Raw genomic sequence first — 57,460 nt, forward strand, 5'->3', positions numbered from 1 at the left:
GATCGAATGTTTCCTCCGTACACTGAACATAGCCATGGGCATCGCGCGGCAGGGCAGCGAGATCGACGCTGCGGACCACCGTGTCCTCACGCACCACGAGCCTGCCATGCTCGAGCGACAGCATGGCCCCCTCGCCCGCATTGGCCAGCCGCAGCAGCCTGTGGCGCAGCGCGCGGCCCGCCCGCTCGGCTGCCGTGCCGGTGACGAAGGTCTGGCGCGAGGCGGAGGTCTTGCCGCAATCGGGCGTGAGGTCCGTATCCGGCGAGACGAGATCGATGAGGGCGAGCGGCAGGCCCACGGCATCGGCCGCGATCTGGGCGATCACCGTGTTGGCGCCCTGCCCGATGTCGACCGCGCCCTGGTGCAGCGACAGGCGGCCATCGGGCTTCAACCCGAGGCGGATGGTTGAGGGGTTGGGCAGCGAGGTGTTGCCGCAGCCATAGAACATGCCGGCGACGCCGACGCCGCGCTTCACGCGCTTGGCCGTGCGGTTGAAATCCTCCGCCGCGCGGCGCAGCGCCTGCCAGTGCGGCTTCAGCGCCTCGAAGCAATCACGGATGCCAACGCCATCGCCCATCACCTGGCCCGTCACCGTGGGCGCCGTGTCGGTCAAGGCATTGCGGATGCGGAAGTCGAGCGCGTCGAGGCCGAGCCTTTCGGCCAGCATGTCCAGCATCTGCTCCTGCGCCACCACGGTCTGCGGCACGCCGAAGCCGCGGAAGGCGCCGGAGGGCACGCAATGGGTGAGCACGGCGCGGGTGTTGGCGCGGTAGTTGGGCACGACATAGGGGCCCGAGGCATGCACCGGCACGCGGTTCGCCACCGTGGGACCCCAGGAGGAATAGGCCCCGGTGTTGAAGTCGCCCTCGAAATCCATGGCCAGCAACTGGCCGTCGCGCGTCGCTGCCATTTTCGAGCGCATGATGGCGGGGTGGCGCTTGGTGGTGGATTGCAGCGATTCCGGCCGCGTGTAGACCATGGCGGCGGGCCGCCCGGTGAGCCAGGCAGCAAGCGCCACATAGGGCTGCACCGAGAGATCGAGCTTGGAGCCGAAGCCGCCGCCGCAGGCGGAGGGAATGATGCGGATCGCCTCCGGCGCGAGGCCCATGATGGCGGCGGTATCGTCGCGGTCCATGTAGGGTGCCTGGGTGGAGGCGGTGATCTCGATCCTGTCACCCACGCGCCGCGCCCAGCCGGCCTCCGGCTCGATATAGGCATGTTCCACGAAGGCGGTTACGAACGTGCCTTCGACGGTGACGGCACCGCCGTTCAGGGCGGCCTGCACATCGCCCGTCTCGACATGGCCGCGCACGAGGATGTTGCCGGGGCGCCTGGCCTGCAGCTGCGGGGCTGCCGGATCGAGCGCGGCGGCGATGGTGAGCACCGGTTCGCGCTCCTCCCACATCACGGGGAAGGTTGCGAGGTCGAGCGCCGCGATGACGCTGCGCTCGCCCACCAAGGCCGCGACGGCCTCGCCGCGGAAATGCGCTTCATCCTCGGCGAAGACCGGCTGGTCGGCAAAGGGCGGAATGACGCCGAAGATGTTGCGGCCGGGAATGTCCTTCGCGGTCAGCACACGGATGACCCCCGGATGGGCCGCGATGAAGCCGTCAATGTCGCCGAAGCGGAAGCCGGCACGGTGGTGCGGCGAACGGATGGCCCGCACCCAGAGTGCATCCGGCGGAATGGCATCGGCGCCATAGGCCTCGGTGCCGGCGATCTTGGGAACGCCATCGAGCCTCGCGATGCGGGCGCCCACGGCGTGGCCCTGTTCCGGCCGCGGCGTGGTGTCGATGCGCCCCAGGGCTGCGTCTTCCACCGCGTCGATGATCTTGGCATAGCCGGTGCAGCGGCAGAGCACGCCACCCAGTGCATCGGCGATCTCGTGCCGCGTGGGCTGTGCCGCACGCTCCAGCAGCGCCAGTGCCGCCACCAACATGCCGGGCGTGCAGATGCCGCACTGCGCGGCCCCGCGGGCAAGGAAGGCCTGCTGCAGCAGGCGGCCGCGCGGCGAGGCTTTCAGGCCCTCCACCGTGGTGATGCGTGCAGCCTCGGCCTGGGCCGCCGGCACGAGGCAGGCGCAGGCGGGCTCGCCGTCGATGAGCACGGTGCAGGCGCCGCAGTCGCCCGCGTCACAGCCGCTCTTGGTGCCCTTGTGGTTCAGGTGATCGCGCAGCACGTCGCTGAGGCGCGTGGCGGGTGCGGCCTCGCAATGGACGGGAGTGCCATTCAGCTCGAATGAGATCATGCTGCCCCCGCCGCCATGTCCAGTGCCTCGCCGATGGCGGAGAGGGCGGCCTCCAGCCGGTAGGCCGCCGTGGCGCGCACGTCATCGATGGGGGACAGGCCAAGGAGATGGCGCGGCGCCACGAGGGCCGACGGCGTGCCGGCAAGGCCGCGCAGGTCGGCCTCGAGCTCCGGCAGCCTCTGCGCCACGGGCGATGCGGCGCCGACGGCCACGGCGGCACGCAGGATGCGGCCCCCGGCATCCTTTTCCACCACCGCCGCCGCCATGAGGATGGAGATCACCAGGTAGCGCCGCGCGCCGAGCTTGACGAAACCCGCTCGCGCCGCGGGCGAAGGCTTCGGCACCAGCACGGCGGTGACGATCTCGCCCGGCGCCAGCGCGGTGCGGCGATAGCCGGTGATGAAGGCGGAAAGCGGCAGCACCCGCCTGCCGCCTTGTGCTGCAAGTTCGACCCGCGCATCGAGGCTCAGCAGCGGCGGCACGCCATCGGCGGCGGGCGAGGCGTTGCACAGATTTCCGGCAATGGTGCCGCGGTTCTGGATCTGCACCGATCCGACCTCGCGCGCCGCGGCCTTCAGGCCGTCGAAAGCCGCTGGCAAGGGGGCGCGCAGGATATCCGACCAGGTGGTGGCCGCGCCGAAGCGGAACACATCACCCGCATCGCCGATTCCGCGCAGGCCCTCGATGCGTGACAGGTCCACCAGCGGGCGGGACAGCGGCCTTCCCACATGGGCGGGATAGACATCGGTGCCGCCGCAGACCGCCAATGCCCCTTCGGCGGCCATGGCGCGCGTTGCTTCCTCGATCGTCCTCGGCCGGGCATACACGCCTGCGTTTCCTTGCTTGATCCTTGGGCAGATTGTGTGGCCCGGCCCTGACCCTGTCAAGGACGGGAGGCTGCTACAACCCGATTCATCATGCGAAATCAAATTGCTAAGATCGTTCCTTCACCGTAACTTGTTCGCTTACAGTGAATCCCAGCGGAGTTGGCCCACTTGGAACGGCGCCTCACGACCATTCTTTCGGCCGATGTCGCGGGCTATTCGCGGCTGATGGAGCGCGACGAGGCGGGCACGCTGGCGGAGCTGATGGAACGCCAGACCGCCATCATCAACCCGCTGATCGACCGCGGCGGCGGGCGCATCGTGAAGACGCTGGGCGATGGCTTCCTTGCCGAGTTCGGCAGCCCGGTCAATGCCGTGACCTTCGCGGTGGACATGCAGCAGGCGTCCGAGGCGCGCAACGCCAACCTGCCGGAAGACCGGCGCATGAGCTTCCGCATCGGCATCAACCTCTCGGATGTGATCGTCGAGCAGAACGATGTGTTCGGCGAGGGCGTGAACGTGGCGACAAGGCTGCAGGCGGTGGCGGAACCGGGCAGCGTGTTCATTTCCGACAGCCTCCACCAGCAGGTGGAGCGCCAGCTGCCGTTCAACTTCGAGAATGCCGGAAAGCGGCAGCTGAAGGACACCTCCGGCCTCACCCAGGCCTGGCGCGTGGCGGGCAGCAGCACCCACGGGCACGGGCGGCGACGCGGCGGCGACGGGCACCAGGCCTCGATCGCGGTGCTGCCCTTCGTCAACATGTCGGGCGACCCGGAGCAGGATTATTTCAGCGACGGCATCACCGAGGACATCATCACCGATCTCTCCAAGATCTCCGCCCTCTTCGTGGTCTCGCGCAACACCGCCTTCACCTACAAGGGCACGACCGAGGACCTCGACCGCGTGGCCTCGAGGCTCGGGGTGCAATACCTGCTCGAGGGCAGCGTGCGGAAGGTCAATGACCGGGTGCGCATCACCGCGCAGCTGATCGACGGGCGCACCAACGGGCACGTGTGGGCCGAGCGCTATGACCGCAAGTTCGAGGACATCTTCGAACTGCAGGACGACATCTCGCATGCCATCGTCGACGCGCTGCGCCTCAAGATGCTGCCCAACGAGCGCGAGACGATCACCCAGCGCGCCACCTACAACAGCGAGGCCTATCGCTTCTACCTGATGGGGCGGAGCTTCTTCCACCGTGGCCACACGCGGCGCTTCCTCAGGCTGGCGAAGCAGATGTTCCAGCGCGCACTCGACCTCGAGCCGGACTACGCGGCGGCCCATGCCGGGATTGCCGACTGCAACTCGCATCTCCTCGACGCCGGCGATACCTCGATCACGACGAACGAGATCTTCGAGCAGAGCGAGCGGGCGCTGGCGATCGATGCCAACCTGGCGGAGGCCCATGCCTCGAAGGGCCTCGCCCTCTACACGGCGGGCCGCTACGAGGAGGCGGAGGCCAATTTCGAGCGCGCCATCGCGCTGAAGCCGGACCTGTTCGAGGCCTATTTCTTCTATGGCCGCAACTGTTTCAACCGCGGGCAATATGGCAAGGCGGCAGAGCTGTTCGGCAAGGCGGCGGAGCTGAAGAGCGACGACTTCCGCTCGCTCGGCCTGCAGTCCATGTGCTTCCAGTCGCTCGGGCGGCTGGACGAGATGCGCAGCTCCGCCAAGGCGGCGCTGGCGCGCACCGAGGCCGCCGTGGCCGAGCGGCCCGACGATGCCGATGCCCTGGCCTTCGGCGCGGGGCTGCTGGCGGCGCTGGGCGAGAGCGACCGCACGCGCGACTGGGCGGAGCGCGCCTCGATCATCGAGCCCGATGATTTCTACATGCACTACAATATCGCCTGCGCCTTCGCGATCCTGGGCGAGAAGGAGCTGGCGCTCGACCGGCTGGAGCGCATCATGGGGCCCACGACGCTGCGCTCGCTGCAGGAGTTCATGCTGCATGACAGCGACCTCGACGTGCTGCGCGAGCACCCGCGCTTCGCCGAGATCCTGAAGAAGCTTGGAGACTGAGCATGACGGACTTCGACGCCGCGGCGAGCCTGCTGCTGCGCAACTGGGCGGCCACGACGCGCATCGTGGAACTGCCGGAAGCGATGCGACCCCGGACGCGCGCCGAAGGCTATGAGGCCGCCGCGGCAGTGGCGGCAGCGAGCGGCAGTGCCGTCGCCGGATGGAAGATTGCCGCCACCAGCGAGGCCGGGCAGAAGCACATCAATGTCGACGGGCCCATCATCGGGCGCATCCTGACGAGCCGGCTGTTGCCGCAGGAATCCGCGGTGACGCTGGGGGACAACATCATGCGCGTGGCGGAAGCCGAATTCGCCTTCGGCTTCGCGAAGGACCTGCCCCCGCGCGACCAGCCCTATTCGCAGGCGGAAGCGCTCGATGCAGTGGGTTCGCTGCACCTGTCGATCGAGGTGCCCGACAGCCGTTACCAGGACTTCACCAGGGTGGGAGCCGCGCAGCTCATCGCCGACACGGCCTGCGCATCATGGCTGGTGCTCGGGCCCGCGGTGGACCGCCCGTGGCGGGAGCTCGATCTTTCGGCCCATGCTGTGAAAGGATTACTGAACAGCGCGGTGAAGGCCGAGGGTACGGGCGAGGCCGTGCTGGGCGATCCGAAGAGGGCGCTGACCTGGTTCGTCAACGAGGCCGCCACCTATTGCGGCGGGGTAAAGGCGGGTCAGTTCGTCACCACCGGCACCTGCATCGTGCCCATGGCAGTGGCGCCGGGTGACGAGGTGACGGTGGATTATGGCGTGCTCGGCACCATCTCCTGCCGGATCATCTGATGACGCGCATATTCCCAGAGCCCCTGACGCGCGAGGCCTTCCGCCCCTTCGGCGAGGTGATCGAGATGGCGGGCGCGGCGCACTACACCATCAACCAGGGCTTCACCGAGCGCTTCAACGATCTCGCCTTCGCCGACGTGGCGATGGAGGGCGGCGCCACCAATGTCAGCCTGTTCCTCGGCCAGCCGCGGCCGGCACCCATCGAGATCAGGCTCATGGAGCGCCACCCGCTGGGGTCACAGGCCTTCATTCCGCTGCAGGACCGGCCCTGGCTGGTGCTGGTGGCGGGGGACGTGCATGACGCCGCCAGCTACCGCGCCTTCACCTGCACAGGCCAACAGGGCGTCAATTATGCGCGGAACGTCTGGCACCATCCGCTGCTGGTGCTCGATGCCGACAGCCGCTTCCTGATCATCGACAGGAAGGGGCCGGGGAACAATCTGGAAGAGGTGTGGTTCGCAGAAGACAAGGTGCTCGGGCTGTCGGTCTGAGAACATTGCTTTCCAAACCCCTCATGCCCGGGCTCGTCCCGGGCATCCTCTCTGGTCACGCAAAAAGGATACGCGGGACGAGACCGCCTATGATGCGAGTGGGAGGGAAGGCCAGGCTCGCCAAAGGCTTATGTCACGCTCTCTCATGCACCTTGCGGCCCTTGACATAGGTCGCCGTCACCGCGCGGTCGCCACCCAGGATCATCAGCGAGAACAGCACGTCCTCGAGCGAGGATGACAATTCGTGGCGGCTGGCCAGCACCGGGGTCGCCTCCGGATCGAGCACCACGATGTCGGCGAACTTGCCGTGCTCCAGCGCGCCCGTCTCGTGATCGATCTTCAACCGCCCGGCATTGCCGCGCGTGGCCATGCGGAAGAGTTCGTGCGCGGTGGGCTTGTAACCGGTGAGCATCTGCACCTTGTAGGTCTCGCCGAGCGTCGCCAGCATGGAATAGCTGGTGCCGCCGCCCACGTCGGTGGCAACACCGAGATGGACGGGCCTGTCCTGCTCGCGCAGCCAGCGCATGGACATGAGGCCGGAGCCGAGGAAGGTGTTGGACGTTGGGCAATGAACGACGGTCGAACCCGACTCCGACAGCCTGGCGCATTCGCGGTCCGACAGATGGATGCCATGGGCGAAGAGGCTGCGGTCGCTCAACAGGCCGTAATGGTCATAGACGTCGGTATAGTCCTTCGCCCTCGGGAAGAGCTCCTTGACGAAGGCGATCTCACCCGGGCTCTCCGAGAGATGCGTCTGCATCAGCGCGCCGGGGAGTGATGACAGCAATTCGCCCGAGACCTTCAGCTGCGCATCCGACGAGGTGATGGCGAAGCGCGGCGTCACGGCATAGCGGAGGCGTCCCTTGCCGTGCCACTTCTCGTAAAGCTCCACCGTCTCGCGGGCACCCGTCTCGGGCGTGTCCTCGACAGCAGGGATGGCGTTCCGATCCATCATGGTCTTGCCGGTGACGAGCGCCATGCCATGGGCCTCGGCCGCGGCGAAGAGCGCCTCGGCGCAGGTCTTGTGCACGGAGCAGAAAGCGAGTGCGGATGTCGTCCCGTGGGCGAAGAGGCGCTTCAGGAAGATAGCGGCCGCGGCCCGCGCGTAAGCCGCATCGGCATAGCGGCTCTCCTCCGGGAAGGTGAAGCGGGTGAGCCAGTCGAGCAGGTCCTTTCCCGGTGCGGCGAGCATGCGGTATTGCGGGAAGTGGATGTGCGCGTCGATGAAGCCCGGCATGACGAGCTTGTCGCCATAGTCATCGACCTCCGCCTGGGCAAAGCCCTGCGGCAGCAGCGACTGCGGGCCGGCCCAGAGGATGGTGCCGTCATCACCCACGGCGACGGCACCCCTGCTCTCGTGCACGGCCTTGCCGTCGGCCGCGAAGCTCAGCGTCTGGCCCCTGATGACGCGCGTCATGGCGACACCCTGTCCTCGAGCCGCAAGCGGAAGATGCGGCAGACCTGCTGCAGCGCCGTTTCGAATTCGGCGTCGCGGTCGTTGCCGACGCGCGCCGCGAAGCTGTCGAGGATCATGTGCTTGGTGGCGCCCTTCACCGCGAAGATGAAGGGGAAGCCGAAGCGTTCGCGGTAGCGGGTGTTGAGGTCGGTGAAGCGGGCGAACTCATCGGCGGTCAGCGTGTTGAGCCCGGCCCCGGCCTGTTCCTTCGTCGAGTCATCGGTGAGCTTGGCGCGGCCGGCGAGATCCGGATGGGCGCGGACGAGCGCCAGCTGTGCATCGCGGTTGGCGCCACGGATCGCCGTCTCGAACTGCCTGACCAGCGCCTCGCGGCTGGCGAAGGGGCGGAAGGCATCCGCCTCGCGCGCCACCCAGGGGGAATGTTCGGCCACGTCGCCGAAGGTCTCGATGAAGGCCTTCGGGCTCATGGCGTTGACGTCCGCGATGCTGATCATTGCCTGGCGATCCATGTTCCGAGCTTGGCGCGTTCCTCGTCCAGCATGCCGGTGCGGTTGGCGAGCGGCATGGCCTTGTTCTGCACGGCCTGCACCTCGATCTGGGCGGCATAACGCTTCAGCTGATCGAGTGTTTCGAGATGCACGCCCTTGGGCGCCACCTTGATGGTGGCATCCGTCGGGTGCTCGGCATGGCAGGCGGCACAGCGCGTCTGGACGATGGAGAGTGCCTCTGCATCCGACACCTCGCCCTGGAACAGCACCAGCTTCGAGGGCTGGGTGATGATGAGGCCGAAGGCCAGCGCCGTGCAGATGAGCGGGATCGTCCAGGCCAGGTCGGCATGGCGGTCGCCCACCTCGGTGCGCACCAGGAAGTGGCGGGCAAGCCCGCCGGCGAGGATGATGAGGCCCGCCAGCACCCAGGCATGGGCATTGTCGGTGATCATCGGGAAATGGTTCGACACCATCATCGCCAGCACCGGCAGCGTGAGATAGGTGTTGTGCAGCGAGCGCTGCTTGCCGATGGCGCCGAGGCGCGGGTCCGGCTTCTCGCCCTTCAGCAGGGCCGCGGTGATCTTGCGCTGGTTCGGAATGATCACCATGAAGACATTGGCGGCCATGATGGTGCCGATCAGCGCGCCGATATGGATGAAGGCGCCGCGGCCGGAGAAGAGGTGCGTGTAGCCATAGGCGAAGGCGAGCAGCATGGCGAAGAGGCAGGCGGCGAGAAGCCCGGTGCTGCGGCCGACCGGTGACTTGCACAGCGCGGTGTAGAGCACCCAGCCCAGGACGAGGCTCGCGACCGAGATGCCGATGGCCTGCCACTGGGTGAGCGGCATCACGTTGGGGTCGATCAGGTAGCTGTCCGCCTGCAGGTAATAGAGGACGACGAGCAGCAGGAAGCCGGTGACCCAGGTGAGATAGGCCTCCCACTTGAACCAGATGAGGTCCTTCGGCAGCGTTTCGGGCGCGGTGAGGTATTTCCGCACGTGGTAGAAGCCGCCGCCATGCACCTCCCACGCCTCGCCGCCGACGCCGGGCGGCATGCCGGGTTCCTTGCGGAGTGAGAAGTCGAGCGCCACGAAATAGAAGGAGGTGCCGATCCAGGCGATGCCCGCGATCATGTGGCCCCAGCGGATGAAGAGGTTCGCCCAGTCGAGCGAGAGAAGCGGCGGGGATGACAGCAGCCAAGCACCGCCAAGCGACAGGAAGATGACCGGCAACGTCCAGGCGATCTTCGACAGCGGGTCACCCACCTCGTGCCGCACCAGGAAATGGCGGAGTGCGGCGCCGCCGATGAAGATCAGGCCCACCAGCAACCATGCATTTGGCGCGTTGGTGAGCATGGAGAAATGGTTCGACACCATCATCAGCAGCACGGGCAGCGTGAGGTAGGTGTTATGCAGCGAGCGCTGCTTGCCGATGGCGCCGAGCCGCGGGTCCGGCGTCTCGCCCCTGAGCAGCGCCGCCGTGATCTTGCGCTGGTTCGGGATGATCACCATGAAGACATTGGCCGCCATGATGGTGCCGACGATGACACCGACATGGATGAAGGCGCCGCGGCCCGAGAAGAGATGCGTGAAGATGTAGGCGAAGCCGAGGATCAGCGCGAAGACGCAGGCCGCGAGAAGGCCTGTCTTCTGCCCGATGGGTGAGCGGCAGAGCCCGTCATAGATGGCCCAGCCCGCCACGATGGAGACGAGCGAGATGGTGATCGCCTGCCAGGGGGCAAGGTTCGCCACGGCCGGGTCGATGAGGTTGGCGCTGGCATTGACGTAATAGACGACGGCCAGCAGGAAGAAGCCCGTGACCCAGGTGAGATAGGCCTCCCACTTGAACCAGGTGAGGTGCTCCGGGAGCGTTGACGGTGCGGAGAGGTATTTCTGCACATGGTAGAAGCCACCGCCATGCACCTCCCAGGCCTCGCCGCGCACGCCCTCCGGCAGGCCGTCCCGCGTCTTCAGCGAGAAATCGAGCGCCACGAAATAGAAGGACGTGCCGATCCACGCGATGCCGGCGATCATGTGCCCCCAGCGGATCACGAAGTTCAGCCAGTCGGCGATGAAAGGCTCCAAGTCACGCTCCTCAAGAATACGCCTGCCGGGGATTGCTCCCGCGGCAGGCGCTGGTTTCGTGGTCCGCGCTTACTGCGGCAGCTTGTCGTCGATGCCCTTGATGTAATAGTTCATGCCAAGGAGCTCGCCATCGGGCAGCGGCTTGCCGGCTTCGCCGACCGTCGTGCCGTCCTGCTTGGTGATGACGCCGGTGAAGGGATGGAACTCGCCGGACTTGATCTTGGCGACCGTGTCCTCGGCCATCTTCTTCACGTCGTCGGGCATGTTGGTGAAGGGCGAGAGGACGACCATGCCGTCCTTCATGCCACCCCAGGTGTCATCCGACTTCCAGGTGCCGTCGAGAACGGCCTGCACGCGCGCGATGTAATAGGGATCCCAGTCATCCGTGTTGGACGTGAGCTGGGCCTTGGGCGCGAACTTGATCATGTCGGAGGACTGACCGAAGCCCAGCTTGCCGGCCTTCTCGGCCTCCTGAAGGGGTGCTGTCGAGTCAGTGTGCTGGACGAGGATGTCCGCACCCTGGCCCAGGAGCACCTTGGCGGCGTCGGCTTCCTTGCCCGGATCATACCAGGAGTTGACCCAGATGATCTTGACCTTGAAGTCCGGGTTCACCGACTGGGCGCCGAGCATGAAGGCGTTGATGCCCATGACGACTTCCGGTATCGGGAAGGACACGATGTAGCCCGCCGTACCGGTCTTCGACATCTTGGCGGCGATCTGGCCCATCACGTAGCGGCCTTCATAGAAGCGCGCATTGTAGATGCCCACGTTGTCGGCCTTCTTGTAGCCGGTGGCGTGCTCGAACTTGATGTCCGGATACTTGGCGGCGACCTTGATGGTCGGGTCCATGAAGCCGAAGGAGGTGGTGAAGATGATCTTGCAGCCTTCGCGCGCCAGGCGCTCGATGGCGCGCTCGGCATCGGGGCCCTCGGCCACGTTCTCGAGATAGGCCGTCTCGACCTTGTCGCCCAGCGCCTTCTCCACCGCCTTGCGGCCGAGGTCGTGCTGGTAGGAATAGCCGAAGTCACCCACGGGGCCGACATAGACCCAGCAGGCCTTCAGCTTGTCGGCTGCGTTCGCAGCACCCGCCGAGACGCCGAGCGCCAGGGCTGCTGCCAGTGCCATCCATTTCTTCATTCTCGTTTGCTCCTTGTTCAAAACCCATTTCCCTGCAGCCGTTTTTCTGTTCGCTTGCGATGCCGGCTGCAGGCCGTCATCAAGCTTCCTAAAGGCCTAACGGTCAGGCACGAAGGGCTGACCGAGGCAAGCCGGCGTATTGGCCCGCATGAGGGCCCGGTTCCGCGATATGAGGACCAGCACGAGGACGGTCACCACATAGGGGAGAGCCGAAAGTAGCTGGGACGGGATGCCGATGCCATAAGCCTGCAGCGAAAATCCCATCACCGTAATTGTACCGAAGAGATAGGCCCCCGCCACGATGCGCCAGGGCAGCCAGGATGAGAAGACGACGAGCGCCAGCGCGATCCAGCCGCGGCCGGCCGTCATGTTCTCCACCCATTGCGGGGTATAGGCGAGCGAGAGATAGCCCCCCGCCAGGCCTGAGCAGGCGCCGCCGAACATGACGCAGAGGTAGCGCACGCCGACCACCGAATAGCCCAGCGCATGGGCCGACTGGTGGCTGTCGCCCACAGCCCGGATGATGAGCCCGGTCCTGGTGCGGAACAGCGTGTAGGACACGGCCGCCACGATGACGAGCGAGAGATAGACGAGGAAGTCCTGCCCGAACAGGATGGGGCCGAGGAAGGGAATGTCGGAAAGACCCGGGATGTGCAGACGCTCGAGATGGACACCCGGCTGGCCCACGAAGGCCTCGCCCATCAGCCCCGAGACGCCGAGGCCCAGCAGCGTGAGTGCGAGGCCCGTGGCCACCTGGTTTGCCACCATGGTGAGGGTGAGGAAGCCGAAGAGCAGCGACAGCAGCGCGCCTGCGACCAGCGCCGCCAGCACGCCGACGTAAGGATTGCCCGTCGTCAGCGCCGCGCCGAAACCGGAGACGGCGCCCACCGCCATCATGCCTTCGACGCCGAGGTTGAGCACGCCTGAGCGCTCCACCACCAGTTCGCCGATGGCGGCGAGCAGCAGCGGCGTCGAGGCCGTGATGATGGTGAGGATGATGGAGAGGAGCTGCTCGTTCATGCCTTGCCCTCCGCCAGCTGCGGCCTGCGCCCGATGAGCTTGAGCCGATAGAGGATCAGCGAGTCGCAGGCGAGGATGTAGAACAGCAGGATGCCCTGGAAGACGCGGGCCGTCTTGTCCGAGATGCCGAGCGCCACCTGTGCCGATTCACCGCCGAGATAGCTGATCGCCAGCGCAAAGGCCGCGACCAGCGCGCCGATGGGGTTGAGGCGGCCGAGGAAGGCAACGATGATGGCCGTGAAGCCATAGCCGGGCGAGATGCCGGGCTGGAGTTGCCCCACCGTGCTCATCACCTCGCAGATGCCGGCAAGCCCCGCGAGGCCGCCAGACAGCAGGAAGCAGAACCACACGGTCTTCTCGCGCGAGAAGCCGGCGAAGCGGCCGGCACGCGGGGCCACGCCTTGCACGCGGAGCTCATAACCCTTGAGCGTGCGGCCCATCATGAAGGCCAGCGCCACGACGGCGATGACGGCGAGCACCGCGCCGAGATTGATGTAGATGGGCCCGATCGAGTCCGGGATCAGCTTGAACTGCGGCAGCAGCTGCCAGTCGGTGAAGGCGATGGTCTTAGGGAAGTTATAGCCCTTGGGATCGCGCCAGGGGCCGCGCACCAGCCAGTCGAGCACCAGCTGGATCACATAGACCAGCATCAGGCTCGTGAGGATCTCGTTGGTGCCGAAGCGGTTCTTGAGGTAGGCGGGGATCGAGGCCCAGGCCATGCCGCCGATGACGCCGAGCCCCAGCATGAGCACCAGCGTGAGCGGTGACTGGAATTCGGGAAAGAAAACCGGGATGGCGGAGCCGAGGATGGCGCCCGCCGTGAGCTGGCCCTCGGCACCGATGTTCCAGACATTGGCCATGTAGGACACGGCAAGCCCCGCGCCGATCATGGCCAGCGGCGCGGCCTTGACGATCAGCTGCTCGATCGACCAGGAGGTGGTGAGCGGCTCGATGAAGAACACGTAGAGGGCGGAGAACGGGTTCAGCCCGCGCAGCGCGAAGATGATGCCGCCCGTCACCAGCGTGAGCACGATGGCGATGAGGGGCGAGAGATAGGCCATGCGCGCCGAGGCTTCCGCCCGCTTCTCAAGCACGAGCCGCATGGGCTGTCTCCTTCAGTTCATGCGCGCCGGCCATGAGGAGGCCGATCTTCTCGGAGGTGAGTTCGGAGGCCGGATAGGCCTCCGACAATTCGCCGCGCGAGATGACGGCGATGCGGTCGGCGATCTCGAAGATCTCGTCGAGGTCCTGGCTGATGACGAGCACGGCCGAACCCTGCCGCGCGAGGTCCACGATGGCCTGGCGGATGGTGGCCGAGGCGCCAGCATCCACCCCCCAGGTCGGCTGGTTGATGACGAGCACGCCGGGCCTCCGGTCGAGCTCGCGGCCCACCACGAATTTCTGCAGGTTGCCGCCCGAAAGCGAACGCGCCTCGGGGTCGGGCTTTCCTTTCCGCACGTCGAAGTCCTTGATGACGCGCTGGCTCACGCCCTCGGCCCCGCCGCTGCTCACCATGCCGGACTTCACCAGCGCCTGGTCGGAGGAATGGCGCGTGAGCACCACGTTCTGGGAGAGCGTGAAGCCGGGAACGGCGCCATGGCCCAGCCGCTCCTCCGGCACGAAGGCAGCACCGGCATTGCGCCGCGTGTTCACGCCGTCATGGCCCATGGGCTTGCCGTCGAGCACCAGCATGGAGGCGCTGCTCAGCGAGCGTTCGCCCGACACTGCATCGAAAAGCTCCGACTGGCCATTGCCGGCGACACCGGCGATGGCAACGACCTCGCCCGCCTTGACGTCGAGCGAGACGTTCTTGAGCTCGACCGCGAAGGGGCCGTCGGCGGGAAGCTTCAGGTGGTCGAGCTTGAGGCGCGTTGCACCCTGCACGTCACGGCTCGCGGCGCGCACCACGTGGATGTCGCCGCCGACCATGAGCCTGGCGAGGCTCGCCGCCGTCTCCTGCGTCGGGTCGACATTGGCGACCACCTTGCCATGGCGCAGGATGGTGGCGTTGTGGCAGAGCCGCTTCACCTCCTCGAGGCGATGACTGATGTAGATCACCGCGCAGCCCTCGGAGGCGAGGCGCGCCAGTGTGACGAAGAGCTGGTCGGCTTCCTGCGGGGTGAGCACGGCGGTGGGCTCATCCATGATCAGGAGCTTCGGCTCCTGCAAGAGGCAGCGCACGATCTCGATCCTCTGGCGCTCGCCCACCGAGAGGTCGGCCACCACGGCGGTCGGCTCCAGCGGCAGGCCATAGTCGCGCGACACGCGCGCGATGCGCTCGGAGAGCTTCTTCATGTCGAAGGCGCCCGGCATGGCGAGCGCGATGTTCTCGGCCACCGTGAGGGCCTCGAACAGGGAGAAGTGCTGAAACACCATGCCGATGCCGAGCCTGCGCGCCGCGGCGGGGCTGGGGATGGTCACCGTCTTGCCCATCCAGCGGAACTCGCCGGAGGTGGGCTGCAGCGCGCCATAGATCATTTTCACGAGGGTGGACTTGCCCGCCCCGTTCTCGCCCAGGAAGGCATGGATCTCGCCCGGCTTCACCTTCAGAGTCACGTCGTCATTGGCCTTCAGGGTTCCGAAGACCTTGGTGACGTGGAGTGCCTCGAGCAGGTAGTCCATTGATCAGCCAGCGTTCCTTGCCGGCAGAATGCCGTGGGTTGCGGAGGCTGACAATGCCTCATCGAGGGTTATGAGCTGTGCGGCAACCGATACCGCAATCGCCGCTGGCAACTTGGACCGGATGCCGCCGATGCCGATGGGGCAGATCATCGCGTCGATCCGGGCACGATCCACACCTGCCTCGCGCAGCCGTCGCTCGAAACGGGCCCGCTTGGTGGCGCTGCCGATGACGCCGACATGGGCGATGGCGGGGTTGCGGAGCGCGGCATCGGCAACTGCCAAATCGAGTGCGTGGGAATGGCTCATGATGAAGGCGAGGCTGCCCTGGGGTGCCGCCGCCACGGCTGCCAGCGGATCGCCGGAAAAGCCCGTCACGTTCTGCGGCATGGCGCCGGGGAAGCTCTCGGGCCGCGGGTCAACCCAGGTGACATCGAATGGCAGGGAGGCCAAGGACAGGATCAGGGCGCGGCCGACATGCCCCGCGCCGAAGACCAGCACGGCGCGGCGGCACTCGCCGAAGTTTTCCGTGACGCCGGGCAGCCGGTTGGAGAGGGTGAAGGGACCTTCCGCCTCGCGCGCCGCCAGATCCCTGGCTTCCGGCAGCGCGGCGGCATCGAAGCTCTCGATCGCCAGCGTCACCCGTCCGCCGCAGCACTGGCCGAGGTCCGGGCCCAGCGACTGGGTGAGCATCTTGACCTGGCGTGGCGTTCCCAGCAGGCGTTGCGCCTGGGCCAGCGCCTTCCACTCCAGCGTGCCGCCGCCGATGGTGCCGTGGAAGCCGTTGCGGGTGACCACCATGCGGGCCCCCTCCTCGCGCGGCACGGAGCCCTCGGCACGCGTGACGGAGACCAGCGCACAGGTGCCCTCGCTCTCCAGCAGCCGCGCGATGAGGCTCCAGACCTTCATGCAAGCATCCCTTTTGCCGCGCGCAGGATGGCCTCCGGCGTTGCCGGCGCATCGAGCTGCGGGATCACCCCCGGCTTGAGGCTCGCCACCGCGTCGAAGATCGCCGTCCAGACGGAAATGCCCAGCATCAGCGGCGGTTCACCCACCGCCTTGGAGCGGTAGATCGTGTCTTCCTTGTTGCCCTTCGACTCGAACAGCTTCACGCGGAAGTCGGCCGGCACGTCGGAGGCGCAGGGAATCTTGTAGGTGGAGGGCGCATGGGTGCGGAGCCTGCCCTGATCGTCGAAGACCAGCTCCTCCGTGGTGAGCCAGCCCATGCCCTGCACGAAGCCGCCCTCCACCTGGCCGGTGTCGAGGCCCGGGTTCAGCGAGCGGCCGACATCATGGAGGATGTCCACGCGCCCGACCTTCATCTCGCCGGTCAGCGTGTCGATGGTGACCTCCGAGCAGGCCGCGCCATAGGCGAAGTAGAAGAAGGGCCGGCCCTTGGCCTTGGGCCGGTCCCAGCTGATCTTGGGGGTGGCGTAGTAGCCCGTCGAGGACAGCGAGATGCGGGCGATGTGGGCCTGGCGCGCGAGGTCGCCGAAGGGGATGGAGCGGTTGCCGATGAGCACGCGGCCGTCCTCGAACCTGATGCGGTTCTTCGGCACCTTCCACTGCTTCGCCGCGAAATCGATCAGGCGGTTCTTGATGGTGGAGGCCGCGGCCTTGGCGGCCATGCCGTTCAAGTCGGCACCCGAGGAGGCCGCGGTGGCCGAGGTGTTGGGCACCTTGCCCGTCGTCGTCGCGGTGATGCGCACGTCAGCCGCGGCGAGGCCGAATTCCTCCGCCACCACCTGCGCCACCTTGGTGTAGAGGCCCTGCCCCATCTCGGTGCCGCCATGGTTCAGGTGTACCGAGCCATCGGTGTAGACATGGACGAGCGCACCCGCCTGGTTGAGGTGGGTGAGCGTGAAGGAGATGCCGAACTTGACGGGGGTGAGCGAGATCCCCTTCTTCAGCACCGGGCTCTTCGCATTGAAAGCCACGATGGCCCTGCGCCGCGCGCGGTAGTCGGAGCTCTTCTCCAGAGCGGCGATGATGTCGGGCGCGATATTGTCCTCGACCTTCATGCCATAGGGCGTGGTGTCGCCCTTCACGCCATAGAGATTGGCCTTGCGCACGTCGAGCGGGTCCTGGCCCGTCCGGATGGCGATCACCTCCATCAGCCGCTCGGCAAACAGCATGCCTTGCGGGCCGCCGAAGCCGCGGAAGGCGGTGTTGGAGACGGTGTTGGTGCGAAGCCGCCGCGTGGCGATGCGGGCGGCCGGATAGAAATAAGCATTGTCCGCATGGAACATGGTGCGGTCGCAGATGGCGTTGGAGAGATCCGCCGAATAGCCGCAGCGCGCGAGGAAATCGACGTCGACCGCCGTGACGCGGCCCTTGGCGTCGAAGCCCGCGCGATAGTCGACGCGGAAGTCATGGCGCTTGCCGGTCAGCATCATGTCCTCGTCGCGGTCGAGGCGGCACTTGGCGGGCCTGCCCGTGAGGCGTGCGGCCAGCGCCGACAGGCATGCCCATTGCGCCGCCTGGCTTTCCTTGCCACCGAAGGCGCCGCCCATGCGGCGGCACTCGACCGTCACCAGCGCTGCCGGAATGTGCAGCATGTGGGCGACGAGGTGCTGGACTTCGGACGGATGCTGCGTCGAGCAATGCACGGTGACCGCGCCATGCTCCTCCGGCACGGCGAGGCTCACCTGGCCTTCAAGATAGAAATGCTCCTGCCCGCCGATGCGGAAGCTTTCGGAGACGGAGTGCTTTGCTGCGGCGATGGTCCTGGCCGGGTCGCGGCGCAGGAACTGGTAGGGCTCGCCCACATCGCTGGTTTTCGCCGCCAGCGCATCCTCGACGGTGACGGCGGGGGTTTCCGCCGCGATCTCGACCTTCGCCAGTTTCGCGGCGCGGCGTGCGGCCTCGCGGGTGTCGGCCACCACGGCGAAGATCACCTGGCCGTGGAACATGATGCGGCCATCGGCGAGGATCGGGTCGCCGCCGAAGACCGGCGCGCAGTCGTTGAGACCCGGCACGTCCCTCGCGGTGAGCACGCGGATGACGCCCGGTGCGGCGATGACGGCGGAAAGGTCGAGCGCCTTGATCTTGCCCAGCGCGCCATCCTTGGCGAAGCCGGGATAGACATGGACGAGGCCCTCGGGCTCGCGCATGTCGTCGATATAGGTGGCCGCCCCCTGCACATGGAGTTCGGCACTGTCATGCGCCAGGGTGCGGCCTACGGTCCTGGTTTCGATCATGCGGCGGTCAGCCATCACGCCACCGCCTTGCGGTTCGCCAGCACGCGCGTTTCAGCGGCACCGGCCAGTTCCAGCAGTGCCTTCCTGAGAAGGCCTTGCGCCACCTCGATGCGATAGGCGGCAGAGGCGCGCATGTCGGAGATGGGCTGGAAGTCCTTCGCGAGTGCTGCGATGGCGGCGTCCCACGTGGCAGGCTGGTCCAGCGAGACACCCTGAAGTGCGGCTTCCGTCTCCCTGCCCCGCTTGGGCGTGGCCGCCATGCCGCCGAAGGCGATGCGGGCGGCGGACAGCTTGCGGCCCGCGAGCGTGAAGCTGAAGGCGGCCATGACGGCAGAGATGTCCTGGTCGAAGCGCTTGGAAATCTTGTAGGCGCGGAAAGCCTCGTTGGGCTTCAGCTTCGGCACGTCGATGCGCCAGACGAGCTCGCCGGGCTTCCGGTCCTGCTTGCCATAGGCGATGAAGAAATCCTCCAGCGGCAGCGAGCGCTCGGTGTCTCCATGGCGCAGGGTGAGCGTGGCGCCGAGTGCGATGAGCATCGGCGGCGTGTCGCCGATGGGCGAGCCATTGGCGATGTTGCCGCCCACGGTCCCCGAGGCGCGCACCTGGGTGGAGCCGAGGCGGCGCAGCACCTCCGCGAGGTCCGGATCGATGGCGGAGAGCGCAGGTGTCGCCTCCGCATAGGTGGCCGCCGCGCCAAGTGTCACGCGGTCTTTGCCATCCTCAACCTTGTGCAGATCCTTCACGCCGCCTGTGAGGATGATCTTCGGCAGCTGCCGCATCTGCTTGGTGATCCACAGCCCGACATCGGTGGCACCCGACACGATGGTGGCGTCCGGGTTTTCCGCCGCGAGCCGTGCCAGCGTTGCGGCCTGTGCGGGCCGCGCGATGAAGCTCTCGGCGCTGCCGACGAAAACATCGGCACCATCATCCAGCGCCGCGAGCCGGCGCGCCGCTTCCTTCGCACCCTTGGCCCAGCGATCCGCTGCCTTGCCGGTGCAGCAGGCCTGGGCGGCGTCGATGATGGGGCGGTAGCCGGTGCAGCGGCAGAGATTGCCGGCGACGTGGGTGGCGATCTCGTCCCGCGTGGGGGCGCCACCCTGCTGGTAGAGCGTGAAGAGCGACATGACGAAACCGGGCGTGCAGAAGCCGCATTGCGAGCCATGCGTGTCGACCAGCGCCTGCTGCACCGGGTGCAGCGTGTGGCCATCGGCGAGGTCGTCGACCGTCACCAGCTCCTTGCCATCCAGCTGGCCCACGAGCAGGATGCAGGCATTGACCGGCTCGTAGACGAGCTTGCCGTGCTTGAGCGAGCCAACCGCCACGGTGCAGGCGCCGCAGTCGCCCTCGTTGCAGCCTTCCTTGGTGCCGCGGGCGCGTTCGTCGAGGCGCAGGTAATCGAGCACCGTGCGCATGGGCGGCACGTGCGTGAGCTCCACGATATGGCCGTTGCGCAGGAAGCGGATGGAGGCACGGGTGGTCACGAAGGGTCAGCTCCCTCTGTAGGTCGAATAGCCATAGGGCGAGAGCAGCAGCGGCACGTGATAATGCGCCGCAGCATCCGCGATGCCGAAGCGGATGGGGATCACGTCGAGGAAGGCGGGCTCGGGCAGCTTCGTTCCGAGGTCGCGGAGATAGGCTCCGGCATGGAAGCGCAGTTCATATTTCCCGGCGGCGAAGTCGGCGCCCTCGAGGATCGGGCCATCGGCGCGGCCGTCGGCATTGGTATGGATGGTCTTGAGGGGGGTGGCTTCGCCCAGGCGGAAAAGCTCGATCTTCAGACCTGCCGCGGGCTTGCCCGAGGCGGTGTCCAATACATGCGTCGTCAGGCGGCCCATGCGCGCTCCGTTCCTCTGCTTTCCCCTTGGTTCGGGCTCTCGTGGCCCTGATTGGGGAAAAAGCTAGCATCGCGCGCGCGTTCGCAAAAGCAGAATAAAGGACACGGAGTGTGCGGATTCTGCGATGTATGAGGGGTTTGTCCCATGGCATTTCCCTCCCCCTTGTGGGGAGGGATGAAGGGTGGGGGTGGCGCCGGGTGACGGCTTACTTGAAATCTGGTTCCTGCATCACCCCCACCCCTGCCCCTCCCCACAAGGGGGAGGGGAAATTGACGAGGCCCGGTGTCGCTGCCTCTAAAGCTTGCGCAGATACTGCTGCACGATCTCCATGAATGCCTCCACCGTGGGCCGCGGGCCCGCCCCGGCGCGGGCGACCAGCCGCAGGCGGTCGACCGGGAGGCGCTTGTCGGAGAGGGGGACGAAGACCAGCTCCCCGGCTGCAAGCTCGCGCTCGATGCCGATCACCGTCTGGAAGGCGATGCAGCTGCCGCGGCTGGCGAGCGACGCCATGAGGCGGAGCGAGTTGCATTCGAAGGCGGGCCTCACCTTGCGCGCGGTGGGCACGCTGTCGAGAATGGCGCGAAGGCTGAGTCCCGCCGAGGGCCAGGCCAGCGGATGCTCGGCACACTCCGCCAGCGAGAGCTTCCTCACCCTGGCCAGCGGATGGTCCGGCGCCATGATGGCGCCCAGGTCGAGGTCACGCGAGGCCAGCGCCTCCAGACCGTCGAGCGAGGACGGGTTGAAGGTAAAGGCGAGCTCCGCCTGGTGCTCGCGCACCAGCTGGGTGACGGCCTCCGACCCCGCCACGGTGACCTGCACCTGGATGCCGGGATAGGCATCCATGAAATGCTCCAGCATGTCCGGCAGTACAGCGGCCGAGACGCTTTCCACCGTGGCGATGCGCAACAGGCCGCGCGTGAGGCGGCGCAACGCCGCCAGCTCGTCGAGCGTGTTCTCGTGGCTCTGTGCGGCGCGGCGGAGCCCGTTCAGCAGGATTTCGCCCGCAGGCGCCAGCTTCAGGCCACGGCCCGAACGGTCGAAGAGGCGGTTGCCGAGGGCCGATTCCAGCAGGATCAGCTGGCGGCTGATGGCGGAGGCCGCAACATTGAGATCGCGCGAGGCGGCGCGCACCGAGCCCAGCTCCGCCACCGCCATGAAATAGCGGTAGGAAATGGCGATCAGCGCGGGTTCGCTCTTGGCCAAGGCTTACCTGATCAGGATGCCGCGGAAGTCGTTGACGTTGGTGTGGGTGGGGCCGGTAATCACCTGGTCGCCCAGTGCCTCGAACAGTGAATGCGCATCATTGTTCTCAAGGAAGGCCATGGGATCGAGGCCCAGCGCGCGGGAGCGGTCAAGGCTCGTCGGGTCGATCACCGCGCCGGCGATCTGCTCCATGCCGTCGATGCCGTCCGTATCGCCGGCGAGCGCCGTGATGCGTTTGTCGCCGCCCAGCGCGATGGCCAGCGCCAGCAGAAACTCGACATTGCGCCCGCCCCTGCCCTTGCCGCGCACGGTGACGCCCGTTTCGCCGCCTGAGAGCAGCAGGCAGGGCTTCTGCGCCGGCGCGTCGCGGTCGGCGATTTCGAGCGCGATGGCGGCATGGACCTTGGCCACCTCGCGCGCCTCACCCTCGATGCGATCGCCCAGATAGAGCACGTTGAGGCCAAGTGCCTCTACCCTGGCGCGCACGGCGCGGAAGGATTCATGCGGCGAGACGATGACGCGCGTCTCGATCGATGGGCTGAGGATCGAGCGGTCCTCGTCGGGGCTGTTGAGCCAGGCCGCGATCGATGGCGGCACCGGTACGCCATAGCGCGCGAGGATGGCGCGTGCGTCCTTCTTGCGCGTCGGGTCCGGCACGGTGGGGCCGGAGCCGATGATGGCGGGATCGTCGCCCGGCACGTCGGAGAGCGCCAGCGTCCAGATCGCCGCCTTGCCCGCCGCGCGCGCCAGCCTGCCGCCCTTCACGGCGGAGACCTGTTTCCGGACGCAGTTGAGTTCGGCGATGTTGGCGCCGCATTTCAGCACCGCCTTCACCAGCCCGAATTTCTCTTCGATGGTGATGCCCGGAACCGGCTTCGACATCAGCGCCGAGGCGCCGCCGGAGATGAGCGCGATGAGGAGATCGTCGGGGCCGAGCGTCGATGCGAGGGCCAGCGCCTGTTCCGCCGCGGCGAGGCTGGTTTCGTCCGGCACCGGGTGGCGGCCATGGACGAGCTTCAGGCGCTTCAGGTCATGTGCATAGCCGTGGGGGGCGATGACGAGGCCCTCGAGCGGGCCGTCCCAATTGTCTTCCACGGCCTTGGCCATGGGCACGGCGGCCTTGCCCACCGCGATGACCACGCTGCGGCCCCTGGGCCTTTCGGGAAGGTTGCGGATCACCGCCTTCACCGGATTGGCGGCTTCCACCGCGGCATCGAAGAGGCCGCGCAGGATTGTCCTGTCGTCAGTCACGTAAAGCGAACTCCCTGGCTCATGGCCTTTTGCGCCATGCCAGGGAGATGCACAAGTGAGCCTATGGCTGGATCAGCGGGCGACCAGCACGCTGCAGTGGGCGCGGCCCGCCACGTCGGCGGCGACCGAGCCGAGGACGAGGCGGGAGACGCCGCGCTTGTCGCCGGTGCCGACGACGATCTGGTCGTAGCCGTTTTCCTCCGCATACTGAACGATGGCGGCGGCGGCCTCGCGGCTCCTCAGCGCCAGTTCGTCGACATGCGTCACGCCCATCTTGCGGGCGACGGAGGCGGCGGCGTCCAGCACCTTCTTCACGTCATCGTCTTCCATGGTGTAGATCAGCGGGCCACGGCTTCCGCCATGCGCCACGTTGACCACGCAGATCGACAGGTGCGCGCCAAGCTTCTTGGCCATTTCTGCGGCGATCTCGACGGCATGCGCCGAATGGGCCGTGCCGTCCGTGGCACAGAGAATCTTCTTCATCTTCACTCCCTCCATCTCATCACGATTTCTAGCTGTCGCGGATGATTAGGGAGGATACTGCCGCGAAACCTTGATTTCGGTCAACAATCAGGCACGCCTGCGAAGCTACAGGTTATTCGCCGAGAACGTGTCACAATCCTTCAGGCTCTGGGCATTGAGGCCCTTCTTGAACCAGTTCACGCGCTGCGCGGAGCTGCCATGCGTGAAGGATTCCGGCACCACATAGCCCTGGGACTGCTTCTGCAACCGGTCGTCGCCGATGGCGGCCGCCGCGTTGAGACCCTCCTCGATGTCGCCATCCTCGAGGATCTTCGCCGAGGCATTGGCCTCCTGCGCCCAGATGCCGGAGAAGCAATCGGCCTGCAGTTCCATGCGCACGGAAAGCGCATTGGCCTCGGCCTTCGAGGCGCGCATGCGGGCCTGCTGCACCTTGTCGGCGATGCCGAGCAGGTTCTGCACGTGGTGGCCCACCTCGTGCGCGATGACATAGGCCTGGGCGAAGTCGCCCGGCGCACCCAGCTTATTCTTCATGTCCTGGTAGAAGGAGAGGTCGATATAGACCTTCTGGTCGGCCGGGCAGTAGAACGGCCCCATGGCCGCCTGGGCATTGCCGCAGGCCGACTGCACGAAACCGGAGAACAGCACGAGCTTCGGCTTCTGGTAATTGCTGCCGAGAATTTCGCCCCACACCCGGTTGTTGGAGCCAAGCACGCGCGCCACGAATTCCTTGCCCGCGTCGGAATTGGCCGAGGGGACATTGGGGTTCTGCAGCCCGCCGCCGGAATTGTCCGTCACCTCGGTGCGCTTGTCGGGGAGGGTGTACTGGGTGTCCTGCCCGCCGCCCGGAACCGACATTCCGCCGCCGTTCAGCACCTGGAGGAGGTCGAGACCGAACACGAACTTGAAGATGAAGTAGAGGACGATCAGGAACAGGATCGTCTTGAAGCTGAAGCCGCCGCGCCCCATGCCGATCGGGATGTTGACGCCGCCGCGCCGCCCGCCACCCGGAAAGCCGAAGCCGCCGCCCTGGCCGCGCCGGTCCTCGATCGAGTCATAATCGGGCTTTTCATTGTCGAGGCGCATGGCGGCCGTCCTTAAATCGTCTCAGGGTTGTCGGCTGCGGAATTTGCAGAGATCATAGACCAATTGCAAGCTCGGCGTGCCGATTTGAACGATGCGGCCAAGCTCGATCACAACTCCAAGCAATGCATCGAGTTCCGTGGGGCGGCCTGCCTCCACATCCTGCAACATGGAGGTGCGGTGGGCACCCACTTTGGCCGCCATGTCCATGCGTTCGTCGGCGTCGACGGCAAAGCTGATGCCCAGCCTCTCGGCCACGGCGCGCGCCTCCTCCATCATGGTGCGGATGACGCGGCGGGTGCCGGGGTCGGTCGCAAGCTCCTGCAGCGTGCCAAGGGTCAGCACGCTCACCGGGTTGAAGCTGAGGTTGCCCCACAGCTTGAGCCAGATCTCGTTCCGGAGGTTCGGCCGCACCGGGCTTTTCACGCCGGCCGAGGTGAGCAACCTGCTCAGCACCAGCGCCCGCTCCGTCTTCTCGCCGGTCGGCTCGCCGATCGGCATGCGGTCGCCATAGTGGTGCGCGATGACTCCCGGCGCCTCGATCTCGGCGGCCTGCCAGACGACCGTGCCCAGCGCGCGCTCCGGCCCGATGCGGTTCCAGATCACGCCACCCGGATCGACGCTGTCGAGCCGTGTTCCTTCGAGAGGCCCGCCGACGCCGTGGAAGTACCACCACGGAATGCCGTTCTGCGCGAAGAGGATGGCCGTGTCCTTGCCGATCAGCGGCATCAGCTGGTCGATGACGCCGGCGAGCCCATGCGCCTTGAGCGTGAGGATGATGTAGTCCTGCGGGCCCAGCTCCTTCGGGTCTGCGGTGACGCGCGGGTGCACCACATGGGTCTCGCCATCCTGCTTCAATGTCAGGCCATTGGCCTGCATTGCGGCCAGATGCGCGCCGCGGGCGACGAGCGAGACGTCCGCCTCGCCCTTGATTGCCAGCCTGGCGCCCACATAGCCGCCAATGGCACCAGCACCGAAGACGCAGATCCTGGTCATGCCAGCCCCAGCTTCTGGGCAAGGCCGATGCGCTGCAGCTTGCCGGTGGCACCCTTGGGGATCTCGTCGAGGATCATGATCTTCTTCGGCACCTTGAAGGCGGCGAGCCTGCCATTGGCGAAGTCCTGCAGTTCGCGCTCGGTGACAGTCTTGCCCTCGCGCAGCACCACGGCCGCGGCAACCTCCTCACCCAGCTTGTCATGCGGCATGGCGAAGGTGACGACCTGCGCCACGGCCTCGTGCTCCATCAGCACTTCATCGACTTCCATCGGCGCGATCTTCTCGCCGCCGCGGTTGATGATCTCCTTCAGGCGGCCGGTGATCTTGAGGTAGCCGTCCTCGTCCATGAAGCCCTGGTCGCCGGTGTGGAACCAGCCGAAGGCGAAGCCCGCCTCGTTGGCCTTGGGGTTGTTCTCGTAGCCCGGCGTCACGTTGGGACCGCGGGTCACCACCTCACCCTCCTCATGCGCCGACAGGATGCGCCCGTCGGGCGCCATCACCGCCACCATGGGGCCTGCCGCACAGCCCACGAAGCCTGGCTTGCGCTTGCCCGGCGGCAATTGGTTCGACGTCATCTGGTGGGCATTCTCGGTCATCGCATAGGCCTCGATGACGGGGCAGCCGAAGGCTTCTTCCAGCGCATGGAACACCGGCACGGGGAGCGAGGCCGAGCTCGAACGAATGAAGCGCAGCGGGTTGGCCCTGATGATCTCGCCATTGCGCTCGGCGCGGGACAGGATCGCCTGGTGCATGGTGGGCACCGCCGTGTACCAGGTCGGACGCGCCTCCTCCACCTGCGCGAAGAACTTCAGCGCATTGAAGCCGGGCGTGGCGAAGACCGATCCCCCGGCAGTAAGGGTTGCCAGCACCGCCGCCATCAGGCCGTGGATGTGGAACAGCGGCATGATGTTGAGGCAGCGGTCCTTCTCGGTCAGCTGCAGCGTGTTGCGGATGTTGTTGGCTGAGGCCAGCAGGTTGCCATGGGTGAGCGGCACGATCTTGGGACGCGAGGTGGTGCCCGAGGTGTGAAGCACCAGCGCGATGTCTCCCTCTTCGGCATAGCCCTGCACCGAGGGCGGCGCGACGGCGTCACCCGAAATGTTGAAGGCGCCGGCCTCCGGCCCCGGGGTCAGCGTCAGCACCGGAATGCCGAGCCGCTGCGCCGCAGCGATCGCAGGAGAGGTGCTGCCCTCCTCCACCAGCAGCGCCTTCGCCTTGAGGTCGTCCATGTAGAAGCGGAACTCGTCCTCGCGATAGGCGGGGTTGAGGGGGGCCGCCGTCACCGCGCAGGCTGACGCCACGAAGGCCGCCGCCATGTCCGGCCCGTTGGGCAGCACGATGGCGAGCTTGTCGTTGCGGCTGAGGCCGCGCCGCCTGAGAGCGGCGAACACGTCCTCCGCCAGCGCGGAAAACTGGCCATAGCTGAGGGGCTCCCGGCCGGAGGCGAGGAGGGCGGTGTCGCCCGGCAAGCGGGCATCGAGGAGGCTCTTCAGGATCATTCCGGCAGTCTGCCCATTTGGAGAGCGCCGTCAACGCCGTGCAATTGAAGGTCAGACCTGCATCCGCTAAGACCCCTGCCCATGACTGACAGACTCATCATCGCGCTCGCCCAGCTCAACCCGACGCTCGGCGCCATCAAGGCCAATCTCGACCGCGCCCGCGAGGCCCGGCGCGAGGCGTGGGATGCCGATCTGATCCTGTTTCCGGAGCTGTTCATCTGCGGCTATCCGCCGGAAGACCTCGTGCTGCGCTCCTCCTTCGTCACCGCCTGCCGTGACGCGGTGGAGGAGCTGGCCAGGGAGACCATCAGCGGCCCCGCGGTGCTAATGGGCCTCCCGTGGCGCGAAGGGGCCAACCTCTACAACTCCGTGGCGCTGCTGGCCAATGGCAGGATCGAGGCGGTGCGCCACAAGTTCGACCTGCCAAATTACGGTGTCTTCGACGAGAAGCGCGTGTTCAATGCCGGGCCCGCACCCGGCCCCATCGCCTTCAAGGGCGTGCGGCTGGGCGTTCCCATCTGCGAGGACATCTGGACGGAGGAGACCTGCGAGACGCTGGCCGAGACCGGTGCCGAGATCCTGCTCTCGCCCAACGGCTCGCCCTTCGAGCGCAACAAGGACGACGTGCGCCTCAACCTCGTCGTCGCCCGCGTCACCGAGACAGGCCTGCCGATGGCCTACCTCAACCAGGTGGGCGGGCAGGACGAACTGGTCTTCGACGGCGCGTCCTTCGTGCTGAATGCCGACCGGACACTCGCCTGGCAGATGCCGATGTTCGAGGAGCAGATCGCGCTCACCGAATGGCGGCGCGAGGAGGATGGCTGGCGCTGCGTGCCCGGCGAGATCGTGGCAGTGCCGGAAAACGAGGCCGAGACGTGGAAGGCCTGCGTGCTGGGCTTGCGCGACTACGTGCTGAAGAACCGCTTCCCCGGCGTGGTGCTGGGACTCTCGGGCGGCATCGACTCGGCCGTCGTCGCCGCCATGGCGGTCGATGCGCTGGGGGCGGACCGCGTGCACTGCGTGATGCTGCCCTATGCCTATACCAGCAAGGACAGCCTCGTCGATGCCGAGGAATGCGCCAAGCTCCTCGGCGTGCGCTATGACGTGGTGCCGATCAAGGAACCGGTCGAGGGCTTCCTCCATGCGTTGCGGCCGATGTTCGAAGGCACGCCCGCCGGCATCACGGAGGAGAACCTGCAGTCGCGCTCGCGCGGGGTGATCCTGATGGCGATCTCCAACAAGTTCGGCGCCATGGTGCTGACCACCGGCAACAAGTCGGAGATGTCGGTAGGCTATGCCACGCTCTATGGCGACATGAATGGCGGCTACAACCCGATCAAGGACGTCTACAAGACCGAAGTCTATCGCCTCGCCGAATGGCGCAACTCGCTGGGCCATGTGATCCCCCAGCGCATCATCACCAAGGCGCCGACGGCGGAGCTCCGCGAGAACCAGAAGGACCAGGACTCGCTGCCACCCTATGACGTGCTCGACACGATCCTCGAAGGACTCGTGGAAAACGAGTTGCCGGTGGAGCAGATCATCAAGAATACCGGATATGATGAAGCTCTCGTGCGCCGCATCCAGCACATGCTCTATATCGCCGAATACAAGCGGCGCCAGGCGGCACCGGGCGTCAAGATCACGCGGCGCAATTTCGGCCGGGACCGGCGCTACCCCATCACCAACGCCTTCCGGGACGGGCGCTGAGATGACGACGATCGTCCGCTTCGCGCCCTCGCCCACCGGTCGCATCCACATCGGCAATGCCCGCACGGCCATCCTCAACTGGCTGATGGCAAGCAAGACCGGCGGCCAGTTCGTGCTGCGTTATGACGACACGGACACGGCGCGCTCCACACAGGAATTCGCCGACGGCATCGCCACCGACATCGCCTGGCTGGGCATCAGGCCCCATCGCGTCGAATGGCAGTTGAGGCGTTTCGCGCGCTATGACGAAGTGGCCGACAAGCTGCGCGCCGAAGGGCGCCTCTATCCGTGCTACGAGACGGCGGACGAGCTCGACCGCAAGCGCAAGCGCCAGGAGGCGCGCAAGCTGCCTCCCGTCTATGACCGTGCCGCACTGAAACTCACCGGCGAGGAGCGCGCGCGGCTTGAGGCGGAGGGCCGCAGGCCGCACTGGCGCTTCAAGCTCGACGGCCGCGTGGTGGAATGGAACGACCAGATCCGCGGCCCCCAGCACATCGACACGCGCTCGCTGTCGGACCCCGTGCTGGTGCGCGAGGACGGCACCTATCTCTACACGCTGCCCTCCGTGATCGACGACATCGACTTCGGCATCACCCATGTGATCCGTGGCGAGGACCATGTGGTGAACACCGCGGTGCAGATCGAGATCACGCAAGCGCTGGGCGCCACGGCACCAACCTACGCCCACCACAGCCTGCTCATCGGCGCCGATGGCAAGGGCCTTTCGAAGCGGCTGGGCTCACTTTCGATTGGGTCGATGCGCGAGGGCGGGCTTGAGCCCATGGCGGTGGTGAGCCACGCCGCGCTGCTCGGTACCTCCGACAACATCCACCCCTGCGCCGACTATGCCGAACTCGTCGACGGATTCGCCCTCGACAAGCTGTCGCGTGCCCCCGCCCGCTTCGACGAACAGGAACTCGCCCAGCTCAACGCCAAGCTCCTTCACCACCTGCCCTGGGACAGGGTGAAGGACCGTCTGCCCGGCGACAACGAGGCCTTCTGGCTCGCGGTACGCGGAAACATCGGAAAACTGGCTGACATCGACACCTGGCGCCGCGTCGTCGCGGGCCCGTCGCAGCCGGTGATCGCGCCGGAGGACCGCGACTTCATCACCGTCGCCCGCGCCCTGCTGCCGCCGGCGCCCTGGGACGGCACCACTTGGAAAGCCTGGACCGAGGCGGTCAGGGCCGCGACGGGCCGCAAGGGCAAGGACCTCTTCATGCCGCTGCGCCGTGCCCTCACCGGCCTCGACCATGGCCCGGAACTGGCGCAGCTGCTGCCGCTCATCGGCCCCGATGCGGTGCTTGAACGGCTCACGTGATTGCGCGATGATCGCCGCATGATCCTCGTAGGCCAGTTCGACTCCCCCTTCGTGCGCCGCGTGGCGGTGACGCTCAATCACTATCACATGCCTTTCACGCGCAACCCCATCTCGGTGTTCCGCGACGTGGGCGAGATGCAGAAGATCAACCCGCTGGTGCGCGTGCCGTCGCTGATCCTCGAGACGGGCGAGGTGCTGATCGACTCATCCGCCATCATCGACCATCTCGACGAGATGGCCGGGCCTGCCCGCGCCCTGACGCCGCCGCACGGACCGGAGCGGCGCAAGGTTCTGCAGGCCGTGGTGCTCGGCCTCGGCGTCATGGACAAGTGCGTGGCGCTGTTCTTCGAACGGCTTTTCCACATCGACAAGCACATCAACCGCGATTTCGAGAAGCGCATGATGCAGCAGATCGGCGCGGCGCTGGACAAGCTCGAACATGATTGCGGCGCGCCGTGGTTCTTCGACGACAGGATGACGCAAGCCGACATCACCCTGGGCTGCCTCGTCGGCTACATGAAGATTCGCGTGCCCGACATGTTCCCGGCCGACAAATACCCGAAGCTCCACCACCTCGCGCTTCACTGCGAGACCAAGGAAGACTTCGTGAAGGCGCGGCCTTCGCCCGACGAAACGGTGCCGGGCCAGACGCGGCACTAGAGCAGCCTCAACCCGCCCGCCCTTTCCATCGCCGCCTCACGCTCCGTGATCGCATCATAAGCGCTCAACGGCAGTTCCGAGAAGCCTGTCAGCAGCAGTGCCGCGCGCACCTCCGCCAGCGCCGGATCGGCAAAGACCTGGCGCAGCGCCATACGGATCTTCCCGACATCACCTGCCCGCGTGATCCAGGGCAGGCCCGGCACCTGCGGCGAACGCGCCACCTCCACCAGGCCTTCCAGGGCCGAAGGCCGATAGCGCCTCGCCATTTCCACGCAGACGCAGTCGATGGCGCAGACATCGGCCCTGCCCGCCTGCACGGCGGCGAGGGAGGCGAGGTGACCCCCGGTCTCCACGGCGCGGCCAAAGAAGCGCCCCTGCTCCGCCAACGGCGCAAAGACAAGCTTCAGCGCCAGCATGCCAGACATGGAATCCGGCGTGTTCACGGCCGCGACGCTGCCGCGGAAGCCCTCCAGCGGCCTCCCTTCACGGGCAAAGACGATGCTGCGGTAGTCGGCGCCATCGCAGCCGTCGGCGGCATAATGCGGGGTCCCCACGTAATCCACCTTGCCCTTCAGCGCATGGGTGAAGGGATAGCCGCAGGTCTGGGCGAAGAGGAGGTCATCCCGAAACCAGGGGTCCGTGAATTCGGCAGGCCGGGCCAATGCCACCTGCACGCCGAGGCCGTCCGCCATGGCCTTCCACCACCGGTCCGTGGCCTCACGCACCTCGGGCCAGTCATACATCTGCAGCGCCGCGATCATCGCGCCATGCTATAGCATCCGCCGGGCACGAAACAGCGTAACGTCACCATGAACAGCATTTCCGTCGTCATTCCCACCCGGGGCCGCCACCACTTCCTGCGCCAGGCGCTGGAGAGCGTGCTTGCCCAGGGCCATGCGCCGCAGGAAATCATCGTTGTCGATGATGGCGTGGGAGCGGCCGAGGCGGTGGCAGGCATGCACCCTGCCATCACCGTGCTCGACAACCATCAGCGTGGCCCCGTGCCGGCCCGCAACAGGGGTGTCGCCCATGCGACTGGTGACTGCATCTGCTTTCTCGATGATGACGACTGGTTCATCGACAATGGCTACCTCGCCAGGGTGGCCGAGGCCTTCGGCCGGGGCGCCGACTTCTGCTTCTGCGACGGCGTGCTGCGCTTTGCCGACGGGAGACCCGATCTGCCCTTCGCCTTCGACGCCGATCACGCGACACTGACCCGCGACAACACCATCCTCATCTCCGGCGTCACCTATCGCCGCGCGCTCCACTCTGCCCTTGGCCCGTTCGACGAGACGCTTCCGTTCTATTGGGACTGGGACTGGTACCTGCGCATCGCCCGCGCCGGGCACCGGTTGACCCACATCCGCACGCCCGCCGTGGCCATTCGCGTCCATGCGCAGAACATGTCGGGCGATTCGCTCGAGGCGCAGCGGCGGGCCAATCTGGACAGGTTTTCCACAAAGCACGCATTGCCACCGATCCCGCTGAAGAACCACCTGGACATCGCGACACAAGCGCCGGGCAAGCTGCCCGGCCGCCGCGAGACTTCCTCAAATCTTTGATTTAACTCGATTTTATGCTGTGCCGTCGAGGGGATCGGGTGGCAAGGCCCTATTCACAAGGGTTTTTCCGAAAGCCCTCCGAAAAAACCCCGGAAAATAAGAGTTTTCGCGAATCGAATTCGGCGTTAACGCGGTTGCCAGCCAAACCCCAATAAGGAGAGAGACATGGCTGACGACAAGATCCAGACGATTGCCCTTTCGAAGCTCGCGGCTGAACTCGCCGAGAAGCACGAGATGTCGAAGAAGGCCGCGGGCGAATTCCTCAGCGCCTTCGTCGAACTCACCGTCAAGAACCTGAAGAAGGGCCACAAGGTGCGCGTCACCGGCCTCGGCATCTTCCAGGTCAAGAAGCGCCCCGCCCGCATGGGCCGCAACCCGGCCACCGGCGAAGCCATCAAGATCAAGGCGTCGAAGAAGCTGGCCTTCCGCGCCGCCAAGGAAGTCAAGGACGCGATCTAAGTCGCCTCTTTCTTCTACCCTGAAGTGGCCCTGCCCAACGGCGGGGCCATTTCTTTTGGCGATGAATTCTTTTCACCCTCGGCCTTGATTGCAGACACTACCCCTGGGGCGCTAGAACACCCGCCGAAACTCCCATCTTGCAAGGACATTTTCCATGAAGACCCAGGCTCGTGTCGTGGTGATCGGCGGCGGCGTCGTCGGCTGTTCGGTGCTCTATCATCTCACCAAGGCGGGCTGGAAGGACGTCGTCCTCGTCGAGCGCGACATCCTCACCTCCGGCTCCACCTGGCATGCGGCGGGTGGCTTCCACACGCTGAACGGCGACCCGAATGTCGCGAAGCTCCAGGGCTACACCATCGCTCTCTACAATGAGCTCGAGAAGATCTCGGGCCAGGCCTGCGGCCTCCACCGTTCGGGCGGCCTCATCCTCGCCGACACGCCGGAACGCATGGAATGGCTGAAGATGGCGCACGCCCGCGCACGTTACTTGGGGCTGGAAACCGAGATCATCTCCATGGCGGAAGCCAAGAAGATGCACCCGCTGCTGGAGGAGAAGTACTTCGTCGGCGCCATGATCGACGCCGCCGACGGCAACCTCGATCCGGAAGGCACCACGCACGCCTATGCCAAGTCGGCCCGCATCAATGGCGCGGAAATCTATCAGGACACCAAGGTCGAGGCGCTGAACCACCGCAAGGACGGCTCGTGGGACGTCGTCACCAACAAGGGCACGATCCACGCCGAGCATGTCGTCAACTGCGGCGGCCTGTGGGCGCGTGAGGTTGGCCGCATGGTGGGCCTCGAACTCCCGGTGCTCGCCATGGAGCACATGTATCTCGTCACCGACGAGATGCCGGAGGTCGTCGGCTACAACAAGGAGCGCGGCCACGAGCTTCCCCACATCATCGACTTCAAGTCCGAGATCTACATGCGCCAGGAGCGCTCCGGCATGGTGCTCGGCACCTATGAGCGTGCCTGCGTGCCGTGGAGCCCGAAGAACACGCCCTGGGGCTTCGGCCGCGAGCTGCTCCAGCCCGATCTCGACCGCATCGCGCCGAACCTCGAGCTCGGCTACAAGCATTTCCCGGCGCTGGCGAACGCCGGCATCAAGCGCGTCATCAACGGGCCCTTCACCTTCACGCCGGACGGCAACCCGATCGTCGGCCCGGTGCAGGGCGTGCAGAACTTCTGGCTCGCCTGCGGCGTCATGGCGGGCTTCAGCCAGGGTGGCGGCGTGGGCCTCGCCCTTTCGCAGTGGATGGTGAACGGCGATCCGGGCTTCGACGTCTGGGCCATGGACTGCGCCCGCTTCGGCGAATGGGCGACGCGCACCTACACCAACGAGAAGGTGCGCGAGAACTATTCCCGCCGCTTCTCGATCCGCTTCCCCAACGAGGAACTGCCCGCCGCGCGCCCGCAGCAGACGACGGCGCTTTACGACATCATGCTCAGCCAGGGTGCCGTGATGGGCGACTCCTGGGGCCTCGAGACGCCGCTGTGGTTCGCGCCCAAGGGGGTGGAGCCCAAGGACATCGTCTCCTTCCGCCGCTCCAACGACTTCAAGCATGTGAAGGCGGAGGTGCTGGCGACCCGCAACGGCGTGGGCGTGACCGAGATCGCCAATTTCGCCAAGTACCGTTTCTCGGGTCCGGGTGCGGAAGCCTTCCTGTCGTGCATGATGACCAACAAGATGCCGAAGACGGGCCGCATCATCCTGACCCCGATGCTGAACCCCGCCGGCAAGCTGATCGGCGACTTCACCATCGCAAAGGCATCCGATGACTGCTTCTACATGTGGGGCTCGTCCCAGGCGCAGAAGTATCACATGCGCTGGTTCGAGCAGCACCTGCCGAAGGACGGCTCGGTCGAGATCCACCGCTATGACATGGGCCTCGTCGGCCTCTCGATCGCAGGCCCCAAGTCGCGCGACGTGCTGCAGCAGCTCGTCGACGAGGACGTCTCCAACGCCGCCTTCAAGTTCATGGACCACCGCTCGATGGAGGTGGCGCATGTGCCGGCCCTCATCAACCGCGTCACCTATACGGGTGACCTCGGCTATGAGATCTGGGTGGCGCCGGAATACCAGCGCCGCCTCTACCAGGAGATCATGCGGGCGGGTGCCGAACACGGCATCGTCAATTTCGGCATGCGGGCACTTCTCTCCATGCGCCTCGAGAAGAACTTCCCCACCTGGTTCCGCGAGCTCAGGCCCATCTATGGCGGCTTCGAAGCGGGCATGGACCGCTTCATCGACCTCACCAAGAATGACTTCATCGGCCGCGAGGCCGCGATGGAAGAGAAGCGGACGGGCGGCAAGCTGCGCCGCGTGTCGATGATCGTCGATGCGGGTGACGCAGACGTGCTGGGCGACGAGCCGATCTGGCACAAGGGCAAGGTGGTGGGCTGGGTCACTTCCGGCGGTTTCGCGCATTACGTCGACAAGTCGATGGCGCAGGGCTACGTGCCCGTCGAACTCGCCGGCGACACCTCGGCCGGCGCCTTCGAGATCGAGATCATCGGCGAGAACCGCAAGGCCACCATCATCACCGAGCCGCCTTTCGACCCCGAAGGCAAGCGGATGAGGGGCTGATCCCATGCGACCCTCGACGCACCCCCAGGCGCTTCGCGTCGCGGCCGCGTTGGGGTCGGGCTTCACGGTCGTCGAATTCGACGAGAGCACGCATACCGCGCAGGAGGCGGCCGATGCCATCGGCTGCCAGCTGGCCCAGATCGCCAAGTCGATCCTGTTCCGCAGCGCCAGTGGTAGGCCGGTGCTGGTGATCGCATCGGGCACCAACCGCGTGGACGAGAAGAAGGTGAAGGCGCTGCTGGGCGAGAAGATCGAGCGCGCCTCGCCAGATTTCGTGAAGGAGATGACAGGGTATGAAGTCGGCGGCGTGCCGCCGCTGGGGCATGCGTCGGCGTGCGTGGTCTATCTCGACGAGGACCTGAAGGCCTATCCCACGCTATGGGCCGCGGGCGGAACGCCGAATGCGGTGTTCGAGATCGGGTTCGAGAAACTGGCGGAAATGTCGGGCGCAACGGTGGCGGATGTGAAGAAGTTCTCTTGAATTGCCGTCACCCCGGCGAAAGCCGGGGCCCCGCTTTGTTTCAGCACGCGCGGTGAGAAAGCGGGGTCCCGGCCTTCGCCGGGATGACGGAATGAAGAGCGGCGCAATCAGGCCGTCCGCCCGTAGAACCCCATCTGGTCTTCGCGGCTGAAGACCACGCCCGGCCGGTCGAAATAGGAGAACACCGCGATCATGCGGTCGCGCGCACCCTTCACCGTGCCGACCTTGTGCGCAGTGTTCTTGCCGCGGAAGACGTTGAGCGTGCCGGCGGCCAGCGTCAGCGTCTTCACCTCTGGATCCTCGCCGCGCAAGAGCTTCGCGACGCCCTCGTAGTTGGGGTCGGTGTCGCTCCGCAGCTCCGAACGGTAGATGAATTCGCCACCCTGTTCCGGCGCCTGCAGCAGCAGCGTGGTGGTGAACTCGCTGCGGTCGAAGTGCCAGTTCAGCGCCTCGCCCTCGCGGTAGGACATGATGTTGACGCGCGCGAGCGAATCCCGTGCGGGGTAGAGCGCCTCCTTCTCCATCGTCGCCGCGAGGAAGGTGATGAAGTGCGACCATTCATAGATCCAGACGGGGACCGACTGGAGGATCTGGTCGGCGCAGACCGTGTGATTGATCGTCTCGCACAGGGCAAGTGCGGGATGATCGGGCGGCAGGCCCGGAATGTCCTTCCGGAAATAGATGTTGTGGCGGCGCTTGTGGGTGAAGGACAGCGTGTCCATCACCGGCCGGATCTCGTCGACCGCTTGTTTCAGCGCTTCGGGCCTGACGAAACCAGCGAGATTGTACATGCCGTCGCGCGCGAGGTCTTGCCGGCAACGCTCTACCAGCGCATGCCACTCCGGCGTGCCCGGCCGGTCGAGCGGATAGCGGTCAAGATCGAGAATGTGGCGCATGATCGTCCTCCCTGCCCCCAGAGTCGCAGAACCTCGCCTTGCCGCAACGGGTCAAAATGTTAGGCTGGCTCAGTTTTTCTATTGCAGGAGCCCTGCCGTGCCCAATCTTCCCCCGCTTAACGCATTGAAATCATTCGAATGCGCGGCCCGCACGGGAAGCTATGTCGCGGCCGCTGCCGAATTGAAAGTGAGCCCAGCGGCCGTGAGCCAGCAGGTCAGGAACCTCGAGCGCTTCTTCCGGCGGAAGCTGTTCACAAGGCTCAACAACCGCATCGTGCTCACCGATGCGGGCCAGGCGGTGCAGGCCGGGATCACCCCCGCGCTGGAAGACATCGCCACGCTCACCCGCCGTGTGCTGTCGTCGACAAGCCGCAGCAAACTGGTGGTCAGCGTGATCCCCTCGCTCGCCGAATGCTGGTTCATGCCGGCCTTTGCCGGTTTTGCGGCGGCGGCGTCGCTGCGCATCGACCTTCGCATCGACGACGATCCGGTGGACTTCTCCGACAACGAGATCGACCTCCGCATCTTCTATGCAAGCACGGCCTATCCTTTACTGAACACGGTGCCGCTGTTCCGCGACGAAGTGCTGCCACTGTGCAGCCCAGGCCTTGCGGAGAGGCACTCGATGTCGGGCATGCCTGACGATCTCCTGATCCACACCAGCTGGGGCCAGGACTTCGCGTCACATCCTTCCTGGGACGAATGGTACGCGCGCTACTCGCCAGAACGGCGGATCGACCTCGCAAGGGGCCACCGCGTCGGCTCCTCCCAGCTTGCGCTTGAATTCGCAAGGCGGGGCCTCGGCGTGGCGCTGGGTCAGCGCGCCCTTGCGCAGGAGTCTCTCAGCAAGGGCGAGCTCATCGTATTGCAAGAGCGGTCACTGCCGCTGGGTCATGACTATTGCGCTGCCTACCCGCGTGCCAAGGCGCGCAAGGCAGGGCTGGTGGCGCTTACGGATCATCTGCGAAGCGCAGCGCCGCATCCGTGATCGCATCCCACACATCGCGCGCGAAGGTGCGCATGACATAGACGTCGAAGGCATCTTCACCCCTGCAGTGCACGGTGACGGGCGTGTGGTGGATGCCGGTGAGGGCCACCGAGCCGGGCGCGAAGACGGAGCGATGCAGGTCGACCGGGATCAGCATCGCCAGCACGTCACGCGCCGGGGCGCCTTCGATGCCGATGCGCACGCGGCTGCTCGTCAGCGGCGTCACCGCGCAGGCACCTGCGAGACGCGAGGCCACATCATCGGTCTCGGGCCCAACGATCCAGAATTGCGCCGGGCCGATGCGAAAGAGCGTGCGTTCGCCATTGCTCTGTGCGCGCGCCACCGTCTCCGGCAGGCTGCCGGCAACATCGGCGAGCTTCGCCTCGAAATCAGGCGACAGCCCTGCTACCTGCGTCAGCGTGAAGCCGGGGCGCTCGGCGATGGTCAGCACCGCGCTCTTGTAGGGCTTGGCGGACGCCAGCGCCGATCTGCGCTCAAGCATGGAGGCGGACTCCTTCATGGTCGATGAAATGCGGCGAGACGATCTTCAGCCGTGCCTGCTCGTTCTTGAGCGGGAAGGCGGCGATGATCTCCTCGCCTTCGTGCTTCAGGCCGCCCTTGTAGAGGCCGAGCGCGATGAACTTGTTGAGCTCCGTCGACCACGTCACCGAGGTGATGTAACCCCGGCCATGGCCCTTGATCTCATCACTCGCGGCAAACAGGATCGAGCCGCCGCGCAGCTTCTTGTCGGGCTCCATCAGCTCGAGGCCGACGAGGCTCCAGCGGTCAGGCGACTGGCAGTCCTCGCGGAAGCGCAGCGCCTTGCCGACATAGTCTTTCTCCTTGCCCGCCATCTTGCCCAGCCCCAGGTCATCGAGCGTGTTGCGATGGTCGAGCTCGAGGCCTGCCACATGGCCCTTCTCGATGCGCAGGCTTGCCAGCGCCTCGAGGCCATAGGGCATGATGCCAGTGGGGGTTGCCGCCTTCAGGATGTGCTCCCACAGGCTGATCGCATGATCGGCCGCGACATGGACTTCATAGGCAAGTTCGCCCGAGAAAGACATGCGCAGCAGGCGCACGGTGACGCCGTCGAACACGAAGTCCTTGCAGCCCATGTAGGGCAGCGCCTCGTTTGACAGGTCCTCACCCGGGAAGGCCAGCTGCAAGGCCTCGCGCGCCTTAGGGCCCGAGACGGCCATGCCCGCCCACTCGTCGGTCAGCGAGGCGACCTGCACGTTGAGCTCCGGCCACTGCATCTGCAGCAGGTATTCGAGCCAGGACATGACCTCGCCGGCCTGCGCCGTGGTGGTGGTCATGTAGAACTGGTTCTCGGAGATGCGCGCCGTGGTGCCGTCGTCCAGCACGATGCCGTCGTCGTTCAGCATCACGCCATAGCGCACCTTGCCGACGGGCAGCTTGGCGAAGCCGTTGACATAGACGCGGTTCAGGAACTCCGCCGCATCCGGCCCCTGGATGTCGATCTTGCCCAGCGTCGAGACGTCGGCGAGGCCGACGCCGCGGCGGACGAGTTCCATCTCCTTCACATAAGCCGTCTCCGGCGTTGCACCCGCCCATGAATAGAACCACGCGCGCTTCCACAACCCGGCATCGATGAAGGTGGCACCGTTCTTCACGTGCCAGTCATGGAGCGGCGACAAGCGCACCGGGCGGAAATGCGAGCCCACCGTGCGGCCCGCGATCGCGCCCATGGTCAGCGGCGCATAAGGCGGCCGGAAGGTCGTGGTGCCTGCCTCGGGAATGGTGATGCCGCGATATTCCGCCATCAGAGCGAGGGCATTGATGTTCGACGTCTTGCCCTGGTCGGTGCCCATGCCGAGCGTGGTGTAGCGCTTCAGGTGCTCGACCGACCGGTAACCCTCCTGGTGCGCGATCTTCACGTCCTTGATGGTCACGTCGTTCTGGAAGTCGACAAAGGCCTTGCCCTTGGCGCCCTGCGGCGGCGACCAGCTGGGCAGGATCGCATAGCTGCGGTCCGTTGCATGTTCCGGCGCATAGACGGGCCTGGTCTTGCCGAAGCCCGCATGGGAAGCGGCGGAGGCGCCGGCATTGCTGCCCTCGGCGATCGCCGCCGAAAGGCCGTAGGTCCCCATCATTGCGCCCGCACCGAAATGCGAGGCCGGGAAGCCGCCCGGCACGAAGCCCGCTGCCGCCTCGTCATATCTCGGCTTGATGCCGCCATGGGAGGAGAGATGAACGACAGGCGACCAGCCACCGGCCATGCCCACCGCATCGCACTCGATGGTCACGGCATGGGCGCCGCCCAGCTTCACGCGCCTGACGCCCTTCGAACCCTCGACATCGAAGATGCCGCTGCCCGGGAAGATGGCGATGCCGCGCGCACCCGCGCGCGACAGGATGTCGGCGGAGACCGATGCACGATGGTCGGCGATGGTCACGGCCACGCCCGCCGCGGCAAGATCGAGGGCCGCGTCATAGGCCGTGTCGTTGTTGGTGACGATCACCGCGCGCTTGTCCGGCGCCACGGCGAAGCGGTTGACGTAAGTCCTGAGCGCCGAGGCGAGCATGACGCCAGGCCGGTCGTTGTTGGAGAAGACAAGCGGCCGCTCGATGGCGCCGGTGGCCATCACAATGGTCCTTGCGCGCAGCTGGGTCAGCACCATGCGCGGCTGGCCCTTGCGCGCGTCGTGCGGCAGGCTGCTGCGGTTTTCCACCAGCACGGCGAGATTGCCATCATAGAGACCCTGCACTGTGGTGCGGGTGACGGCCTCGACATTGGGAAGGCTGTTCAGTTCGTCAACACACGCGACGCGCCAGGCTTCCTGCTCCGCATCGCTGCCGGAGAGCAGCGAGCCACCGAAGTCACGATCCTGCTCTGCCAGCACCACGCGGGCACCACTGCGGCCCGCGGTGAGCGCCGCGGCGAGGCCGGCAGGGCCGGAACCCACCACCAGCACGTCGCAGAAGGCGAAGCGCATGTCATAGCGGTCAGGGTCGGCCAAGTCGGTCGCCGCACCCAGTCCCGCCGCCTTCCGGATGAAGGGCTCGTAGAACATCCACGATCCCTTGGTCGGCCCCATGAAGGTCTTGTAGTAGAAACCCGACTGGAACAGGGGCGACAGCAGCGAATTCACTGCCATCAGGTCGAAGTCGGGTGACGGCCAGGCATTCTGCGTACGGGCCACGAGGCCGTCGACGAGTTCCACCATGGTGGCGGCGACATTGGGTTCGGTGGTGGCACCGTCGCCGATCGTGAAGAGCGCGTTCGGTTCCTCGATGCCGGCGGCGACGATACCGCGCGGGCGATGATACTTGAAGCTGCGGCCCACTAGTAACTTGTCATTGGCGAGAAGTGCCGAGGCCAGCGTGTCGCCGGCGAAGCCGCCGAGGGCCTTTCCGTCGAAGCGGGCAGTGACGGGCCTGGCGCGCTGGATGCGGCCGCCTTGCGGCAATCTGCGGAAGCTGGTCATGACACCACCCCGCCGATCTCGTTGGTGGCGGTGTTGCGGGCCAGCCTGAACCAGCGGCGGCAGCCCAGAACGTGCTGCCAGTATTCGGTGTGCGGACCCTTGGGGTTCTCGAACAGGAACACATAGTCATGCCAGGTCTGGAGGTCGCCGGTGCCATGGGCCGGGCGCTGCTTCGAGGCATCGCCGCCGTAGCGGAATTCGGAGACGTCGCGGTCGCCGCAGTGGGGGCACGGGATCATCATTGCTTGTAGGTCCAGTTGCCGAGGCCGAATTCATCGAGCTCCCGGCCCTTCTCGAAACGATCGAGGGCGAAGTCGCGGACGAGTTCGTGTTCCTGGTCATGGGCGATGGTGTGGGAGAAGGTCCAGCCCGAGGCCGGTGTCGCCTTGAAGCCCTGGTAGCACCAGCCGCCGTTGAGATAGAGGTTGCGGGTGGGTGTCCTGCAGATGAAGGGGCTGCCGTCCGGCGTCATGTCCTGGATGCCGCCCCAGTGGCGCAGCAGGCGCAGCCGCGAGATGAAGGGCATGAGCGAGACCGCACATTCCGCCACCGTCTGGATGCGGTTGAACTGGCCGCGCTGGGTATAGGTGTTGAAGCCGTCGATGTGGCCGCCGAAGACGAGGCCGCCCTTGTCGGACTGCGAGAGGTAGAAGAGCTCCGCTCCCCAGGAAATGACGTTGTCGACGATGGGCTTTATCGGCTCGGTCACAAAGGCCTGCAGGATGTGGCTCTCGACGGGAAGCTTGAGGCCCGCCATCCTGGCGACGTGGGACGTGTGCCCCGCAACGGCAATCCCCACCTTGCCCGCATTGATGCGGCCGCGCGAGGTTTCGACGCCGGAACACGTGCCGTTCTCGATGACGAAGCCGGTGACTTCACAATTCTCGATGATGTGCACGCCCAGCGCCGAGGCGGCGCGGGCGTAGCCCCAGGCGACGGCATCATGCCGCACGGTTCCGGCGCGCGGCTGCATGATGGCGCCATGGATCGGCCAGCGCGCATCCTTCGACCAGTCGAGATAGGGCAGGAGCTTCCGCACCTCGCCCGCGTCCAGCAGCTCGGCGTCGATGCCGTTGAGCCGCATGGTGTTGCCGCGCCGCGCGAAGACGTCCATCTGCACCGGGCTCACGGCCAGCACGATCTGGCCGCGCTGGGAGACCATGCAGTTGAAGTTCAGCTCATGGGAGAGGCCTTCCCACAGCTTCAGCGAATGCTCGAAAAAGGCCGTGTTGCCGCCGATCATGTAGTTGGAGCGGATCAGCGTGGTGTTGCGGCCGACATTGCCGGAGCCGATATAGCTCTTCTCGATCACCGCGACATTGGTGATGCCGTGGTTCTTGGCGAGGTAATAGGCGGTGGCAAGCCCATGGCCGCCGCCGCCGACGATCACCACGTCATAGGAGGATCTGGGTTCGGGTGACTCCCAGGCCTTCGGCCAGGGCATATCCGGGTCGAGGGCGTGGCGCGCGAGGGCGAGGGCTGAATAATGCTTGGACACGGGGGCGTTGGTATCAGACTTGGCCGCTCCTCGGCAAGGTGCAGAAACCTCACCTCCTGCGGTGGCGCTCCGCCCATTCGGTGACGGCGAATGTGACCAGCCCCAGCCCGGCGAAGCCCGCCACCAGCGGGATCACCGTGCCATTGTAGAGCTGGCCGATGTAACCCCCGGTCAGGATGGCGATGAGGGAGGAAAGCGAGCCGATGATGGCCGCCGCCATGCCGGCGATACGGCCCATCGGCTCCATGGCGATGGCGTTGAAATTGCCGAACAGCAGGCCCGAGCAGAAGAAGCTGAGGAACAGGTAGCCCGCGATGAACCACAGCGGCGGCAGGCCCCCCATGAGCAGGCTCACCACCAGCGCCACCGCCGAGAGCGTCAGGAAGCCGCGGAGCGACCATTTCGACAGCTTCCGCATGCCATAGCGCATGACAAGGCGGGCATTGACCATCATGGCGATGGCCATGCCGCCGGCGAAGAAGGCGAACCACAGGGCGAAATAGGCGCCCTGGCCATAGAGCTCGGCGAAGACCTGCTGCGAGGTGCCGAGATAGATGATGAAGGCGCCGAAGATGGTGCCCGCCCCCACCGTGTAGCCCATGGCGATGGGGTTTCTCAGCACCTCGCCCGCAGCGTTGATGAGCGAGGAGACGGCCAGCGGCGTGCGCTTCTCGCGCGGCAGCGTCTCGTCCTGGCGGAACCACAGCCACAGCCCTGCCACGATGCCGACCACGAGGAAGCCGACGAAGATCATGCGCCAGCCGACGAACAAGAGCACCAGCGTGCCGACGGAGGGCGCCAGCATCGGCACCAGCATGAACACCATCATCACGAAGGACATGACGCGCGCCATGGCCGCCCCCGCCTGACCGTCGCGCACCATGGCGATCGACACGATGCGCGGCGAGGATGCGCCGAAGCCCTGGATGAAGCGGCCGATGAGGATCATCGGGAAGTTGACCGAGAACAGGCAGATCAGCGAGCCCAGCGCATAGAAGCTGAGGCCGATGACGATGGTGGGCTTCCTGCCCAGCGCATCCGACCATGGGCCGTAGATCAGCGTTCCCAGCGTCAGCCCGGCGAAGAAGGTGGTGATGATGTATTGCCGGCTGTTGGGATCTGCGGCGCCCAGTTCATGGGCGATGGTGCCGATGGCAGGCAGCATCGTGTCGATCGACATCGCCACCATGGCGTTGAGCAACGCCACGAGCACGATGAATTCGACACTGAGCCTGTCCGTTCCCCGCATCACGTCACGTAGTTGAGCATGCGCAGCACGTCGAAATAGTGGTTGGTCTCGAAGCGAACGGTGCGGTTTCCGACATGTTCCATGCCGGGATACCACTGGTGGCGCGCCGCCAGCACCGGGTTGGAATAGGCGATCTCGACGATCACGTGCTCCGGCACCTCGAGCAGCGAGGCCTTGAGGTCACCGCGCAGCGCGGCGGCGGCCCCGTCGCGGATCGCCTTCACCGCCGCGGCGGGCGTCATGGAGATGGTGGACTGGCCGCGGCCTTCCTTCACCGCGCAGCGTCCGACATGCGGGTTCACCTCCTCGATTTCCGCCATCAGCCCCCTGTCGCCGCTCACGAACACCGTCGGCACGCCCAGCATGGAGGAGGCCAGCGCATGGATCAGGTATTCGGACGCGCGCCGCCCGTTGATGCGGATCTCGGCGGCATCATGCGACAGCGTGTGGGCGAGGCTGTTCTCCTCGGAACCCGCGGCGGAATGGTAGCCGATCATCATCACCGCATCGAAGCTCTCGTCGAGGTCCTGCACCATGCAGAGCGGGTGCCCCTGCCATGCCCGGATCAGCCGCACGTCGGCCGGCAGCATGGAGGCGATGATGTTGCGGCCGGAGGAATGGGCATCCTTCACCAGGATCTCGCTGGCCCCCGCGATCTTGGCGCCCTCGATGGCGGCGACGGCTTCCCTTGTCATCTGCTCGCGGAATTCCTGCCAGTCGGCATGGTTCTTCCCGGCCTCGTCCCAGTGGGTGATGCCGGCGCAGCCTTCGATGTCGACGCTGATGTAGACCTTCATGTTCTTCCCCCAAACCTCGAAGCTTCATAGCCGGACTTGCGCCGGAATGCGAATTCGCAGGAAGATGGCAGCCATGCGCATTGATAAAGCTCGTCGTTCCGTGATCCTCGATCCGGTGGACCCGGACTTCTACAACGACCCCTACCCCGCCTATCACGCCATCCGGGCGGACCTTCCCGTGTTCAGATGGGAACACTATGGCATCTGGTGCTTCGCCCGCTTCGAGGACGTCAACGCCCTGCTGCGCGATCGCCGCTTCGGCCGCCAGATCCTGCATGTTGCGAGCCGCGACGAACTGGGCTGGGCCGAGACGCCGCAGCACCTCAAGCCCTTCTACGACTTCGAATCGCATTCGCTGCTGGAGCTTGAGCCGCCGGTGCACACGAGGCTGCGCAGCCTCATCAACCGCTCCTTCCTGTCGCGCCAGGTGGAGCGGCTCAGGCCCGCCATCACGCGCCTTGCCAATGGCCTGATCGACCGTTTCGAAGGGCGCGGCGAGGCAGAGCTGCTCAGCGAATTCGCCACGCCCATCCCGGTCATCGTCATCTGCGATCTGCTCGGTGTCCCCACCGACATGGCGCAGCAGCTGCTCGCCTGGTCGCACGACATGGTTGCGATGTACCAGGCCCGCCGCGACCGCGCGATCGAGGACCGCGCGGTGAAGGCCACCGTCGCCTTCTCCGCTTTCATGCGGGACTACATCACCGCGCGCCGGAAGCAGCCGAAGGACGATCTCCTCTCCGCGCTCATCCGGGCGGAGGAACAGGGCGCGAAGCTGACGGAAGACGAGCTCGTCACCACCGCCATCCTGCTCCTGAACGCCGGCCACGAGGCCACCGTCCATGCGCTGGGCAACGGCATCAAGTGCCTGCTCGAACAGAACATCCGCGACGGCATCGACGAGGCCTGCGTCGAGGAAACCCTCAGATACGACCCGCCGCTCCACCTCTTCACCCGCTATGCGCTGGAAGACCTCGACTATGCGGGGATCCGCCTGAAGAAAGGTGAGAGCGTCGGCCTCATGCTGGGGGCGGCCAACCGCGACCCGGCGCGCTTCCCCGAGCCCGACCGCTTCATCCGGAACAGGGAGCCCAACCCGCAGGTGGCCTTCGGTGCGGGCATCCATTTCTGCATCGGCGCGCCGCTGGCGCGCCTCGAACTGCAGGTCGCCCTGCCACTCCTGTTCCAGCGCCTGCCGCGGCTGGCGCTGGCCGAACCGCCCCGTTACCGGAATGCCTATCATTTCCATGGGCTGGAGCGGCTGAAGGTGGAATTCTGATGTTCCTGACGTTACGGCAGATTTAACTATACATCCATCGCGTGGGAGTTTAGGGAGGTGAACACACGTTAAAGACGAGTAAGGAGCCGCAATGCGACGCTTGTTCCTGGCTGTATTCCTGGGCGTATTTGCGCTCGGGGCTCCTTCATCCGCCGCCGAAAGGGCTGATCTTGCCGCAGCACAGCGCACCGCCGCGCTGCAGGCGCTGACGGCGAAGGCCGTGCAAGCGGGAACGGTCGACGTGATCGTTGGCTTCAACGTGCCATTCTCGCCCGAAGCGGAGCTCGATCCGAAGGCCGCTGCCGCCCAGGAGCGGGCCATCGCAGCGGCCGCCGCCGCGTTCCGGGTGCGCTATGCATCCATCATCAAGCGGGCGCCTGACCGCCTCCGGACCTACACCACCCTGCCCTTCGCCGCCCTGCAGGTGACCGCCGCAGACCTGCAGCTGCTCGGCGCCGACACGGCCATTCTGACGCTCGAGGACAATGGCAGGCTCACCAGCCAGCTGCAGCAGTCCGGGCCGCAGATCGGCGCGCCGGCGGCCTGGCTCGCAGGCTTCACCGGCAAGGGCCAGACGATTGCCGTCCTCGACTCCGGCATCGACAAGACGCACCCGTTTCTGAAGGGCAAGGTGATCTCCGAAGCCTGCTACTCCTATCTCGGCCAATGTCCGGGCAGGCGGACGGAATCGACCGCGGCGGGTTCGGCCGTGCCCTGCACCTGGGCGGGCTGCGAACACGGCACGCATGTTGCGGGCATCGCGGCGGGGCGTGGCGCCGCCTTCTCCGGCATCGCGCCAGACGCCAGGCTGATGTCCGTGCGCGTCGCGTCCCATGACGATGGCGGAAGCTTCGTGATGGTCAGCGACATGATCGCCGGGCTCGAGCGGGTGGCGAAGCTGGCAAAATCCAATACGATCGCGGCTGTCAATCTCAGCCTGGGCGGAACGGCCAAATTCACCGAATACTGTGACGACGCCTACCCCGCCGCCGATGCGGCGTTCCGACTGCTGTATGCCAGCAACGTCGCGGTTGTCGCCGCAAGCGGCAACGACGGTTTCCTAGACGGGCTTGCCTTTCCCGCCTGCCTGAGCAGCGCGGTCAGCGTCGGCGCGGTGTTCGATGCGGCGGCAGCACCCTGCGACGCGGGCGGACCAGCGGCGAGGGTTGACGACGTTGCCTGTTTCTCCAACTCCGCTCCCTTCCTCTCCCTCCTCGCTCCGGGCGCTGCGATCTATTCCTCGGTTCCCGGTGGCGGCTTCGACACGCTCTCCGGAACGTCCATGGCGGCGGCGCACGTGGCGGCGGCCTTCGCCATTCTCCGGCAGAAGTTCCCGCAGGCGCCGGTCGGCACGCTGCGCGTCGCCCTGCGGCATTCGGGCAGGCCGATCACCGATCAGCGCAATGGCGCCGTCACGCCGCGCATCCAGGTGGATGCCGCATTCGAAGAGGTTCAGCAGGTGAACGTCACGATCATCGGCAAGGGCTCCGTCAGGATCAATCCGTGGGCCGTGGCGGCCTGCACCGCCAGCTGCTCGCTGTACGTGCCAATGGGCTCCTCCGTCGGGCTGAGGACGGCCCCGGCCCCTGGGCAGGCCTTCGCCGGCTGGACAGGAGACTGCACGCGCAGCCCATGTGACTTCGACGTGTGGTCGCCGAAGTCGGTGACGGCGCGTTTCGCGCCCGGCGCGAGGCTGACGGTCAAGATAGGGCCGGCGCCGGGAGGGGTCCAGGTCACGGCCCTGGGAGAGGTCACAAATTCCTATGGCAGCTTTTCCGGCTTCTACCCAGTCGGCACGCAGATCGGATTGAACCCCCTGACCGTCGGCGGAGAAGGCGAGCCGCCCATCTCGAATTTTGCCGGCTGGACGGGCCCCTGCCAGGTCACAGGCGATTACTGCGGCGTGACCCTGCGCAAGGACACCGTGGTGTCGGCCCGGTTCCAGTAGGCTGCACCACGCCGCGTCGTTTCTTGGCTGTTCTCTGACGTTTTAATCCACGCCGCCATGGCCGGTTGAGCGTAAATCCGCTCCACGTGAAAACTTCTCAACAGGCCTTTGACATGACCGACGTCCAGCCCGCCTCGTCCTCCGGCCGCCGCGCCCGCGGGGGTGCCGATGCCCGCCGCGCCGCCCGTACCTCGACCGCCGTCAGGCAGTCCGGCTTCATCCGCCGCGCCATCAAGCCTTATGAGCCCTTCAGCGACGATCAACTCGAGCTGATCGAAGCCAATGCCGAGATCGTGCTGCAGGAAGTCGGCATCGACTTCTACGAGGACGAGGAAGCCGTCCGCATGTGGAAGGACGCGGGCGCCGACGTGAAGCCGTCTGCCACCGACCCCAAGCGCTTCCGCGTGCGCTTCCCCAAGGGCCTCGTCCGCTCGCTCATCAAGACGGCGCCCCGCGAATACGTCCAGCATGCGCGCAACCCCGCCAACAACGTGACGATCGGCGGCAACAACACGGTCTTCGCGCCCGTCTATGGCCCGCCCTTCATCCGCAACCTCGACGAGGGCCGCCGCTACGCCACGATCGAGGACTTCCGCAACTTCGCCAAGCTCGTCTACATGCTGCCGAGCCTGCACCATGCCGGCGGCACGCTGTGCGAGCCCGTCGACATTCCGGTGGCCAAGCGCCACCTCGACATGATCTACACCCACATCAAGTATTCCGATAAGCCCTTCATGGCCTCGGTGACGGCGGGCGAGCGCTCGGCCGACTCGGTCGCCATGGCGGAGATGGTCTTCGGCAAGGACTTCGTCGACCAGAACTGCGTGATGACCTCGCTCATCAACGCCAATTCGCCGATGGTGTGGGACGGCGTCATGCTCGGCGCCCTCAAGGTTCTCGCCCGCGCCAACCAGGCCTGCGTGATCTCGCCCTTCATCGTCGCGGGCGCCATGTCGCCGGTGACCACGGTCGGCACGCTGACGCAGATCCTGGCGGAAGCCTCGGTCGGCATCGCCTTCACGCAGCTCTGCCGCCCCGGTGCGCCGGTGGTCTTCGGCACCTTCGCGGCCTCGATGTCGATGCAGTCGGGTGCGCCGACCTTCGGCAGCCCCGAGCCTGCCATGGTCACCTTCGGCGCGGCCCAGCTTGCGCGCCGCATGGGCGTTCCCTTCCGCTCCGGCGGCAGCCTCTGCGGCTCGAAGCTTCCCGATGCGCAGGCGGCCTATGAGAGCGCCAACACCATGTGGTCGACGCTGCTTTCGGGCGTCAATTTCTGCCTCCATGCCGCGGGCTGGCTCGAGGGCGGCCTCGCATCCGGCTACGAGAAGCTGATCATGGATGCCGACCAGCTGACCATGTTCCAGAAATTCGCGCAGGGCGTCGACTTCTCCGAGAACGGCCAGGCGCTGGACGCCATCCGCGAGGTGGGCCCCGGCTCGCATTACCTGGGCTGCGCCCACACCCAGGCCAATTTCGAGACCGCCTTCTGGCGTTCGGGCCTCGCCGACAACAACTCCTTCGAGCAGTGGCGCGACGAGGGCGAGAAGGACATCGTCGTCCGCGCCAACGAGCGCTGGAAGCAGATGCTGCGCGACTATGAAGCCCCCGCACTCGACGAGAGCATCGACGAGCAGCTGCAGGCCTTCATGGCAAAGCGCAAGGAAGTGCTGCCGGACAACGTGAGCTGAGCCGACGCGACAATTTCCTCCCAAACTTAAACGGCCGGGCCGCAACGCCCGGCCTTTTCTTTGCCCGTCAACCCCTCCCTGCCGTCACACCGGCGAAGGGGGGTAGCTCTTTTGACCGCGGGTGCTGAACCAAAGCTGGATTCCGGCCTTCGCCGGAATGACGGCATTCAAGGTGGAGCTTCGCGTGCCGGCTTCCTGAGTTCCCTCCACGTGTGATAGCCCACCCCGCCCACCACCAGCGCCGTTCCCAGCGCATGTGACCAGGTGAAGGCCTCGCCCAGCAGCACGACGGCGAAATAGATCGTCAGCAGCGGCGAGACGTTGGAGATCATCGCGGTCGAGGTGGCGCCGATCTTCGCCATTCCTGCGTTGACGAAGAAGGATGGAATCACCGTGGCGAGAAGCCCCGTGCCTGCCGCCAGCAGGAAGTAGTGCCAGGACATCGAGGTATCGAGGTGGCCGCGCACGATGAAGACATGGGCCAGCGTGGTGATGGCCGCGGCGGAGAGCGCCACCGAGGTGAAGAGCGTTGCCCCCATCTCGGAGATATAGCGCTTGGCCATCAGCTGGTAGACAGCGAAGGCGACCGCCGAGCCCAGCACCAGCAGCGTGCCGAGCGACACATTGGACCCGCCCTCGCTGAAGTCCGTGGCGAAGACCACCGCGAGGCCGAGATAGGAGACGAGCGCCGCGATCAGGCTTGTCCGGGTGAGCTTCATGCCGAAGAAGGCCGCCCCGATGAAGATGAGGAAGATCGGATATGTGAAGAGGGCCAGCCGCTCGAGCTGGGCCGTGACATAGAGCAGCCCGCCAAAATCGAGGATCATGGCCAGATAGTAGCCAATGAGGCCGATGCCGATCGCCCCCAGGACAGCACCCCGCCGCGGCATGGGCCTGCCCTCGGCCCTTCTGCGCGCCACCTCGATTGCCCCCACCACCACGAAGACGGGCAGCGCGAAGACCATGCGCCAGGCGAGGATGAGCAGCGCATCGTAGCGCTCCACATAGGCCAGCTTGATGAAGATGGCCTTGGAGGCGAAGAGTGCCGAGCCCGCCGCGACGAGCGAATATCCGATGATGAGGGCGCGGCGGTCCATCGCGGCTCTCTATACCGTGCAGGGCTGCCCGTCAGCCCGGGGGATTGCAGTTCTGGCATGCGGCGATAGGCTGGCACCGACAGGAGTTCGCCATGCCCGCCCTTCCCCTCCATTTCCGTTCCGCCACCGAGCTCGCCCGCCTGCTGCGCTCGGGGAAAACCACCGCCACCGCCCTGCTGGAAGATTGCCTCGACCAATACAAGGCACACAACAAGGCGCTCAATGCCGTGGTGGTGACCGACATTCCCCGCGCCAAAAAGGCTGCCCGCGCGGCGGACCGGCGGCTGAAGGCGGGAAAGCCCATGGGCCCCTTCGACGGCGTGCCGATGACCGCCAAGGAAAGCTTCGACATGAAGGGGCTTCCCTCCACCTGGGGTGACCCGCGCTTCAGGGACAATATCGCCTCGACCGATGCGGTGGCCATGCAGCGGCTGGAGGCGGCGGGTGCCGTGGTCTATGGCAAGACCAATGTGCCGCTCATGCTGGCCGACTGGCAGAGCTACAACGCCATCTACGGCACCACCAACAACCCGTGGGACCTGGCGCGTGCACCCGGCGGCTCGTCGGGCGGGTCCGCGGTGGCATTGGCCACCGGCATGTCGGCGCTCGAGATCGGCTCCGACATCGGCGCCTCGATCCGCAATCCGGCACATTACTGCGGCGTCTATGGCCACAAGCCCACCTGGGGCGTGGTGCCCTACCAGGGTCATTTGCTGCCCGGCGTGGTGCAGCCGGGCGACATCACGGTGGCAGGCCCGCTGGCCCGTTCGGCGCGCGACCTCGCCACGATGATGAAGATCATCGCCGGACCCGTGGGGCCGGAGGCGCGCGGCTATGCCCTCACCCTCCCGCCCGCGCCGCAGAAGACGCTGAAGGAGTTCCGTGTTGCCGTGATGGTCACCGACGAGCAGTCGGAGGTGGACTTGAGCGTGCAGGACCTGCTGGGCAAGCTCACCCAGTTCCTCGGCAGGAGGGTCAAGAAGCTCTCCACCACGGCGCGCCCCGCCTTCACCAGCAAGGAGGCGATGGATGTCTATATCGCGCTGCTGCGCTCGGCGACGAGCCGCCGCCAGTCCGATGCGGAGTTCGCGGCCAATTCCGCCAAGGTCGCGGCCTCCGACCCGAGGGACGACAGCTACCTCACCAAGATGCTGCGCGCCTATGTGCTGCCGCACCGCGACTGGCTCAGATACAACGAGCGCCGCCACCAGATGCGTCTGTTGTGGGACCAGTTCTTCGACGACTGGGACGTGATGATCTGCCCCGCCGCGGCCTCCGCCGCCTTCCCGCATGACCATGTGGGCGAGCGCCATGAGCGCAAGATCACGGTCAACGGCAGGCCTGTTCCGACTACGGATCAATTGTTCTGGGCGGGTTACTCCGGCTGCTTCCTGCTGCCCTCCACCGTGGCGCCCATGGGGCTCACGCCCGAGGGCCTGCCCGCCGGCGTGCAGATCATCACCCGGCAATATGCCGACTACACCGCGATCCGCTTCGCCGAACTGCTTGAAAGGGAATATGCGGGCTTCGTGCCGCCGCCGGGCTACTGATCGAGCTTCAGCGCCCAGCGCAGGAAGGCAAAGCCCAGCGCCATTTCGCGTGCCGTCTCGAAACTCGCACCGCCGCCACCATGGCCGCCGCGATGTTCCATGTAGAATGGCTGGTGCCCCGCCGCCCGCAGCGCAGCCGCGAAGCGGCGTGCGTGCGAAGGGTCCACCCTGTCGTCCCGCTCATGAGTGTCGATCAGGGCCGGCGGCAGGGGCCGGTCGGGAATGTTGTGGAGGGGTGAATAGGCCCGCAGCCATTCACGCGCCTCGGGATCGTCCGGATCGCCATATTCATCGATCCAGGCCCGCCCGGCGGGAAAGCGGGTGAAGTTCAGCATGTCGTGGACTCCGACATTGGCCCAGACGGCGCCGAAGCGCTCGGGATAGCGCGTCAGCATCACGCCGCAGAGCAACCCGCCATTGGAGATGCCATGGCATGCGACGTGGCCTTGCGTGGTGATGCCGCGCGCCACGAGGTCGGCCGCCACGGCGGCAAAATCGGCGAAGCTGCGCTGGCGCCCGGCGCCCTTCGCGGGTTCATGCCAGCCAGGGCCGAATTCGCCGCCACCACGGATATGTGCCTCGACATAGGCCCCGCCCCGCTCGATCCACGCCTTTCCCGTGAGGGCGCGATAGCCCGGATCGAGGCTGATGCCGAAGCCGCCATAGCCATGGAGCAGCACCGCAAGGTCACCCCGCCCCGCATGGCCCCGCGGCAGCACGACGTGATAGGGAATCTGCACCCCGTCATCGCTCCGCGCCGACCACAGCGCCACCTCGCAGCCCGACGCATCAAAGCGCCCCGGCGCGGCATGGAGCAGGCGGAAGCCGATGCCCTCCACGCCCTTCGACAGGTCGAAGAGCCAGTATTGCATGGGCGTGAGATAGCCCGTGGCGGTGAGCACCAGCGTGCCGTCGCTGAGGTCCGGCTGCGTATCGAAGGGCAGGACCCGCATGGTGTCCGCCACCACCGGCGGGATGATTTCCTGCGGGGTCGCGTCCACCCGGCGCGTATCGAGCGCCATGATGTGAGGCACGAGCTGGCGCATCTCGGTCCACACCAGCCAGTCGCCCGCGAAGACGAGGTCAGGTGACCGCACGGCGCCCCCGGCGCGCGGCGCGAACAGGATCCGCTCGTCGCTGCCGTCGTGACGGCTGATCACCAGCGTGCCGGAGGGATGCACGCCCTCCTCGCTCGCGACCCAGGCGCAGAAGGCATGATTGAAGGCCGGAATGGTGTCGGGCGGATTGGGCAGCACCACCGGCCCACGGCCCGCCCGCAGCAGCGTGACGCGCGCCTTGCCGATGGCCTTGTACTCCAGGTGCACCGCGAAGAGTTCGCGTCCGCCAAGCCGGCTGACCCAGCCCGATACCTCCAGGTTATCGTCATCGGTGCGAAGCAGCAGGCTTGCCTCTTCCCGCTTGCCCCCCCGCTTCAGCCGCCGCAGGGCGCCGGGCCACCCGGAGCGTGTCGCATCGCCCGGCGCGGCGGATGCCAGCAGCAGGCTGTCCGGGCCTTCCCAGCGCGCTTCGCTGCGGTCGGGCCCGATGTCGAAACCGCCCGGCACGAAGCTGCACCGTTCGAGATCGAATTCCACGCTGCGCGTCAGGTCGGAGCTTTCCTCGGACAGCTGGATCAGCACCTGCGCGGCATTGAACGGGTTGGTCTGGGTTCCGCGCCAGTCCCACAGCCTGCCGGTTCCGGCGCAGAACGCGTCGAGGTCGAAGACCGTCTCCCAGGGCGCCTCGGGCGTGATCGGCACGGCCTCGGGCAGGCGAAGCCAGCGTCCGCGCGGATGATCAGCCGTCTGGCGGAAGGTGTAGATGAAGGATCCGCGGCGGGCGAGATGCCAAATGTCGTCCGGAGCCTCCAGGATGCTCCGCAACGCAGCCTCCTCGGCCGCCCGCGCCGGGCCACCGAAGGCTGCTTCGGTGCGGGCGTTTTCGCGTGTCACGAACCGGGCGATGGCCGGCGCGTCGGATTCGAGCTCGGGGAACGGAAAGTCGTCCATGACTGTCACATCCGGCGGATTAAGCACGCCAAGGATGTATCATGCCAAGTGGGTGACGGCTATCGGAGAGGCACCGACTCCCGGAAAAATGCCACCTCGCGCTCCCAGACACCGCGGTCGAACACCGCATCATGGCCTTCGCCCGGCACGATCACCAGCCGCTTCGGCTCATTGGCCATGGCGAAGAGTGCGCGGCCCTGCGCCACGGGCACGATGGTGTCGGCATCGCCATGCTGGATCAGGAGCGGCGCCTTCACCCGGGCGATGTGGTCCCTCGTGCGGAACTGGTCCTTCATGAGGAGGCGCACCGGGAGCCACCAGTAGATGTCGGCCGCGATGTCGACCGTCGCGGTGTAGGGCGCTTCCAGCGCGACAGCGGCCACGGGCCTTTGCGCGGCGAGCTGCACCGCGACACCGGTGCCAAGCGACTCGCCCAGCAGCATGATGCGGTCCGGTGGCACGCCCTTCGCCCGCAGCACGTCATAGGCCGTCAGCGCATCGGTGAGGAGGCCCTGCTCCGAGATCTTGCCGGTGCTCGCACCATAACCGCGGTAGGAGACGAACATCACGCCGAGGCCCTGCGCCTGCAGAAAGGCGAAGCGCTCCGTCCGGTCGGCGACCTCGCCGCCATTGCCATGGAAGAACAGCACGGTGGGCTGGCCCGGCCGTGCGGGGGAATACCACAGCACGATGGTCTCGCCGTCGGGCGTTGTCACCCGTTCCTCGGTGACGTTCGCCAGACCCAGTGCCTGGGGCGGGGTACCCTTGTGCGCAGGGTGGTACTGGAAACTGCGCTGCTGGAGATACATGAAGACCGCGATGGCCACATAGGCGAGCACGGCGATGGTCAGCACCAGCCGCAACAGGGCAAGCGCGCTCATGCCAGTTGCGCCGGCGTCGCCGTGTCCCGCGTCCAGCACCACAGGGCCAGAAGAGGTGTGGCGCGGGTGATGGTGGCATGCAGCGCCATGGACGGATGCCAGATGATGGCGCCCTGCGGCTGTTCCACGAAGGGGCCGCCGTCGCGGCTCCAGAAGCTTCCCGCCGTGAGCGGCCAGTAGAGTTCGGGCGCGGGATGGTAGTGATCGCGGTAATGCCGCTCCGGCCCCAGCATCAGGAGGCCGAGCAGGACGTCATCGCCCGGGAAAAATCCGCGCGGGCCGATGATCTCCGCCCAGCCATAATTCTCGGAGAAACCGGCGCCGAGAAGATCGTCCGTATAGCTAGCCGACTGCTGCCACTGCAGCGCATCCTCAACCGACGCGATGGCGGAGGCGAGGCGGGGATCGAGCACCATGGCCTCGCCGACACATTGCGGCAGATGCCTCAGGACCGGAAGGCTGCGCGGTTCGGGTTCACGGAAGGCGCCTGGTCCGATGTCCTGTTGCGCAAGGCGCTCCAGCACCTCGGCAAGGCCTTCGCCCCGCCGGGCCGCGAGCCCTGCTGCCGCGGTGGTGACCAGACGGCGCACGTTGTCAAAGAGGTCCTGATTCATGCCGGTCGATCTATCAGCTCAGCGTAGCGACAGGAAGCGCTCGGCCAGCATCACGAGGTCACCGTCCGTTGGGTAGCGCAGCGTCGACTTGCGCATCGGGGCATTGGCGGGGGCGGCCATGTGCCTCGCCAACGCCTCCGCCGTTATACCGGAAAGGCCGGGCGACACGGCCACTCCGCTCGCCCGGACAAGGCGGTCGAAACCCGCCACTGCATCATTCGTACCCATGGCCTCGCTTACGCGCGCGAAGCCCGGGCGGTTTCCTTCCGCAACCCAATCCATGGTGGCCAGCATGGCGAGGCCGGTGGCCCGGCCATGCGCAATGGGTGCGAGATTGGCCACCGCATGGGAAATGTTGTGGGCCAGTGCGGTTCCACAATTGTCGATGCCGATGCCGCCATAGCAGGCGGCGAGCAGCATGGCGCCACGGGCCGCGAGGTCAGCGGGATGCGTCACCGCGCGCTCGAGATTGGCGGCAATGAGGCTGATGGCCTTGAGGCAATAAAGATCATTGCCGGGATTGGCCTGCTTGTTGGTGGCCGCCTCGATCGCGTGCACCAGCGCATCGAGCCCCGATCCGGCCGTCACCGCTGCAGGCAGTGCGACGGACAGCTCCGGGTCGAGGATCGCCACGTCCGGCTTCAGCTCCTCGCCCCAGGCCCAGACCTTCACCTTGTTCGCATCGGCATAGACCGAGACGCGCGTCACCTCGGAGCCGGTGCCCGCCGTCGTCGGCACGGCAATGAGGGCCAAGCGGTTCTTCGGCAAGGGCGTGGCGCGGAGCGCATAGGCGGCGGCGGGCTGACCCGACACCGCGCAGCAGGCGACGAGCTTTGCCGTGTCCAGCGCCGAACCACCGCCCAGCCCGATCACCGCTTTCGCGTCATGCCGGCGCGCCTGCGTCGCGGCGGCATCGATGTCGGCGACCGAGGGTTCGCCGGTGAACCCGTCATAGACCTCCGTTGCGTGTCCGGCCCTGGCGAGAATGTCGACGGCCTGCGCCGTGATGCCGAGTTCCTTCAGTGCCGGATCGGCGACGAGCAGCACGGCTGCCCCCTTCCCCGCCTTCGCCTCCGCCAGCGGTGCGATGTCGCCAAGGCGGCCTGCGCCGAAGCGGATTTCAGGAACGAAGCTCAGGGTGAAGCTGGACATGAGGCACTCTCTTCGAAATCAGGTGATGCCAGGCCCGGTGATCTCGCGCAGCAGCTTGCGCAGGATGGCTTGCGCATAGGCATCATAGTCATTGGCGGGGATGACGAAGTGGCCCGTGCCGCCGGCCACGTTGGCCTCGAAATAGGTGTCGAGCGTTGGCCACTCGTTCAGGATCGTCAGGCCGTTGATGGTGATGCCCTGGGCCACCACGCGGTCCCGCACCGGCGCCACCGGCGGCCCGCTGTTGTTGCGGCCGTCGGTCGACACGTCGATCACGCGGCGCTCGGCGGCGGGGGCGGCGGCAAACAGCGCGGAGGAAAAGGTCAGCGCCATGGACAGCGACGTCCCGCCCTCCGTCAACTGGCGCTGGGTGTGCATGAAGATCTGGCCCAGCTCGTCGGCATCGGCCCCGCCGGATACGACCGTCCACGGCACCACGACCTTCTGGTTGCGGTCATCCGACCATTGCACGGCCGTCACCGCGATGCGCTGGCGCACGCCCTGCGCGATCGCCCGCTTCACGGCCTCGGTCTGGAAGGCCTGGCCCAGGCCGCGCATCTGCACGGCGAATTCACGGGAGTCGACGCTGAAGGAACAGTCTATCGCCAGCACCAGTGCCAGGTCGACCTCATAGTCGTCGGCCCGGCCCGCCGGCAGCGGCATGAGAAGACAGAAAGAGACGGCAAGGCCGATGAGCCAGCACGCGATCAGTCGAAACCCGCGGCTGGCTGCCATCACCTCACCTCAGTGCCGGAACTCGGCAAAGTCCAGTGCGCGGCAATCCGCAGCTTTCCAGCCCACCTGCACCTGGCGACCCTCGGCCACATGCTCCGAGGCACCCTTGTTCGGCACCTTGACGATGAAGTCGTCATGGCCCGCCACCTCGAGCCGCGCCCGGATGTGATCGCC

At 66.4% G+C, this 57,460-nt stretch carries 49 protein-coding genes (2 of these 49 only partly in view); 15 read left to right on the forward strand and 34 right to left on the reverse strand.

Features of this window, described 5'->3' with window-relative positions:
- Together DK847_RS05025 and DK847_RS05030 are read right to left on the reverse strand one after the other, a co-directional pair.
- Positions 1-2,248 carry the 5' portion of a molybdopterin-dependent oxidoreductase gene (locus tag DK847_RS05025; protein WP_111196543.1) on the reverse strand. 482 nt of this gene lie to the left of the window's left edge, so only the first 2,248 of its 2,730 coding nucleotides appear in the window; the start codon lies at positions 2,246-2,248; its stop codon lies beyond the left edge, outside the window.
- Positions 2,245-3,075: an FAD binding domain-containing protein gene (locus DK847_RS05030; protein ID WP_111196544.1), complete on the reverse strand. Its 831-nt coding sequence runs from the start codon at positions 3,073-3,075 to the stop codon at positions 2,245-2,247. Before DK847_RS05030 ends, DK847_RS05025 begins: the two co-directional genes overlap by 4 nt.
- 168 nt (positions 3,076-3,243) lie before the next feature.
- Here DK847_RS05030 and DK847_RS05035 point away from each other — a divergent pair, with 168 nt between their 5' ends.
- From DK847_RS05035 to DK847_RS05045, 3 genes are read left to right on the forward strand one after another with little or no spacing between them, the layout of a single operon-like run.
- A complete protein-coding gene (locus DK847_RS05035) occupies positions 3,244-5,091 on the forward strand; it encodes an adenylate/guanylate cyclase domain-containing protein (RefSeq protein ID WP_111196545.1) in 1,848 nt (615 codons plus the stop codon).
- Positions 5,092-5,093: 2 nt separating this feature from the next.
- Entirely contained in the window at positions 5,094-5,873 is a 780-nt protein-coding gene (locus DK847_RS05040; RefSeq protein ID WP_111196546.1) for a 2-keto-4-pentenoate hydratase, read from the forward strand.
- Positions 5,873-6,364, forward strand: coding sequence for an ureidoglycolate lyase (locus tag DK847_RS05045; RefSeq protein WP_111196547.1), 492 nt, complete (start codon positions 5,873-5,875; stop codon positions 6,362-6,364). The genes DK847_RS05040 and DK847_RS05045 overlap by 1 nt, the downstream gene beginning before the upstream one ends.
- A 133-nt stretch (positions 6,365-6,497) precedes the next feature.
- Here DK847_RS05045 and guaD read toward each other — a convergent pair whose 3' ends face one another.
- From guaD to DK847_RS05135, 17 genes are all read right to left on the reverse strand, one after another.
- Positions 6,498-7,781: a guanine deaminase gene (gene guaD / locus DK847_RS05050; RefSeq protein WP_111196548.1), complete on the reverse strand. Its 1,284-nt coding sequence runs from the start codon at positions 7,779-7,781 to the stop codon at positions 6,498-6,500.
- Complete coding sequence (gene uraD, locus DK847_RS05055) at positions 7,778-8,275, reverse strand: 2-oxo-4-hydroxy-4-carboxy-5-ureidoimidazoline decarboxylase (RefSeq protein WP_111197258.1); 498 nt, start codon at positions 8,273-8,275, stop codon at positions 7,778-7,780. Before uraD ends, guaD begins: the two co-directional genes overlap by 4 nt.
- On the reverse strand, positions 8,272-10,350 hold the full coding sequence (locus DK847_RS21085) for a urate hydroxylase PuuD (RefSeq protein WP_204508238.1): 2,079 nt from the start codon (positions 10,348-10,350) through the stop codon (positions 8,272-8,274). The genes uraD and DK847_RS21085 overlap by 4 nt, the downstream gene beginning before the upstream one ends.
- Before the next feature lie 69 nt (positions 10,351-10,419).
- A complete protein-coding gene (locus tag DK847_RS05070) occupies positions 10,420-11,487 on the reverse strand; it encodes a BMP family ABC transporter substrate-binding protein (protein ID WP_111196549.1) in 1,068 nt (355 codons plus the stop codon).
- Positions 11,488-11,583: 96 nt separating this feature from the next.
- Positions 11,584-12,507 carry an ABC transporter permease gene (locus DK847_RS05075; protein ID WP_111196550.1) on the reverse strand — a complete coding sequence of 308 codons (924 nt, stop codon included), beginning with the start codon at positions 12,505-12,507 and terminating at the stop codon, positions 11,584-11,586.
- Positions 12,504-13,610 (reverse strand): ABC transporter permease, encoded by a 1,107-nt coding sequence (locus DK847_RS05080; protein ID WP_111196551.1) that lies wholly within the window; start codon positions 13,608-13,610, stop codon positions 12,504-12,506. The genes DK847_RS05075 and DK847_RS05080 overlap by 4 nt, the downstream gene beginning before the upstream one ends.
- A complete protein-coding gene (locus DK847_RS05085) occupies positions 13,594-15,129 on the reverse strand; it encodes an ABC transporter ATP-binding protein (RefSeq protein ID WP_111196552.1) in 1,536 nt (511 codons plus the stop codon). Before DK847_RS05085 ends, DK847_RS05080 begins: the two co-directional genes overlap by 17 nt.
- 3 nt (positions 15,130-15,132) lie before the next feature.
- A complete protein-coding gene (gene xdhC / locus DK847_RS05090; RefSeq protein ID WP_111196553.1) occupies positions 15,133-16,035 on the reverse strand; it encodes a xanthine dehydrogenase accessory protein XdhC in 903 nt (300 codons plus the stop codon).
- Complete coding sequence (gene xdhB, locus DK847_RS05095) at positions 16,032-18,341, reverse strand: xanthine dehydrogenase molybdopterin binding subunit (RefSeq protein ID WP_204508239.1); 2,310 nt, start codon at positions 18,339-18,341, stop codon at positions 16,032-16,034. The genes xdhC and xdhB overlap by 4 nt, the downstream gene beginning before the upstream one ends.
- Positions 18,341-19,807, reverse strand: a complete 1,467-nt coding sequence (gene xdhA, locus DK847_RS05100; RefSeq protein ID WP_111196554.1) for a xanthine dehydrogenase small subunit — start codon at positions 19,805-19,807, stop codon at positions 18,341-18,343. Before xdhA ends, xdhB begins: the two co-directional genes overlap by 1 nt.
- Positions 19,808-19,813: 6 nt before the next feature.
- A complete protein-coding gene (gene uraH, locus DK847_RS05105) occupies positions 19,814-20,161 on the reverse strand; it encodes a hydroxyisourate hydrolase (RefSeq protein ID WP_111196555.1) in 348 nt (115 codons plus the stop codon).
- 294 nt (positions 20,162-20,455) lie between these two features.
- Positions 20,456-21,364, reverse strand: a complete 909-nt coding sequence (locus tag DK847_RS05110) for a LysR family transcriptional regulator (RefSeq protein ID WP_111196556.1) — start codon at positions 21,362-21,364, stop codon at positions 20,456-20,458.
- Positions 21,365-21,367: 3 nt separating this feature from the next.
- Positions 21,368-22,615 carry a glycerate kinase type-2 family protein gene (locus DK847_RS05115; RefSeq protein ID WP_111196557.1) on the reverse strand — a complete coding sequence of 416 codons (1,248 nt, stop codon included), beginning with the start codon at positions 22,613-22,615 and terminating at the stop codon, positions 21,368-21,370.
- Positions 22,616-22,687: 72 nt separating this feature from the next.
- Positions 22,688-23,098 (reverse strand): universal stress protein, encoded by a 411-nt coding sequence (locus tag DK847_RS05120; RefSeq protein ID WP_111197264.1) that lies wholly within the window; start codon positions 23,096-23,098, stop codon positions 22,688-22,690.
- Positions 23,099-23,203: 105 nt separating this feature from the next.
- Entirely contained in the window at positions 23,204-24,181 is a 978-nt protein-coding gene (ypfJ, locus tag DK847_RS05125) for a KPN_02809 family neutral zinc metallopeptidase (RefSeq protein ID WP_111196558.1), read from the reverse strand.
- Between the two features lie 21 nt (positions 24,182-24,202).
- Positions 24,203-25,174 carry a 2-dehydropantoate 2-reductase gene (locus DK847_RS05130; protein WP_111196559.1) on the reverse strand — a complete coding sequence of 324 codons (972 nt, stop codon included), beginning with the start codon at positions 25,172-25,174 and terminating at the stop codon, positions 24,203-24,205.
- A complete protein-coding gene (locus DK847_RS05135) occupies positions 25,171-26,673 on the reverse strand; it encodes an acyl--CoA ligase (protein WP_111196560.1) in 1,503 nt (500 codons plus the stop codon). Before DK847_RS05135 ends, DK847_RS05130 begins: the two co-directional genes overlap by 4 nt.
- A gap of 81 nt (positions 26,674-26,754) precedes the next feature.
- Here DK847_RS05135 and DK847_RS05140 point away from each other — a divergent pair, with 81 nt between their 5' ends.
- The 3 genes from DK847_RS05140 to DK847_RS05150 are packed head-to-tail and all read left to right on the forward strand — an operon-like array spanning position 26,755 to position 30,364.
- Positions 26,755-28,383, forward strand: coding sequence for an NAD+ synthase (locus DK847_RS05140; protein WP_111196561.1), 1,629 nt, complete (start codon positions 26,755-26,757; stop codon positions 28,381-28,383).
- Position 28,384: 1 nt separating this feature from the next.
- Positions 28,385-29,704, forward strand: a complete 1,320-nt coding sequence (gene gltX / locus DK847_RS05145; protein WP_111196562.1) for a glutamate--tRNA ligase — start codon at positions 28,385-28,387, stop codon at positions 29,702-29,704.
- A gap of 18 nt (positions 29,705-29,722) precedes the next feature.
- A complete protein-coding gene (locus DK847_RS05150; protein ID WP_146256052.1) occupies positions 29,723-30,364 on the forward strand; it encodes a glutathione S-transferase family protein in 642 nt (213 codons plus the stop codon).
- On the opposite strand, the gene DK847_RS05155 is transcribed toward DK847_RS05150, so the two are convergent.
- Complete coding sequence (locus DK847_RS05155; protein ID WP_111196564.1) at positions 30,361-31,125, reverse strand: phosphate/phosphite/phosphonate ABC transporter substrate-binding protein; 765 nt, start codon at positions 31,123-31,125, stop codon at positions 30,361-30,363. The genes DK847_RS05150 and DK847_RS05155 overlap by 4 nt on opposite strands.
- A 48-nt stretch (positions 31,126-31,173) precedes the next feature.
- On the opposite strand from DK847_RS05155, the gene DK847_RS05160 reads away from it, so the two are divergent.
- The 4 genes from DK847_RS05160 to DK847_RS05175 all read left to right on the forward strand — a co-directional run bounded on the left by DK847_RS05160 (position 31,174) and on the right by DK847_RS05175 (position 35,456).
- A complete protein-coding gene (locus tag DK847_RS05160; RefSeq protein ID WP_111196565.1) occupies positions 31,174-31,926 on the forward strand; it encodes a glycosyltransferase family 2 protein in 753 nt (250 codons plus the stop codon).
- Positions 31,927-32,091: 165 nt separating this feature from the next.
- Positions 32,092-32,385, forward strand: coding sequence for an HU family DNA-binding protein (locus tag DK847_RS05165; RefSeq protein WP_111196566.1), 294 nt, complete (start codon positions 32,092-32,094; stop codon positions 32,383-32,385).
- 154 nt (positions 32,386-32,539) lie between these two features.
- Positions 32,540-34,975 carry a GcvT family protein gene (locus DK847_RS05170; protein ID WP_111196567.1) on the forward strand — a complete coding sequence of 812 codons (2,436 nt, stop codon included), beginning with the start codon at positions 32,540-32,542 and terminating at the stop codon, positions 34,973-34,975.
- A gap of 4 nt (positions 34,976-34,979) precedes the next feature.
- On the forward strand, positions 34,980-35,456 hold the full coding sequence (locus DK847_RS05175) for a YbaK/EbsC family protein (protein WP_111196568.1): 477 nt from the start codon (positions 34,980-34,982) through the stop codon (positions 35,454-35,456).
- A gap of 107 nt (positions 35,457-35,563) precedes the next feature.
- Here the strand turns inward: DK847_RS05175 and DK847_RS05180 are convergent, their stop codons facing one another.
- Positions 35,564-36,352 (reverse strand): HalD/BesD family halogenase, encoded by a 789-nt coding sequence (locus DK847_RS05180; protein WP_111196569.1) that lies wholly within the window; start codon positions 36,350-36,352, stop codon positions 35,564-35,566.
- Between the two features lie 97 nt (positions 36,353-36,449).
- On the opposite strand from DK847_RS05180, the gene DK847_RS05185 reads away from it, so the two are divergent.
- Positions 36,450-37,340, forward strand: coding sequence for a LysR substrate-binding domain-containing protein (locus tag DK847_RS05185; RefSeq protein WP_245414529.1), 891 nt, complete (start codon positions 36,450-36,452; stop codon positions 37,338-37,340).
- Here the strand turns inward: DK847_RS05185 and DK847_RS05190 are convergent.
- The 6 genes from DK847_RS05190 to DK847_RS05215 are packed head-to-tail and all read right to left on the reverse strand — an operon-like array spanning position 37,303 to position 44,333.
- Positions 37,303-37,842, reverse strand: a complete 540-nt coding sequence (locus DK847_RS05190) for a sarcosine oxidase subunit gamma (RefSeq protein ID WP_161957157.1) — start codon at positions 37,840-37,842, stop codon at positions 37,303-37,305. The two genes, DK847_RS05185 and DK847_RS05190, sit on opposite strands and share 38 nt — an antisense overlap.
- Positions 37,835-40,789: a sarcosine oxidase subunit alpha family protein gene (locus DK847_RS05195; RefSeq protein WP_111196572.1), complete on the reverse strand. Its 2,955-nt coding sequence runs from the start codon at positions 40,787-40,789 to the stop codon at positions 37,835-37,837. The genes DK847_RS05190 and DK847_RS05195 overlap by 8 nt, the downstream gene beginning before the upstream one ends.
- The gene (locus DK847_RS05200; protein WP_111196573.1) at positions 40,786-41,031 is read right to left on the reverse strand and encodes a sarcosine oxidase subunit delta; all 246 of its coding nucleotides are present in this window, start codon (positions 41,029-41,031) and stop codon (positions 40,786-40,788) included. Before DK847_RS05200 ends, DK847_RS05195 begins: the two co-directional genes overlap by 4 nt.
- A complete protein-coding gene (locus DK847_RS05205; RefSeq protein ID WP_280956386.1) occupies positions 41,028-42,287 on the reverse strand; it encodes a sarcosine oxidase subunit beta family protein in 1,260 nt (419 codons plus the stop codon). The genes DK847_RS05200 and DK847_RS05205 overlap by 4 nt, the downstream gene beginning before the upstream one ends.
- Before the next feature lie 49 nt (positions 42,288-42,336).
- Entirely contained in the window at positions 42,337-43,536 is a 1,200-nt protein-coding gene (locus DK847_RS05210) for a multidrug effflux MFS transporter (RefSeq protein WP_111196574.1), read from the reverse strand.
- A complete protein-coding gene (locus tag DK847_RS05215) occupies positions 43,536-44,333 on the reverse strand; it encodes a M55 family metallopeptidase (RefSeq protein ID WP_111196575.1) in 798 nt (265 codons plus the stop codon). The genes DK847_RS05210 and DK847_RS05215 overlap by 1 nt, the downstream gene beginning before the upstream one ends.
- 73 nt (positions 44,334-44,406) lie before the next feature.
- Between DK847_RS05215 and DK847_RS05220 the strand changes: the two genes are divergently transcribed.
- From DK847_RS05220 to DK847_RS05230, 3 genes are all read left to right on the forward strand, one after another.
- On the forward strand, positions 44,407-45,612 hold the full coding sequence (locus DK847_RS05220; protein WP_245414530.1) for a cytochrome P450: 1,206 nt from the start codon (positions 44,407-44,409) through the stop codon (positions 45,610-45,612).
- Between the two features lie 91 nt (positions 45,613-45,703).
- Positions 45,704-47,560, forward strand: a complete 1,857-nt coding sequence (locus tag DK847_RS05225; protein WP_111196577.1) for a S8 family peptidase — start codon at positions 45,704-45,706, stop codon at positions 47,558-47,560.
- 113 nt (positions 47,561-47,673) lie between these two features.
- Positions 47,674-49,248 carry a trimethylamine methyltransferase family protein gene (locus DK847_RS05230; RefSeq protein ID WP_111196578.1) on the forward strand — a complete coding sequence of 525 codons (1,575 nt, stop codon included), beginning with the start codon at positions 47,674-47,676 and terminating at the stop codon, positions 49,246-49,248.
- A gap of 167 nt (positions 49,249-49,415) precedes the next feature.
- Here DK847_RS05230 and DK847_RS05235 read toward each other — a convergent pair whose 3' ends face one another.
- Positions 49,416-50,345, reverse strand: coding sequence for a DMT family transporter (locus tag DK847_RS05235; protein ID WP_111196579.1), 930 nt, complete (start codon positions 50,343-50,345; stop codon positions 49,416-49,418).
- A 92-nt stretch (positions 50,346-50,437) separates the two neighbouring features.
- Here DK847_RS05235 and DK847_RS05240 point away from each other — a divergent pair, with 92 nt between their 5' ends.
- Complete coding sequence (locus tag DK847_RS05240) at positions 50,438-51,895, forward strand: amidase (RefSeq protein ID WP_111196580.1); 1,458 nt, start codon at positions 50,438-50,440, stop codon at positions 51,893-51,895.
- Here DK847_RS05240 and DK847_RS05245 read toward each other — a convergent pair.
- The 6 genes in view from DK847_RS05245 to DK847_RS05270 are tightly spaced (at most 59 nt apart) and all read right to left on the reverse strand, a layout consistent with a single transcriptional unit that may run on beyond the window.
- The gene (locus DK847_RS05245) at positions 51,889-53,904 is read right to left on the reverse strand and encodes a prolyl oligopeptidase family serine peptidase (RefSeq protein WP_111196581.1); all 2,016 of its coding nucleotides are present in this window, start codon (positions 53,902-53,904) and stop codon (positions 51,889-51,891) included. The genes DK847_RS05240 and DK847_RS05245 overlap by 7 nt on opposite strands.
- Before the next feature lie 59 nt (positions 53,905-53,963).
- The gene (locus DK847_RS05250) at positions 53,964-54,785 is read right to left on the reverse strand and encodes an alpha/beta hydrolase (protein ID WP_146256053.1); all 822 of its coding nucleotides are present in this window, start codon (positions 54,783-54,785) and stop codon (positions 53,964-53,966) included.
- Positions 54,782-55,399, reverse strand: a complete 618-nt coding sequence (locus DK847_RS05255; RefSeq protein WP_111196583.1) for a dimethylsulfonioproprionate lyase family protein — start codon at positions 55,397-55,399, stop codon at positions 54,782-54,784. Before DK847_RS05255 ends, DK847_RS05250 begins: the two co-directional genes overlap by 4 nt.
- 18 nt (positions 55,400-55,417) lie before the next feature.
- Entirely contained in the window at positions 55,418-56,551 is a 1,134-nt protein-coding gene (locus tag DK847_RS05260) for an iron-containing alcohol dehydrogenase (RefSeq protein ID WP_111196584.1), read from the reverse strand.
- A gap of 18 nt (positions 56,552-56,569) precedes the next feature.
- The gene (locus DK847_RS05265; RefSeq protein WP_111196585.1) at positions 56,570-57,286 is read right to left on the reverse strand and encodes a DUF1194 domain-containing protein; all 717 of its coding nucleotides are present in this window, start codon (positions 57,284-57,286) and stop codon (positions 56,570-56,572) included.
- Between the two features lie 9 nt (positions 57,287-57,295).
- Positions 57,296-57,460, reverse strand: the 3' end of a protein-coding gene (locus tag DK847_RS05270; RefSeq protein ID WP_111196586.1) for an ABC transporter ATP-binding protein. It continues 951 nt past the right edge of the window; 165 of the gene's 1,116 nt are visible here — the last part of the coding sequence; its start codon lies off the right edge, out of view; it ends in the stop codon at positions 57,296-57,298.

This window comes from Aestuariivirga litoralis (assembly GCF_003234965.1).
Lineage (GTDB): Bacteria > Pseudomonadota > Alphaproteobacteria > Rhizobiales > Aestuariivirgaceae > Aestuariivirga > Aestuariivirga litoralis.

Bases quoted from the DNA above. Each gene is read 5' to 3' on its own strand.
- DK847_RS05040 (WP_111196546.1), top strand. From the start codon at position 5,094: ATGACGGACTTCGACGCCGCGGCGAGCCTGCTGCTGCGCAACTGGGCG.
- DK847_RS05045 (WP_111196547.1), top strand. From the start codon at position 5,873: ATGACGCGCATATTCCCAGAGCCCCTGACGCGCGAGGCCTTCCGCCCC.
- guaD (WP_111196548.1), bottom strand. From the start codon at position 7,781: ATGACGCGCGTCATCAGGGGCCAGACGCTGAGCTTCGCGGCCGACGGC.
- uraD (WP_111197258.1), bottom strand. From the start codon at position 8,275: ATGATCAGCATCGCGGACGTCAACGCCATGAGCCCGAAGGCCTTCATC.
- DK847_RS05070 (WP_111196549.1), bottom strand. From the start codon at position 11,487: ATGAAGAAATGGATGGCACTGGCAGCAGCCCTGGCGCTCGGCGTCTCG.
- DK847_RS05075 (WP_111196550.1), bottom strand. From the start codon at position 12,507: ATGAACGAGCAGCTCCTCTCCATCATCCTCACCATCATCACGGCCTCG.
- DK847_RS05080 (WP_111196551.1), bottom strand. From the start codon at position 13,610: ATGCGGCTCGTGCTTGAGAAGCGGGCGGAAGCCTCGGCGCGCATGGCC.
- DK847_RS05085 (WP_111196552.1), bottom strand. From the start codon at position 15,129: ATGGACTACCTGCTCGAGGCACTCCACGTCACCAAGGTCTTCGGAACC.
- xdhC (WP_111196553.1), bottom strand. From the start codon at position 16,035: ATGAAGGTCTGGAGCCTCATCGCGCGGCTGCTGGAGAGCGAGGGCACC.
- xdhB (WP_204508239.1), bottom strand. From the start codon at position 18,341: ATGGCTGACCGCCGCATGATCGAAACCAGGACCGTAGGCCGCACCCTG.
- uraH (WP_111196555.1), bottom strand. From the start codon at position 20,161: ATGGGCCGCCTGACGACGCATGTATTGGACACCGCCTCGGGCAAGCCC.
- DK847_RS05120 (WP_111197264.1), bottom strand. From the start codon at position 23,098: ATGAAGAAGATTCTCTGTGCCACGGACGGCACGGCCCATTCGGCGCAT.
- ypfJ (WP_111196558.1), bottom strand. From the start codon at position 24,181: ATGCGCCTCGACAATGAAAAGCCCGATTATGACTCGATCGAGGACCGG.
- DK847_RS05130 (WP_111196559.1), bottom strand. From the start codon at position 25,174: ATGACCAGGATCTGCGTCTTCGGTGCTGGTGCCATTGGCGGCTATGTG.
- DK847_RS05135 (WP_111196560.1), bottom strand. From the start codon at position 26,673: ATGATCCTGAAGAGCCTCCTCGATGCCCGCTTGCCGGGCGACACCGCC.
- DK847_RS05140 (WP_111196561.1), top strand. From the start codon at position 26,755: ATGACTGACAGACTCATCATCGCGCTCGCCCAGCTCAACCCGACGCTC.
- gltX (WP_111196562.1), top strand. From the start codon at position 28,385: ATGACGACGATCGTCCGCTTCGCGCCCTCGCCCACCGGTCGCATCCAC.
- DK847_RS05150 (WP_146256052.1), top strand. From the start codon at position 29,723: ATGATCCTCGTAGGCCAGTTCGACTCCCCCTTCGTGCGCCGCGTGGCG.
- DK847_RS05155 (WP_111196564.1), bottom strand. From the start codon at position 31,125: ATGATCGCGGCGCTGCAGATGTATGACTGGCCCGAGGTGCGTGAGGCC.
- DK847_RS05160 (WP_111196565.1), top strand. From the start codon at position 31,174: ATGAACAGCATTTCCGTCGTCATTCCCACCCGGGGCCGCCACCACTTC.
- DK847_RS05165 (WP_111196566.1), top strand. From the start codon at position 32,092: ATGGCTGACGACAAGATCCAGACGATTGCCCTTTCGAAGCTCGCGGCT.
- DK847_RS05170 (WP_111196567.1), top strand. From the start codon at position 32,540: ATGAAGACCCAGGCTCGTGTCGTGGTGATCGGCGGCGGCGTCGTCGGC.
- DK847_RS05175 (WP_111196568.1), top strand. From the start codon at position 34,980: ATGCGACCCTCGACGCACCCCCAGGCGCTTCGCGTCGCGGCCGCGTTG.
- DK847_RS05180 (WP_111196569.1), bottom strand. From the start codon at position 36,352: ATGCGCCACATTCTCGATCTTGACCGCTATCCGCTCGACCGGCCGGGC.
- DK847_RS05190 (WP_161957157.1), bottom strand. From the start codon at position 37,842: ATGCTTGAGCGCAGATCGGCGCTGGCGTCCGCCAAGCCCTACAAGAGC.
- DK847_RS05195 (WP_111196572.1), bottom strand. From the start codon at position 40,789: ATGACCAGCTTCCGCAGATTGCCGCAAGGCGGCCGCATCCAGCGCGCC.
- DK847_RS05200 (WP_111196573.1), bottom strand. From the start codon at position 41,031: ATGATGATCCCGTGCCCCCACTGCGGCGACCGCGACGTCTCCGAATTC.
- DK847_RS05210 (WP_111196574.1), bottom strand. From the start codon at position 43,536: ATGCGGGGAACGGACAGGCTCAGTGTCGAATTCATCGTGCTCGTGGCG.
- DK847_RS05215 (WP_111196575.1), bottom strand. From the start codon at position 44,333: ATGAAGGTCTACATCAGCGTCGACATCGAAGGCTGCGCCGGCATCACC.
- DK847_RS05220 (WP_245414530.1), top strand. From the start codon at position 44,407: ATGCGCATTGATAAAGCTCGTCGTTCCGTGATCCTCGATCCGGTGGAC.
- DK847_RS05225 (WP_111196577.1), top strand. From the start codon at position 45,704: ATGCGACGCTTGTTCCTGGCTGTATTCCTGGGCGTATTTGCGCTCGGG.
- DK847_RS05230 (WP_111196578.1), top strand. From the start codon at position 47,674: ATGACCGACGTCCAGCCCGCCTCGTCCTCCGGCCGCCGCGCCCGCGGG.
- DK847_RS05235 (WP_111196579.1), bottom strand. From the start codon at position 50,345: ATGGACCGCCGCGCCCTCATCATCGGATATTCGCTCGTCGCGGCGGGC.
- DK847_RS05240 (WP_111196580.1), top strand. From the start codon at position 50,438: ATGCCCGCCCTTCCCCTCCATTTCCGTTCCGCCACCGAGCTCGCCCGC.
- DK847_RS05245 (WP_111196581.1), bottom strand. From the start codon at position 53,904: ATGGACGACTTTCCGTTCCCCGAGCTCGAATCCGACGCGCCGGCCATC.
- DK847_RS05250 (WP_146256053.1), bottom strand. From the start codon at position 54,785: ATGAGCGCGCTTGCCCTGTTGCGGCTGGTGCTGACCATCGCCGTGCTC.
- DK847_RS05255 (WP_111196583.1), bottom strand. From the start codon at position 55,399: ATGAATCAGGACCTCTTTGACAACGTGCGCCGTCTGGTCACCACCGCG.
- DK847_RS05260 (WP_111196584.1), bottom strand. From the start codon at position 56,551: ATGTCCAGCTTCACCCTGAGCTTCGTTCCTGAAATCCGCTTCGGCGCA.
- DK847_RS05265 (WP_111196585.1), bottom strand. From the start codon at position 57,286: ATGGCAGCCAGCCGCGGGTTTCGACTGATCGCGTGCTGGCTCATCGGC.